This window comes from Massilia sp. LMS1-1-1.1 (genome assembly GCF_040815535.1).
Classification (GTDB): domain Bacteria; phylum Pseudomonadota; class Gammaproteobacteria; order Burkholderiales; family Burkholderiaceae_D; genus Janthinobacterium; species Janthinobacterium aestuarii.
In genome coordinates this window covers 282,597-340,267 of record NZ_JBFPNG010000023.1, presented here as the reverse complement: position 1 = coordinate 340,267, position 57,671 = coordinate 282,597, and the positions used below count along the sequence as shown (strand labels likewise).

At 62.4% G+C, this 57,671-nt stretch carries 40 protein-coding genes and 1 riboswitch (2 of these 41 cut by a window edge); of the genes, 19 read left to right on the top strand and 21 right to left on the bottom strand.

The features are described 5' to 3' along the window. A protein-coding gene (gene rpoB / locus MRBLMS1_RS16540) for a DNA-directed RNA polymerase subunit beta (RefSeq protein ID WP_436484104.1) crosses the window boundary here: on the top strand, positions 1 to 1,736 show its 3' portion. Its footprint begins 2,371 nt before the window's first position; only the last 1,736 of its 4,107 coding nucleotides appear in the window; its start codon lies beyond the left edge, outside the window; its stop codon occupies positions 1,734 to 1,736. A gap of 109 nt (positions 1,737 to 1,845) precedes the next feature. Further along, positions 1,846 to 6,087: a DNA-directed RNA polymerase subunit beta' gene (rpoC, locus tag MRBLMS1_RS16535; RefSeq protein WP_034753138.1), complete on the top strand. Its 4,242-nt coding sequence runs from the start codon at positions 1,846 to 1,848 to the stop codon at positions 6,085 to 6,087. Between the two features lie 9 nt (positions 6,088 to 6,096). Here rpoC and MRBLMS1_RS16530 read toward each other — a convergent pair whose 3' ends face one another. Both MRBLMS1_RS16530 and MRBLMS1_RS16525 read right to left on the bottom strand, forming a co-directional pair. Then, the gene (locus tag MRBLMS1_RS16530; RefSeq protein ID WP_485880465.1) at positions 6,097 to 6,297 is read right to left on the bottom strand and encodes a hypothetical protein; all 201 of its coding nucleotides are present in this window, start codon (positions 6,295 to 6,297) and stop codon (positions 6,097 to 6,099) included. Positions 6,298 to 6,597: 300 nt separating this feature from the next. Further along, a complete protein-coding gene (locus MRBLMS1_RS16525) occupies positions 6,598 to 7,194 on the bottom strand; it encodes a hypothetical protein (RefSeq protein ID WP_456148283.1) in 597 nt (198 codons plus the stop codon). Between the two features lie 191 nt (positions 7,195 to 7,385). Between MRBLMS1_RS16525 and MRBLMS1_RS16520 the strand changes: the two genes are divergently transcribed. Both MRBLMS1_RS16520 and MRBLMS1_RS16515 read left to right on the top strand, forming a co-directional pair. After that, positions 7,386 to 8,018, top strand: a complete 633-nt coding sequence (locus MRBLMS1_RS16520) for a helix-turn-helix domain-containing protein (protein ID WP_128141046.1) — start codon at positions 7,386 to 7,388, stop codon at positions 8,016 to 8,018. 76 nt (positions 8,019 to 8,094) lie between these two features. Further along, complete coding sequence (locus MRBLMS1_RS16515; RefSeq protein ID WP_034753622.1) at positions 8,095 to 8,934, top strand: HDOD domain-containing protein; 840 nt, start codon at positions 8,095 to 8,097, stop codon at positions 8,932 to 8,934. A gap of 58 nt (positions 8,935 to 8,992) precedes the next feature. Here the strand turns inward: MRBLMS1_RS16515 and MRBLMS1_RS16510 are convergent, their stop codons facing one another. The 5 genes from MRBLMS1_RS16510 to MRBLMS1_RS16490 form a co-directional block, all read right to left on the bottom strand. Beyond that, positions 8,993 to 10,168 carry a zinc-dependent alcohol dehydrogenase gene (locus MRBLMS1_RS16510; RefSeq protein ID WP_485880462.1) on the bottom strand — a complete coding sequence of 392 codons (1,176 nt, stop codon included), beginning with the start codon at positions 10,166 to 10,168 and terminating at the stop codon, positions 8,993 to 8,995. Beyond that, positions 10,165 to 11,262, bottom strand: coding sequence for an SRPBCC family protein (locus MRBLMS1_RS16505; RefSeq protein WP_485880460.1), 1,098 nt, complete (start codon positions 11,260 to 11,262; stop codon positions 10,165 to 10,167). Before MRBLMS1_RS16505 ends, MRBLMS1_RS16510 begins: the two co-directional genes overlap by 4 nt. 157 nt (positions 11,263 to 11,419) lie before the next feature. Beyond that, positions 11,420 to 13,240, bottom strand: coding sequence for a DUF885 domain-containing protein (locus tag MRBLMS1_RS16500; RefSeq protein ID WP_485880458.1), 1,821 nt, complete (start codon positions 13,238 to 13,240; stop codon positions 11,420 to 11,422). A gap of 134 nt (positions 13,241 to 13,374) precedes the next feature. Then, a complete protein-coding gene (locus MRBLMS1_RS16495) occupies positions 13,375 to 14,472 on the bottom strand; it encodes a M48 family metallopeptidase (RefSeq protein ID WP_485880456.1) in 1,098 nt (365 codons plus the stop codon). Next, positions 14,469 to 15,635, bottom strand: coding sequence for an HPP family protein (locus MRBLMS1_RS16490; RefSeq protein ID WP_485880454.1), 1,167 nt, complete (start codon positions 15,633 to 15,635; stop codon positions 14,469 to 14,471). The genes MRBLMS1_RS16495 and MRBLMS1_RS16490 overlap by 4 nt, the downstream gene beginning before the upstream one ends. 291 nt (positions 15,636 to 15,926) lie before the next feature. Between MRBLMS1_RS16490 and MRBLMS1_RS16485 the strand changes: the two genes are divergently transcribed. Next, a complete protein-coding gene (locus MRBLMS1_RS16485; protein WP_128141052.1) occupies positions 15,927 to 16,427 on the top strand; it encodes a thioredoxin family protein in 501 nt (166 codons plus the stop codon). A gap of 113 nt (positions 16,428 to 16,540) precedes the next feature. Here MRBLMS1_RS16485 and MRBLMS1_RS16480 read toward each other — a convergent pair whose 3' ends face one another. After that, entirely contained in the window at positions 16,541 to 17,038 is a 498-nt protein-coding gene (locus MRBLMS1_RS16480; protein ID WP_046682091.1) for an Lrp/AsnC family transcriptional regulator, read from the bottom strand. Positions 17,039 to 17,189: 151 nt separating this feature from the next. Between MRBLMS1_RS16480 and MRBLMS1_RS16475 the strand changes: the two genes are divergently transcribed. Together MRBLMS1_RS16475 and MRBLMS1_RS16470 are read left to right on the top strand one after the other, a co-directional pair. Next, positions 17,190 to 19,229: an aminotransferase class V-fold PLP-dependent enzyme gene (locus tag MRBLMS1_RS16475; protein ID WP_485880451.1), complete on the top strand. Its 2,040-nt coding sequence runs from the start codon at positions 17,190 to 17,192 to the stop codon at positions 19,227 to 19,229. Between the two features lie 406 nt (positions 19,230 to 19,635). Then, positions 19,636 to 28,263: a glycoside hydrolase family 94 protein gene (locus MRBLMS1_RS16470; protein ID WP_485881024.1), complete on the top strand. Its 8,628-nt coding sequence runs from the start codon at positions 19,636 to 19,638 to the stop codon at positions 28,261 to 28,263. Here MRBLMS1_RS16470 and MRBLMS1_RS16465 read toward each other — a convergent pair. Together MRBLMS1_RS16465 and MRBLMS1_RS16460 are read right to left on the bottom strand one after the other, a co-directional pair. Further along, positions 28,260 to 28,481 carry a hypothetical protein gene (locus MRBLMS1_RS16465; RefSeq protein ID WP_128141054.1) on the bottom strand — a complete coding sequence of 74 codons (222 nt, stop codon included), beginning with the start codon at positions 28,479 to 28,481 and terminating at the stop codon, positions 28,260 to 28,262. The two genes, MRBLMS1_RS16470 and MRBLMS1_RS16465, sit on opposite strands and share 4 nt — an antisense overlap. A 113-nt stretch (positions 28,482 to 28,594) precedes the next feature. Beyond that, on the bottom strand, positions 28,595 to 29,170 hold the full coding sequence (locus MRBLMS1_RS16460; protein WP_485880448.1) for a TMEM165/GDT1 family protein: 576 nt from the start codon (positions 29,168 to 29,170) through the stop codon (positions 28,595 to 28,597). A gap of 21 nt (positions 29,171 to 29,191) precedes the next feature. Beyond that, a riboswitch (yybP-ykoY riboswitch) is annotated at positions 29,192 to 29,361 on the bottom strand. A 146-nt stretch (positions 29,362 to 29,507) separates the two neighbouring features. Between MRBLMS1_RS16460 and MRBLMS1_RS16455 the strand changes: the two genes are divergently transcribed. From MRBLMS1_RS16455 to MRBLMS1_RS16440, 4 genes are all read left to right on the top strand, one after another. Next, entirely contained in the window at positions 29,508 to 31,901 is a 2,394-nt protein-coding gene (locus MRBLMS1_RS16455; protein ID WP_485880446.1) for a M1 family aminopeptidase, read from the top strand. Between the two features lie 118 nt (positions 31,902 to 32,019). Further along, the gene (locus tag MRBLMS1_RS16450; RefSeq protein ID WP_485880444.1) at positions 32,020 to 33,879 is read left to right on the top strand and encodes a M1 family metallopeptidase; all 1,860 of its coding nucleotides are present in this window, start codon (positions 32,020 to 32,022) and stop codon (positions 33,877 to 33,879) included. A gap of 22 nt (positions 33,880 to 33,901) precedes the next feature. Continuing rightward, positions 33,902 to 35,539, top strand: coding sequence for a serine hydrolase (locus MRBLMS1_RS16445; protein WP_485880442.1), 1,638 nt, complete (start codon positions 33,902 to 33,904; stop codon positions 35,537 to 35,539). 277 nt (positions 35,540 to 35,816) lie between these two features. Beyond that, positions 35,817 to 36,011, top strand: coding sequence for a hypothetical protein (locus tag MRBLMS1_RS16440; protein WP_485880440.1), 195 nt, complete (start codon positions 35,817 to 35,819; stop codon positions 36,009 to 36,011). Positions 36,012 to 36,071: 60 nt separating this feature from the next. On the opposite strand, the gene MRBLMS1_RS16435 is transcribed toward MRBLMS1_RS16440, so the two are convergent. Both MRBLMS1_RS16435 and MRBLMS1_RS16430 read right to left on the bottom strand, forming a co-directional pair. Then, complete coding sequence (locus MRBLMS1_RS16435; protein WP_485880438.1) at positions 36,072 to 36,902, bottom strand: class I SAM-dependent methyltransferase; 831 nt, start codon at positions 36,900 to 36,902, stop codon at positions 36,072 to 36,074. 85 nt (positions 36,903 to 36,987) lie between these two features. Next, entirely contained in the window at positions 36,988 to 37,644 is a 657-nt protein-coding gene (locus MRBLMS1_RS16430; protein WP_485880436.1) for a pyridoxamine 5'-phosphate oxidase family protein, read from the bottom strand. A gap of 109 nt (positions 37,645 to 37,753) precedes the next feature. Here MRBLMS1_RS16430 and pdxR point away from each other — a divergent pair, with 109 nt between their 5' ends. Next, positions 37,754 to 39,241: a MocR-like pyridoxine biosynthesis transcription factor PdxR gene (gene pdxR / locus MRBLMS1_RS16425; protein WP_485880434.1), complete on the top strand. Its 1,488-nt coding sequence runs from the start codon at positions 37,754 to 37,756 to the stop codon at positions 39,239 to 39,241. A gap of 10 nt (positions 39,242 to 39,251) precedes the next feature. Here pdxR and MRBLMS1_RS16420 read toward each other — a convergent pair whose 3' ends face one another. The 8 genes from MRBLMS1_RS16420 to MRBLMS1_RS16385 all read right to left on the bottom strand — a co-directional run bounded on the left by MRBLMS1_RS16420 (position 39,252) and on the right by MRBLMS1_RS16385 (position 48,180). After that, positions 39,252 to 40,031 (bottom strand): spermine/spermidine synthase domain-containing protein, encoded by a 780-nt coding sequence (locus MRBLMS1_RS16420; RefSeq protein ID WP_485880432.1) that lies wholly within the window; start codon positions 40,029 to 40,031, stop codon positions 39,252 to 39,254. A 59-nt stretch (positions 40,032 to 40,090) separates the two neighbouring features. Further along, positions 40,091 to 40,615 (bottom strand): FxDxF family PEP-CTERM protein, encoded by a 525-nt coding sequence (locus tag MRBLMS1_RS16415; RefSeq protein WP_128141064.1) that lies wholly within the window; start codon positions 40,613 to 40,615, stop codon positions 40,091 to 40,093. Positions 40,616 to 40,852: 237 nt separating this feature from the next. Next, entirely contained in the window at positions 40,853 to 42,169 is a 1,317-nt protein-coding gene (locus MRBLMS1_RS16410) for a sensor histidine kinase (protein WP_485880430.1), read from the bottom strand. Between the two features lie 14 nt (positions 42,170 to 42,183). After that, entirely contained in the window at positions 42,184 to 43,536 is a 1,353-nt protein-coding gene (locus MRBLMS1_RS16405) for a sigma-54-dependent transcriptional regulator (RefSeq protein WP_485880428.1), read from the bottom strand. Positions 43,537 to 43,564: 28 nt separating this feature from the next. Next, positions 43,565 to 44,803: an ABC transporter permease gene (locus MRBLMS1_RS16400; RefSeq protein WP_485880426.1), complete on the bottom strand. Its 1,239-nt coding sequence runs from the start codon at positions 44,801 to 44,803 to the stop codon at positions 43,565 to 43,567. A 28-nt stretch (positions 44,804 to 44,831) separates the two neighbouring features. Next, a complete protein-coding gene (locus MRBLMS1_RS16395; RefSeq protein ID WP_139091464.1) occupies positions 44,832 to 46,154 on the bottom strand; it encodes an ABC transporter permease in 1,323 nt (440 codons plus the stop codon). 9 nt (positions 46,155 to 46,163) lie between these two features. Then, the gene (locus MRBLMS1_RS16390) at positions 46,164 to 46,880 is read right to left on the bottom strand and encodes an ABC transporter ATP-binding protein (protein WP_139091465.1); all 717 of its coding nucleotides are present in this window, start codon (positions 46,878 to 46,880) and stop codon (positions 46,164 to 46,166) included. Positions 46,881 to 46,914: 34 nt separating this feature from the next. Continuing rightward, the gene (locus MRBLMS1_RS16385; RefSeq protein ID WP_485880423.1) at positions 46,915 to 48,180 is read right to left on the bottom strand and encodes an efflux RND transporter periplasmic adaptor subunit; all 1,266 of its coding nucleotides are present in this window, start codon (positions 48,178 to 48,180) and stop codon (positions 46,915 to 46,917) included. Between the two features lie 210 nt (positions 48,181 to 48,390). Between MRBLMS1_RS16385 and MRBLMS1_RS16380 the strand changes: the two genes are divergently transcribed. Continuing rightward, complete coding sequence (locus MRBLMS1_RS16380) at positions 48,391 to 49,956, top strand: MutS-related protein (RefSeq protein ID WP_485880421.1); 1,566 nt, start codon at positions 48,391 to 48,393, stop codon at positions 49,954 to 49,956. A gap of 9 nt (positions 49,957 to 49,965) precedes the next feature. Here MRBLMS1_RS16380 and MRBLMS1_RS16375 read toward each other — a convergent pair whose 3' ends face one another. Beyond that, positions 49,966 to 51,891, bottom strand: coding sequence for a phosphoethanolamine transferase (locus MRBLMS1_RS16375; protein WP_485880419.1), 1,926 nt, complete (start codon positions 51,889 to 51,891; stop codon positions 49,966 to 49,968). Positions 51,892 to 52,324: 433 nt separating this feature from the next. On the opposite strand from MRBLMS1_RS16375, the gene rpsL reads away from it, so the two are divergent. From rpsL to MRBLMS1_RS16345, 6 genes are all read left to right on the top strand, one after another. Continuing rightward, positions 52,325 to 52,708: a 30S ribosomal protein S12 gene (gene rpsL / locus MRBLMS1_RS16370; protein ID WP_010394376.1), complete on the top strand. Its 384-nt coding sequence runs from the start codon at positions 52,325 to 52,327 to the stop codon at positions 52,706 to 52,708. A gap of 152 nt (positions 52,709 to 52,860) precedes the next feature. Then, positions 52,861 to 53,331, top strand: a complete 471-nt coding sequence (rpsG, locus tag MRBLMS1_RS16365; RefSeq protein WP_010394377.1) for a 30S ribosomal protein S7 — start codon at positions 52,861 to 52,863, stop codon at positions 53,329 to 53,331. Between the two features lie 108 nt (positions 53,332 to 53,439). Continuing rightward, complete coding sequence (fusA, locus tag MRBLMS1_RS16360; RefSeq protein ID WP_034753184.1) at positions 53,440 to 55,545, top strand: elongation factor G; 2,106 nt, start codon at positions 53,440 to 53,442, stop codon at positions 55,543 to 55,545. A 72-nt stretch (positions 55,546 to 55,617) separates the two neighbouring features. Beyond that, positions 55,618 to 56,808 (top strand): elongation factor Tu, encoded by a 1,191-nt coding sequence (gene tuf / locus MRBLMS1_RS16355; protein ID WP_034753125.1) that lies wholly within the window; start codon positions 55,618 to 55,620, stop codon positions 56,806 to 56,808. A 178-nt stretch (positions 56,809 to 56,986) separates the two neighbouring features. Continuing rightward, positions 56,987 to 57,304, top strand: coding sequence for a 30S ribosomal protein S10 (rpsJ, locus tag MRBLMS1_RS16350; protein WP_010394389.1), 318 nt, complete (start codon positions 56,987 to 56,989; stop codon positions 57,302 to 57,304). Positions 57,305 to 57,456: 152 nt separating this feature from the next. Beyond that, on the top strand, positions 57,457 to 57,671 hold the 5' end (the start) of the coding sequence (locus tag MRBLMS1_RS16345) for a DUF817 domain-containing protein (RefSeq protein WP_485880414.1). It continues 631 nt past the right edge of the window; only the first 215 of its 846 coding nucleotides appear in the window; the start codon lies at positions 57,457 to 57,459; its stop codon lies off the right edge, out of view.

The following is a 57,671-nucleotide window of genomic DNA, read 5'->3' as shown; positions in this document are numbered from 1 at the left end:
ATGGCGCATCGACCGACCTGGGTGAATTGGCACTGGGCCAGAACATGACCGTGGCCTTCATGCCATGGAATGGTCTGAACTTCGAAGATTCGATCCTGATCTCGGAAAACGTCGTCAAGGACGACCGCTACACCTCGATTCATATCGAAGAGTTGTCGGTGGTGGCCCGTGACACGAAACTGGGCGCGGAAGAAATTACGCGCGACATCTCGAACCTGGCTGAAAATCAGCTGGCACGTCTGGATGAGTCCGGTATCGTCTACATCGGCGCTGAAGTTCAAGCCGGCGACACCCTGGTTGGTAAAGTGACGCCGAAGGGCGAAACCCAGCTGACCCCGGAAGAGAAGCTGCTGCGCGCGATTTTCGGCGAAAAAGCCTCGGACGTGAAAGATACGTCGCTGCGCGTGCCTTCGGGCATGATCGGTACCGTGATCGACGTGCAAGTCTTCACCCGTGAAGGCATCGTGCGCGACAAGCGTGCCCAGCAAATTATCGATGACGAACTGAAACGCTTCCGTCTGGATCTGAACGACCAGATGCGTATCGTCGAAGGCGATGCCTTCCAGCGTCTGGAAAAAATGCTGATCGGCAAAGTTGTCAACGGCGGCCCTAAAAAGCTGGCCAAAGGCGCCAAGATCACCAAGGAATACCTGGCCGATCTGGACAAATACCACTGGTTCGACATCCGCCCTGCGGACGACGATGCAGCGGTAGCGCTGGAAGCGATCAAGGAATCGATCAACGAGAAGCGCCACCAGTTCGATCTGGCCTTCGAAGAGAAGCGCAAGAAACTGACGCAAGGCGATGAGCTGCAACCAGGCGTGCAAAAAATGGTCAAGGTGTACCTGGCCGTGAAACGCCGCCTGCAGTCGGGCGACAAGATGGCAGGTCGCCACGGTAACAAGGGTGTGGTTTCCCGTATTGTTCCTGTGGAAGACATGCCATACATGGCCGACGGCACGCCAGCCGACGTTGTGCTGAACCCGCTGGGCGTTCCTTCGCGGATGAACGTTGGTCAGATTCTCGAGACGCACTTGGGCTGGGCTGCCAAGGGTCTGGGTATCCGCATCGGCGAAATGCTGAAGGCGCAAACCAAGGTCGAGCAAGTGCGCAAGTACCTGACGACGATCTACAACGACAACGGCCGTGCGGAAGACTTGAACGACTTCGACGACGAAGAGATCATGAAGCTGGCGGAAAACCTGAAAAAAGGTGTTCCATTCGCCACGCCAGTGTTCGACGGCGCCAATGAAGCCGAGATCCGCCGCATGCTGGACCTGGCGTATCCGGACGACATCGCCAAGAACCTGGGCATGACCGCTTCGAAAAACCAGGTGACCATGTATGACGGTCGCACCGGTGAAGCGTTCGAGCGCAAGGTCACTGTCGGCGTCATGCACATGCTGAAACTGCATCACTTGGTCGATGACAAGATGCATGCGCGTTCGACCGGTCCTTACTCGCTGGTGACGCAACAGCCATTGGGCGGTAAAGCCCAGTTCGGTGGTCAGCGTTTCGGTGAGATGGAAGTCTGGGCACTGGAAGCGTATGGCGCGTCGTATGTCTTGCAAGAGATGTTGACCGTCAAGTCCGATGACGTGAATGGCCGTACCAAAGTGTACGAGAACCTCGTCAAGGGCGACCACGTGATCGACGCCGGCATGCCGGAATCGTTCAACGTGCTGGTCAAGGAAATCCGTTCGCTCGGTATCGATATCGACCTCGAACGCAACTAAACGACAGCACCCTGTCATTTGGTTTGGGAAACACAAAGCCCGGCTGGGAAACCACGCCGGGCAATGTAGTCTCAGGAATATAGAAATTTAATCACCTCTGGAGTGATACATGAAAGCACTGCTCGATCTATTCAAGCAAGTACAGACCAACGAGACCTTCGATGCAATCAAGATCGGTCTCGCTTCGCCTGAGAAAATCCGTTCGTGGTCCTACGGCGAAGTCAAGAAGCCGGAAACCATCAACTACCGTACCTTCAAGCCTGAGCGCGACGGCCTGTTCTGCGCCAAGATCTTTGGCCCGATCAAGGATTACGAATGCCTGTGCGGCAAGTACAAGCGCCTGAAACACCGCGGCGTGATCTGCGAAAAGTGCGGCGTCGAAGTCACCCTGGCCAAAGTGCGCCGCGAGCGCATGGGCCACATCGAGCTGGCCTCGCCTACCGCGCACATCTGGTTCCTGAAGTCGCTGCCGTCGCGTCTGGGCATGGTCCTGGACATGACCCTGCGGGACATCGAACGCGTGCTGTACTTTGAAGCATACGTCGTGACCGATCCAGGCATGACTCCGCTGAAAAAGTGCCAGATCATGTCGGAAGACGACTACGCCGCCAAGTACGAAGAGTACGGCGACGACTTCACCGCCTTCATGGGCGCCGAAGGTATCCGTGAACTGCTGCGCTCGATCGACATCCACCGCGATGCCGAAACCCTGCGCGTGGAACTGAAGGAATCGAAATCCGAAGCCAAGATCAAGAAATACGCGAAGCGCCTGAAAGTGCTGGAAGCGTTCCAACGTTCGGGCATCAAGCCTGACTGGATGATCATGGAAGTGCTGCCAGTGCTGCCGCCGGAACTGCGTCCGCTGGTACCGCTGGATGGCGGCCGTTTCGCGACCTCGGATCTGAACGATCTGTATCGCCGCGTCATCAACCGTAACAACCGTCTGAAACGCCTGATGGAGCTGCGTGCTCCAGAGATCATCACGCGCAACGAAAAGCGCATGCTGCAAGAAGCGGTCGATTCGCTGCTGGACAACGGCCGTCGCGGCAAAGCGATGACCGGCGCCAACAAGCGTCCGCTGAAATCGCTGGCAGAGATGATCAAGGGCAAGGGCGGCCGTTTCCGTCAAAACTTGCTGGGCAAACGCGTCGATTACTCCGGTCGTTCGGTCATCGTCGTGGGCCCGCAATTGAAACTGCATCAGTGCGGCTTGCCGAAACTGATGGCGCTGGAACTGTTCAAGCCATTCATTTTCAATAAACTGGAACTGATGGGTCTGGCTACCACGATCAAGGCCGCCAAAAAGCTGGTCGAGATTCAAGAGCCGGTCGTGTGGGACATCCTGGAAGACGTGATCCGTGAACATCCGATCATGTTGAACCGCGCACCTACGCTGCACCGTCTGGGTATCCAGGCGTTCGAGCCAGTCCTGATTGAAGGCAAGGCCATCCAGCTGCACCCGCTCGTCTGCGCCGCATTCAACGCCGACTTTGACGGTGACCAAATGGCGGTCCACGTTCCTCTGTCGATCGAAGCGCAGATGGAAGCACGCACCCTGATGCTGGCATCGAACAACATCCTGTTCCCATCGAACGGCGAACCATCGATCGTTCCTTCCCAGGATATCGTGCTGGGTCTGTACTACGCGACCCGCGAAGCGATCAATGCGAAGAACGAAGGGATGATGTTCCCTGACGTGTCGGAAGTGATCCGCGCCTACGACAACAAGGAAGTCGAACTGACGACCCGCGTCACCGTGCGTATTACCGAATACCCGAAAAACGCCGAAACGGGCGAATTCGAGAAAACGGTAACGCGTTACGAAACGACGATCGGCCGTGCGATCCTGTCGGAAATTCTGCCAAAAGGCCTGCCGTTCTCCGTCCTGAACCGCGCGCTGAAAAAGAAAGAAATTTCCAAGCTGATCAACACGTCGTTCCGCAAGTGCGGCCTGCGCGCCACCGTGGTGTTCGCAGACAAACTGATGCAATCGGGTTTCCGCCTGGCGACACGCGCCGGTATCTCGATCTGCGTCGACGACATGCTGGTACCGCCTCAAAAAGTCACCCTGATCGCGACGGCCGAATCGGAAGTCAAGCAGATCGAACAGCAATACGCCTCGGGTCTCGTGACCGCCGGCGAGCGTTACAACAAGGTAGTCGATATCTGGGGCAAAACCTCGGATGAAGTCGGCAAGGCCATGATGGACCAGCTCAAAGTCGAAGACGTGATCCGCCGCGACGGCACCAAGTCGACGCAAGAATCGTTCAACGCCATTTACATGATGGCCGACTCCGGCGCGCGCGGTTCCGCAGCCCAGATTCGCCAGTTGGCCGGTATGCGTGGTCTGATGGCCAAACCGGATGGTTCGATTATCGAAACGCCGATTACCGCGAACTTCCGCGAAGGTCTGAACGTTTTGCAGTACTTCATTTCGACCCACGGTGCTCGTAAAGGTCTGGCCGATACGGCGCTGAAAACGGCTAACTCCGGTTACCTGACGCGTCGTCTGGTTGACGTGACGCAAGACTTGGTGGTGATCGAAGATGATTGCGGCACCATGAACGGCGCCGTCATGAAGGCGCTGGTCGAAGGTGGTGAAGTCATCGAACCGTTGCGTGACCGTATCCTCGGCCGCGTCGTGGTGCATGACGTCGTCAATCCTGAAACCCAGGAAACGCTGTACGAAGCCGGCACCTTGATGGACGAAGACATGGTCGAAGAGATCGAGCGTCTGTCCATCGATGAAGTCAAGGTCCGCACGCCACTGACTTGCGACACGCGCTTCGGCCTGTGCGCCAAGTGCTATGGCCGCGATCTGGGCCGCGGCATGCTGGTCAACGCCGGCGAAGCCGTCGGTGTGGTGGCAGCGCAGTCGATTGGTGAGCCTGGTACCCAGCTGACCATGCGTACGTTCCACATTGGTGGTGCGGCATCGCGTGCAGCAGTGGCATCGTCGGTGGAAGCCAAGTCGAACGGTACCATTCGCTTCACGGCAACCATGCGTTACGTCACGAACGGCAAGGGCGCGCAAATCGTCATTTCCCGTTCCGGCGAAGTGCTGATTACCGACGACCATGGCCGTGAGCGTGAGCGTCATAAAGTACCGTACGGTGCGACCCTGATCGTCAAGGACGGCATGGTCATCAAGGCCGGTACGGCCCTGGCAACGTGGGATCCGCTGACCCGTCCGATCATTACCGAATACGCCGGTCAAGTGCGTTTCGAGAACGTCGAAGAAGGCGTCACCGTGGCCCGTCAGGTCGACGAAGTGACCGGTCTGTCCACCCTGGTGGCGATCGATGCGAAACGTCGCGGTTCGTTGACGAAAACGTTGCGTCCGCAAGTCAAGCTGATCAACGACGCGAACGAAGAAGTCAAGATCGCCGGCACCGAACACTCGGTGGCGATCGGCTTCCAGGTCGGCGCGCTGATCATGGTCAAGGACGGTCAACAGGTATCGGTTGGTGAAGTGCTGGCACGTATTCCTACCGAATCGCAAAAAACGCGCGATATTACCGGTGGTCTGCCACGCGTTGCCGAACTGTTCGAAGCGCGCTCGCCGAAAGATGCCGGTATGCTGGCGGAAGTCACGGGTACGGTTGCGTTCGGTAAAGAAACCAAGGGCAAGCAGCGTCTGGAAATCACGGACATGGACGGCAACAAGCATGAGTTCTTGATCACCAAGGACAAGCAAGTGCTGGTGCATGACGGCCAAGTCGTGAACAAGGGTGAGATGATCGTGGACGGCCCGGCCGATCCGCAAGACATCCTGCGCCTGCTGGGTATCGAAGCGCTGGCACGTTACATCGTTGACGAAGTGCAAGACGTGTACCGTCTGCAAGGCGTGAAGATCAATGACAAGCACATCGAAGTGATCGTGCGTCAGATGCTGCGCCGTGTTCAGATCGTCAATGCCGGCGACACCAACTACATCGTTGGCGAGCAGGTAGAGCGTTCGGAACTGCTGGACGAGAACGATCGCATGGCCGTTGAGAACAAGATTCCAGCGACCTACGAAAACGTCTTGCTGGGTATTACCAAGGCATCGCTGTCGACCGATTCGTTCATCTCGGCCGCATCGTTCCAGGAAACCACCCGCGTGCTGACCGAAGCGGCGATCATGGGCAAGCGCGATGGTCTGCGCGGCCTGAAAGAGAACGTCATCGTCGGCCGCCTGATTCCTGGCGGTACGGGCCTGGCCTTCCACCGCGCACGCAAAGAGAAAGAAGCGTGGGAAGTGGAAGAGCGTCAAGCGCTGCTGCTGGCCGAGAAAGCCTCGATGGCTGGCGAAGCTGCAGAAGCGCTGCAGGATATCGAGACCCAGCAACACCACGGCGACGAAGCGTAATCTGCGCGGCTAGCTGACAAGAACGGCACCTTCGGGTGCCGTTTTTTTATGTTCGTTACTGCGGCCTTCCACCGTGCACGCAAAGAGAAAGAGACGTGGGAAGTGGTTGAGCGTCAAGCCCCGCTGCTGGCCGATAAAGCCCCCCTGGCCGGTGAAACTACCGACGATCTGCTGGCCATCGAAACTCGGCAACACACGACGAAGCGTCATCTTTATCAAGCAGCGTAAAATTTATAGTTAATGGCAATCGCATGGATGTCGTCCGCTTTATTTTCCTGGAAATTTTTAATCATTTAATTGATAGAAATTCCAGGTAATAGAAAATATTTATTGCGTATGCCATTCAGAGGTCACACGTTTAATTATTTAGCTTCTAAATATATGCATCTGCGCTGTTCGCTGATAAGAACGGCACCAGGGAGAAATTCCTGGTGCCGTTTTTTTATGTCCATGACTGCGGCCTTCCAGCACACACGTAAACAGGAAGCCGCGCCCAGGAACGCCATGGCGTCAGCAAGTCTGCAGTATTGATCGGCACTCGTTTTTGCTGGCATCGTAAAACACATAGACGGCGGCTTCGTCATGAAAATAGCCGTGCACCGGGAGTTGTCCCAAAAATACTAGCGGACCGTGCGCCTCGATGGGCCAGTTGGGCGCTTGCAGCCAACGGGGTGGCTTCTTCGCATAGCGAAATAACGCGAGCAGTTGCGCCCGCAGCCACTGCGTCCGTTCACTTTTTTTCGCATGTGGCGGTGCCTTGTCCAGCAGTGCCGCCACATAGGCCAGATCCACATCCAGCCACTTCGGCTGCGCCGCCAGCAAAAGCTCGTGCAGCTGGCCAGGCTTTTCCGAGACGAATACCGGAATGCCGACGGCGTGCAAAAACTCGGCCAGGGCGCCCTGCGCGTTCAGCACGTCCGCCGGATTGTGCAGGTCGAGCGATATCAGATAGTGATACAGCGTGTGCCCCGCATGCGCATACTTGGGCGCCGGCTGCGCCGACAACAGGCGCTCTGTTTCTGCGTCTTCATATAAAAGGTGTTCAAAGGCCGCCGTATCAAGTTGTCCTTCGACAAACCCGACCACGCTGCTGGTGGCTGATGACATACAAGTGTTCCCTGAAAGTATCGTTTGTCGGCAACTGCGAGTGTGAGAGGGCACGCCGTTTTTCGATCGTTCGGCCGTGCGCAACCATGGCGATTATGCACGATGCCGTCCTGCCGGCACACTCTGTTGTAGCGTAGCAAAAGTACGCATGCCACGCCAATTTTCGGCGTGCTCATGCTAATATCTGGCGCATGATTGCCCAAGCCCTGTTTACTCCCGCCCAGCAGAAACTGCTGGGTTTGCTCTTTGTCCGTGTGAATGAAGGCTTTCACTTGAACGAGATCATGCGCTTGACGGGTCTGGGCAGCGCGTCGGCGCAGCGGGAACTGCGCCGGCTGCATGAGGCCGGCCTGATCACGTCGGAGCGGATCGGCAATGTGCGGCGCTTCTGGCCCAACAAGGAAAGCCTCGTGTATCCGGAGTTGAGCGGGCTGGTGCAGAAAACCTTCGGCATTGTCGGCGTGCTCAGCATGGCCCTGGCGCCCTTGCGTACCCAGCTGCACCTGGCCTTCGTGTCGGGCGCCACGGCGAAGGGACAGGACATGCCCGGCAGCGCCATCGACTTGCTGCTGGTGGGTGAAGAAGCCAATTATGGCGATCTGTTGACGGGATTGGCCCCGGCCGAGCGAACCTTACGGCGTAAAATCAATCCCAACCTATATACGCTGGCCGATTATCGCCGGCGGCTACGTGAAGGCCAGCCATTTCTGCTGCAGGTATTACAGCAGCCGAAGTTGTTTGTCATCGGCGATGAATCATTATTGCACGCGCTGGCATTACCGGATTCTTCATTACAAACGAATGACATGCCATCTGTATTCTAAAGGCCGGGCCTGGCATTCAATTTCTGATGCATGAAATTGTTGGCCAGAATAATATCTGAGGCGGATTGATCGTATGATGAATAAACTACAGGCTTTCGGTTTAATTGTTTCCCAGGCGGTACGCGGCGAATTAACGTTTCCCACGAGCGTTAATTCCGCACTGCAATTGCAATTGGCTCTGGCTGAACCGGACTGCCATATCGACCATGCGATCAAGCTGGTATTGGCCGAGCCCCTGCTGGCGGCGCGCACGGTCGCGCTGGCCAACTCGGCCGTTTACAGCCGCGGCGATGCGGCCCCCGTGACCAGCGTGCGCGCCGCCGTCATGCGCATGGGCTACCGCAATCTCTACGCGCTGGTGGCGGCCATGGTGGTACGCCAGTTCGGCAGCAAGATCATCGACCCCGTCCTGCGCCAGAAGGCGGCCCAGCTGTGGGAACACACGGCCCACGTGGCGGCGTTGGCCCATGTGCTTGCCCGTCGCGTGACGCACGTCGATGCCGACACGGCGCTGTTCGCCGGCATCGTGCACGAGGTGGGTGGTTTTTATCTGTTGTCGCGCGCCGACGAATTTCCCGGCCTGCTCGACGACGATGCGGATCACTGGATGGAATCCGCCGAAGAAATCATTTCCCGCGAAGTCATGAAGAAGCTCTTGATCCCGCTGGCCGTGAGCGAAGCCATCGAAGGCTTGCGCGATGGCTTGCTGTCGATTCCGCCCGACTCCCTGCTCGACACCTTGTTGTTGGCCAAGCAGTTGTCGCCCGTGCAGTCGCCGTTGCAGGTGACGTATGTGGAAATGCTCACGCCCTCCGATTCCGTCATCGATTTCATTATCGATAACGAGACCCTGCAAAGCATCCTCGCCGAATCGGCCGAGGAAGTGCGCTCGATGAGTGCCGCGCTGCTCGTCTGAGCTCGTCCGGGATCAGCGCATTGTTCGCCTGGCCCGGCCGCGCTGCCTGCCAGCGCCGTCAGGGGCCCGGATGCAGCACGACCTTGATGCATTGCTCCTGCTTCTTCTGGAAGATTTCATAGCCGTGCGGCGCTTCGTCCAGGGTCAAGTGGTGGGAAATGATGGCGCCGGGATCGAGCTCGCCCCGCTGGATGCGTTCCAGTAGTGGTTGCATGTAGCGCTGCACGTGCGTTTGCCCCGTCTTGATGGTCAATGAACGGTTCATGATGGAGCCAAACGGGATCTTGTCGCTGAAGCCGCCATATACCCCTGGCACCGAGACGACGCCGCCGTTGCGGCACGCCATCAAGGCTTCACGCAGGGCCGTGGGACGGTCCGATTCCAGTTTCATGGTCTGCTTGAGGCGGTCGTAGATATAGCTGACGCCGGAACCGTGCGCTTCCATGCCGACGGCATCGATGCAGGCATCGGGGCCCCGTCCTCCCGTCATTTCCCGCAGGGCGTCGGGCACGTCCACCGCATCGAAATGCAGGGTTTCCGCACCGGACAGTTCGCGCGCCATGCGCAGGCGTTCCGGGTAATGGTCGATGGCGATGACGCGCTCGGCGCCGAGCAGGAAGGCGCTCTGGATGGCGAACTGTCCCACGGGGCCGCATCCCCACACGGCCACCACCTGGCCCGGCGCGATGGCGCAGGCTTCGGCTGCCATGTAGCCGGTCGGCAGTATGTCCGAGAGGAACAGCACCTGTTCATCCTTGAGCTCGTCCGGTACCTTGATGGGGCCGACGTCGGCAAACGGCACGCGCACATATTCGGCCTGGCCGCCCGCATAGCCGCCCGTCAGGTGGGAATAGCCAAAGATGCCCGCGCCTGAGTGGCCCCACATCTTTTCCGCCATATAGGCATTGGGATTGGAATTCTCGCACACCGAGTACAGCTGCTGCTCGCAAAAGAAGCAGCGTCCGCAGGCAATGGGAAATGGCACCACCACCCGTTCTCCCACCTTGAGCTTGCGCACAGCGGAACCCACCTCCACCACCTCGCCCATGAACTCATGGCCGAGGATATCGCCTTGTTCCATGGTGGGCACGACGCCATTGTAGAGGTGTAAATCGGAACCGCAGATGGCCGTGGAAGTGACTTTGATGATGGCGTCGCCGGGATTGAGGATGGCGGGATCGGGCACCTGTTCGATTCGTACGTCGCGCTTGCCGTGCCAGCAGTTGGCTTTCATGACACACCTCCGTTTGCTTGCGGTCGAGGGGAAGATGCCGTGCCGCCAGCCTTGTGCAGCAAGCGCGTCTTGAAGCTGCGCTTGCCCGACGGCTGACCCTCGGTGGTGCTGACCTCGCCCGTTTCCATCCACTGCTTGAAGCGGCGCAAGGTGGTCTCGATCTTGTAGGCGGGCGCCTGGCTGAACAGGCCGGCCACGGCCGCGCCCACCTTGCCGACCGGCGCCTGCATGTGCAGTTGCATGGTGACCACGGTGCCGCGCCCGCCCGGTGCGGGCGACAGTTCCAGCGCGCCCGTTTCCGCATGATTTTCCGCCGCGCGCCAGCGCATGCTCTGGCCCGGACGCTCTTGCGTCAGTTCGCCTATCCACTCGCCTTCGACGCTGTGCCAGCGCGAGCGGCGCGCATCGATTATCTGCACCGACTGCAAGCCTGGCATGAAGCGGGGCAGGTTTTCCAGGTCGCGCCAGGCGCGGTAGCATTCGTCGGCGGAACGGTTGACGATCACGCTCCTTTGCAGCGCCAGCCCCTCTTCGCCGGGCGCGGGCAGTTCGCTCAGCTTGCGCGGCGCCAGTTGTGCGCTGGCGATATAGTCGATAGCCGTCACGCCTGCCACCACGGCCGCCGTCGCCGCCAGGCGCGTGCGCGCATTGCGCCGGCTGGTCATGGCCACGCCGAGCAGCGACAGATCCATGGCGTCGCCGGCGATGCGCGACCAGCGCCATGCCGGCCGGCTTTCTCCGCGCAGCAAGGCCACGCCGCAAGCCATTTCGCGCAGGCCGATGGCGCGTATCCAGACAGACGAGACGCCGCGCAAGCCGCTGGCCCGCGCCAGGCCGCGCGGCGCCACCAGCTGGGCCAGGCCCAGTCCGATGCTGAGCCAGCCAAGGGCCGTGATCAGGCCATGATTGCCATGCGCGGTATCGTCGGGAATGTGCCGCTGCGGCCGTTCACCGGCCTGACCGCGCGCGCTCGTGTAGTGAAGTATGGCCTCATGCCCATGGGCGGATGCGCCTGCATCATCGGGTATCTCCGTTGACGGTTGCCATGCGGGCGGGCTGGCTGTGGCGCCATTGTTCCTGTCTTCGCTTTGCATGCTGCCTCCCTTCTGTGTATGGGAATTAGGCAGCATCGACCTGTACGCGTTCCGGCAGGCGCGCGCGAGATGCGCCGGATCTGCGCCAGATCAAATATCGGTGCGAAAAAAAACGGCAGCCCCGGTTGGCGCTGCCGCTGTTGCGGGAGGGGCTAGTTTACTTCTGCTGCGCGATCCACCGGTCGACCTTGGCTTCCAGCAGTTTCAGGGGCAGGGTACCGTCGCTCAGCACGACTTCGTGGAACTTCGGCAGGCTGAACTTGTCGCCCAGCGCCTGCTGCGCGCGCTGGCGCAGTTCGACGATTTTCAGCGAACCGATCTTGTAGCCCAGCGCCTGGCCCGGCCACGCCATGTAGCGTTCCGTCTCGCTTTTCGCCACGGCGTCATAGCCGAGGGTATCGCGCATGTACTTGATCGTCTGTTCGCGCGTCCAGCCCTTGGTGTGCAAGCCCGTGTCGACCACCAGGCGTACGGCGCGCAGCATCTCGTCGTTCAAATGGCCGAAATACTGGGCCGGATCCTCGAACAGGCCCATTTCCTTGCCCAGGGTTTCCGCATACAGGGCCCAGCCTTCCGTGAAGGCATTGTTGCCGCCGAAACGGCGGAAGTTCGGCAAGTCCATCTCTTGCACCAGCGCCAGGTGGAAATGGTGGCCAGGTTTACCTTCGTGCAGGAACAGGGTGGTCATGCCCGTGTCGCCATACAGTTTCGGGTCGGTGACGACGGACCAGAACACGCCAGGGCGCGAACCGTCGGCGGCCGGCGCCGTGTAGTGGTCGGCGGCCGTATCGCGGCTCAGTTCAGGTTCCAGGCGTAAGTCCAGCGGCGCCTTCGGCACCAGGGTGAACAGGGCGGGCAATTTGCTGTCCAACAGTACGTTGAGCTTGCGGTAGACGTCGAGCACTTCCTGCTCCGTCTTGAACGGACGGTATTTCGCCTGTTCCGACACCCACACGGGCAAGCCGGCGGCCGGGCCGTTGTAGCCCATTTTCGGGCCCACGATCGCATATTGTTCCTGGATGCGCGCCACTTCCTTCAAGCCGATGGCGTGGATCTGCTCCGGTTTCAAATCCGTGGTGCTGCTGCTGGCCACGCGCGCCTGGTACCACGCGGCGCCATCGGGCAGGGCGCTCCAGCCGCTGCTCGTGCGGCCGGCCGGCAGGTAATCGCGCTCCATGAAGGTGGACAGGCGCTGCAGCGCGGGCATCAGCTTGGCCTCGATGATGACGGTATAGGTTTGCGTCAGGCGCGCCTTGTCCGCGTCGGAAAAGCTGGCCGGCAAGTTCTTGATGGGCGTGTAATAGACGCTGTCCTGCGGCGTGGCGCTGACGAGCTTCTTGAATTGCGGCAGGGCCGATTCCGTCAGCGCCTTCGGCAGCACGATGCCCTTTTGCATGCCGACTTTCATGTTGGTGATGGCCTGGTCTATCCAGCCCGGCAACTGGCCAATACGGCTCAGGTAAGCGTCATACTCCTTGACCGTGGTCAAAGGCTGCGATGCCTCGCCGCCCGCATAATTGGCCAGGGTGACGGGCATGCTGTCCATCTGGTTCAGCGGCAGCAGGTATTCGGGGAAGCGTTCGAAGCTCAGCGCCGTCGCCAGTTCATAGTCGAGGATGTCGTAGTTGATCTGGTCCTGGTGCGACAGCTGTGCGCGGGCAATGCTGCGCAGCGTCTTCTGGTACTGGCGGTACAGGGCGAACTGTTTTGCGCGCGCGGCGGGCACGATGGCTGAACCGAGCTGGTCGTCAAAACGGTTGTCGCCGCTCTCGGTGGCATTGATCGGCTCGAAACGGGCCAGCGCATCGTAGTATGTGTCGGCCAGCACTTGCAGCTGCTGCTTTGCTTTCGGCGCGCTGGCGGTGGGCGCGACGGCTGTTTTGGCTGCGGGCTGGGCCGCTTGCGCCATGGGCGCGTAGGCGAGCAACAGGGAGATGGCCAGGGTGCCGAGGGTGCCGGCGGCAAAACGATGCTTCATGCGCGATGTCCTTTGTAAGGAGGGAATGAACGGAGGCGTTGTGGGTCGGGGTGGCCGGTCGCGATGGAGCAGCCGGGGCGTAAGCATACGCCATTGCCCAGTACGTTTGGATAAATTGTACGAGGGGAATGTTGCTATTTTGCCGTAGGCGGCAGGGCCGCTTTCATCGCTTGCCAGTGGCTGCTGGTCAAGGGAAGGCAGGCAGGGCAGGGTGTGGCGGCGATCAGGCTGCGGATCTGCTGCGCGCGCGCCGCCGTTTGCGGGTGCGAGGAAATCCAGTCGGGCACTTTGGCCTTGTCCTTGTCATCGAGTTTCTGGAAAAAACTGAGCATGCCGTCGGGGCGGATACGCGCGCGCTGCAAGGCGACCAAACCGAGACGGTCCGCCTCTTCTTCCATGTCGCGGCTGAAATACAGGGTGCCGGCCTGGTGCGCCAGCATGGCGGCCACGGCGCTGATGTCGCCGATGGTCACGCCCACGAGGGCGCCCCAGCCCAGGCTGCTGATCATTTGCCGCAGCGAATGACGCTGCTCCACATGCTGCACTTCATGCGCGAGCACGCCGGCCAGCTCGCCCGGGTCGGCTGCCTGGCGCAGCAAGCCTGTATGCACGACGATGATGCCGCCGGGCATGGCGAACGCGTTGACTGTGTCGTCGTTTTTGACCAGCCAGCGGTACTGGTAGCGCGAGCCGGCCGTCAGCTTGCGGCCGATCTCCTGCACCGTCTGCTGCGTCACGCCGCTTTCGCTGATGCCTCCCTGCGCGCACACTTGCGACAGGGCCAGTTCGCCCAGCTGTTTTTCCGTCGACAAAGGGATCCATCCTGCCAGCGCGCCGACGGCATGGCCGCCTTGCCACCACAGCAGGGCCGCCGCGACGACGGTCGCGCCCGTCAAACCGGCCAGCCAGCCCGACACCTGCCGCCGGTTGCGCTGGCGCTCGCCCCACAAACGCTGCAGTTGCGGCTGCAGCGCGGCCGGCGCTTCGCGCAAGACGATGGCGATGTCGCTCGCCGTCAGCGGTTTGAGCGACGCTTGCCGTCCTTGTGCGTCGAGCCAGTTCAGGAACAGTTCCGGGCCGTCGACGCCGCCCACGCTGACGATCAACTGTGCCACGTCGACACCATGGCCGGGCGCATCGATGGCCAGCTGGGCACCAAAAAAATGCGCGCTGACGGCCGTGCCCGCCGGACCGCCGTCGGGGCCGGTCAGCAGTGCCTGGAACGGCGTCATGCGGCGGCCTCTGCGAAGCGAGTTTCGTACAGGGCCGCCATCAGGTCGGACTGGCTGATGATACCGGCCAGGCGCTCTTCATCGTCGAGGATGGGAATATGGTGATAGCCGGCGTCGGCCATCAGGGGAACCAAATCGATGATGGGCGTGCCCAGGCGGGCCGTGTGCGGCGACGGCGTCATCAATTGCCCCACCACTTCCGGCTTGTCGCTGTGGGACAGGCCGCTGCGCTGCAGCAAGCCGCGCAGGCGCTGGCGCATGCCGTGGTAATCGTCGAGGCCGCCGTGGCGCAGGAAATCCGTCTGCGTGATGATGCCGATGACGCGGCGCGCCCGGTTCAGCACGGGCAGGGCGCCCACCTGGTGTTCGCGCATGGTGCGCCAGGCAACATCGAGCGGCGTGCCGAACTCCACGCTGAGCACGTCTTTCGACATGATGTCGGCGCAGGTGACGACGCCGAAGCGGCGCTGGTAGGCGCGCATTTCCGTTTGCAGGAAGATCGCTTGCAAATCGTCGCGGCTGATATCGAGCACTTCGCTGTGCTGGCGCAACACGGCATCGAGGTCATCGGGCGAAAAGCCCAGGCGGTTGCTGGGCACGTCATCCTTGGTATCGTGCGGATGCGGCGCCACCAGTTGCTGGATGTGCGGGTAGCGGCGTCCCGTCAGGTTGTTGTACAGCACGGCGCAAGCGACCAGCACGGCGGAATTGAACAGCACGGTGATGAAGACGAATTCAAAGCCGGCCGCATGCACGCTGGCGCCGCCAACCACCGTGGTGAGCGCCACGGCGCCGCCCGGCGGATGCAGACAGCGCAGGGCAAACATCGCGCCGATGGCCAGGCAGGCGGCCAGCGCCGCCACGCCCACGCTGGGCCCCAGCCATTTGACGCAAGCCATGCCGACCAGGCCGGACACCACGTTGCCGCCCACCACGGACCACGGTTGCGCCAGCGGGCTGGCCGGCAGGCAGAACAGCAGCACGGCCGAGGCGCCCATGGGCGCGATCAGGTAGACGCTGGCGCTGTCGGGGGCCAGCAGGAAATGGCAGATGAGTCCAGTGAGCAGCAAGCCGCAGATGGCGCCAGCGCAGGCGCGCAATTGTTCGCGGCGGCTGCCGTTGTTCGGTTGCGGCAGCCAGCGTGCCAGGAAAGAAGTCGTCATGGAGGAGGGCGCGTTCGGGCCGCGTTGCTCAGTGTGAGCCCCATATTATCCCATGCGTTCCATTTCGCTGCCTGCGGGCATCAATCTTCGGCACAGACCGCTTGTAAGCCATGCTGCGCCAGCAAGTTCCTGGCGGCCGCGATGGCGGACGGCTCTTTGGGTGCTTATACGTTTTCCGCATAAGCACAGTGCAATTAAATGGTGGATATTTCTCACGAGCAGGCATATTCTAGACAATCACGCCCGCTGGCAGCTGTTCAGCTGGCCTCACGATTTCTTTCAGGAGCCCGCATGCGCTTTTCCCTTTTCCTTGCCAGCCTGCTGCTTGCCGGTACCGCCGTTGCCGCCGCCCCAACACCGAGCAACCCCGTCGCCACGCCGCACTTGCCGTACAACGCGGCGGCCGACGCCAAGGCAGACGTGGCCCGCGCGCTGGCCGAAGCGAAGGCCGCGCACGTGCCCGTCTTGCTGATCTTTGGCGCCAACTGGTGCGAGGATTGCCGCGCGCTCGACAAGGCCTTGAAGCAAGGCAAGAACGCGGAGTTGATGCAACAGCAGTTCAAGGTCGTCAAGGTCGACGTGGGTAACTTCGACCATAACCTCGACGTGGCGCAAGCCTATGGCAATCCGCTCAAGAAAGGCATCCCGGCTGCCGTGCTGGTCTCGAGCGACAACAACCAGGTGCTGTACGCCACCAAGGGCGGCGAACTGGCCAATGCCCGCCGCATGAGCGAGAGCGGCATCTATGATTTCTTCAAGCAAGCGGCGAGCGTGAAAGCGCCGGCGATTTAATCTCTTCCAGCGTGAAGACACGTTGGCATCCTGCTTCAGGCAGAGCTTGCCTGACATGCGCAGGATGCCAGCGTGCATGATTTCACGCGCCTCCATGCGGCGCAGAAATACGTTCAGGCAGGCAAGCCGTGGGCGATCAATTCCAGCGGCAATTCCGTGCTGCACTTGATTTGTTCCATGGAAAAGGCGGACGACACGCCCGTCAATTGCACGGCCTTGATGAGCTTTTTGTAGAAGGTGTCATACCCCTTGATGTCGGTGGTGACGACTTTCAGCAGGTAATCGATGTCGCCGCTCATGCGGTGAAATTCCTGTACCTCGGGCAAGACGATGACGGCGGCGGCGAAGCGGCGCAGCCATTTTTCATCGTGCTGGCCCGTGCGTACGCTGACGAACACGGTCACGGGCAAGCCCACTTTTTGCCGGTTCACGATGGCCACGCGGCTCTCGATATAGCCCTCTTCCTCCAGACGCTTGACCCGCTTCCAGCACGGCGTGCTGGACAAACCGATCTTCTCGCTGAGGGCGGCGATCGACAAGGTGCCATCCTGCTGCAGGGCCGCCAGGATGGCGCAGTCGAATTTGTCGAGCGAAGCGTTTGGTGAATTCATTTTGCCATTCCAGTTTTTATAGCATGAACATGCTGCATAGTACCGTAGTTGCAGTGTCTTTTGGCATATCTTCACGGGGGCAGGCCGGTAGACTATCCATATGTTTCAGCCGCTTGCGCTGCCCCTTTTTTAGAATGCTCAGACTGCCATCATGAAAGAAATCTACCTCGACAGCAATGCCACGACTTGCGTGCTGCCCGCCGCCGTTGCCGCCGCCCGGCAAGCGATGGAGCAGGGCTATGGCAATCCCAGCAGCACCCATGCGACGGGATTGCAGGCCAAGGCCATGATGGATGGCGTGCGCCGGCGCGCCAGCGGCTTGCTGGGCGTGGGCGACGGCCGCCTGATGTTCAACAGCGGCGCCACCGAAGGCATCCAGACGGCCGTGCTGTCGGCCCTGTGTGCACTGCGCGAACGGCGCGATGCGGGCAAGCGCATCGGCAGCCTGCTGCTGTATGGCGCGACCGAGCACAAGGCCGTACCGGAAAGCCTGGCGCACTGGAACCGGCTATTGGGTTTGAATCTGGAAGTGCGCAAGCTGCCCGTCGATGCGCAGGGGCGCCACGATCTGCAGGCGCTCGGTGCGCTGATCGGCGACGCGGCCATGCTGTGCACGATGGCGGCGAATAATGAAACGGGTGTCGTCAGCGATTTGTCCGCCATTGCCCAGCTGCTGCAGGAACGCGGTGCCGATGCCTACTGGATGGTCGATTGCGTGCAGGCGCTGGGCAAGCTGAAACTGAACCTGGCCGCCACGCGCATCGATTACGCGCCGTTCTCCGGCCACAAGCTGTATGCGCCCAAGGGCATCGGCATGCTGTACGTGCGCGCCGGCGCCCCATATACGCCGTTGATGATGGGCGGCGGCCAGGAAGGGGGCCTGCGCTCGGGCACGGAAAACATGGCCGGCATCGCCGCGCTGGGCGCCGTGCTGGCCGCGCTCGACGATGGCAAGACTTTCCGCAGCCACGCCGACCTGGCCGCGTTCCGTGCGCAGCTGGTGGACAGCCTGGAACGCGCCTTCCCCGGCATCGTGTTCAATATGCCATTCGACTTGTCCTTGTCGACGACGCTCAATTTTTCCGTGCCCGGCCTGTCGTCGAAGGAATTGCTGGATCTGTTCGACGCGGCGCGCGTGCGCGTCAGCTCGGGCAGCGCCTGTTCCGCCGCCAAGGCGCTCCCCAGCTATGTGCTGGAAGCGATGCACGTGCCGCAATGGCGTGCCAGCTCGGCCATCCGTTTGTCGTTCGGTCCCCTGATCGATGCGGCGACGGTGATGGCCGCCTGCGCGCGCATCGAGCGCTGCGGCGAAGCGCTGCGCAGCAGCTGCCTGCTGCCGTCCGCGCTGGCGCCATCGCCGCAGGACGGCGCGCAGGACGTCGTAATCCAGCTGAACGTTGATGGCCAGTGCACCTGGCTGCTCAGCGACGCTGCCAGCGCCAGTTGCGTCGTCATCGATCCCGTCGCCGCGCTCGTGCCGCGCCTGGCTGCCTTCATTCGCTGCCAGCACCTGGCCTTGCGCGGCATCGTGCACACGACGGCGCCGACCGACCATGGCGTGGCGCGCCTGGCGCTGCTGCAGGAACTCGAGATCGAACAAGTCGGCCACGTCGATATCGATGGTGAGCTGCCGCTGGGCCAGCAGCGTTTGCGCCGCATCGAGTGTGGCGAAACCCATGTGTACCTGCTGGAGCAGCGCTTCGCCTTCATCGGCGCCCTGGCGCCCGAAGCGCTGGCGCCCTTGCTGGATGCGGCACTGCTGACGCAGGACACCGTGCTGTGCGCGTCAGGCGACGACGGCAGCATTTGCGCTACCGTGCGCACGGTGCTGGACGGTAGCGTGCCGGCTGCCGAACTGCAGCTCGATGCGGCCGCCTTGCCTGCCTTCCTGCGCCAGCATCCCGACGCCATCCTCGTCGATGTGCGCGAAGCGTATGAACACGCGGCGTGCGCCGGCACGGTATTCGAAGGCTGCGAGGTGCGCAGCGTACCGCTGAGCCGCCTGGCGGGACAGGTGGCCGCGTGGCTGCGGCAGCCGCAGCGTCCACTGGTGTTTTTCTGCCGCAGCGGTAACCGCAGCGCGCGCGCCAGCGCCTGTCTGCGCCGTCTCGGTCACGGTGCGGCATGGCAACTCAATGGCGGCATGGCGATGGCCGAGGCGACGCGCCACCCGCTGGCCATCGCTGCCTGAGCGGTCTGAACTTTCTTCCTTGAAATATTGCACCGTGCCATCTTTGGCACGGTGTTCTTCTCGCATTTCTTGCATTCATTTCCTGACGGCATTTTTCCGCCGCTCAACAGGCTAATTTCTTTGCTGAAACGTCCCTAAAACGTGATGTATGTACGCTAGCGCACGGTCTTGCGCAGATGGCGCACCTACGATGAAGTTCAGAAAATCTCCCTATACCCTGAGATTCGTCGCAACGCTCCGGCGCTTCGCTTTCCGTCTTCGCCAGTGTCCGATCGTGTTCTTCCAGACTGGGCCAGCGTGACGGTGGCCGCTGGTTGCGTGCGCGCACCTAGCGAGGCCCAAGTTGAAAGAGTACACAGCAGTTGTCACGCAGCAGATCAAGGAACAGATTTCCAAAGTTAAAGAAATCTTCCGCGACCATTCCCTTGCACCGGACACCTTCGACGCCGCGCGCGACGATGCCTTGCCCCTGCGTTCCGAATTATTCAGCGCCATGCAGATGGCCGCCCACGGCAAGCACGTGGCCACCGGCCATGCGGTGGGCAAGCATCACGGCCGCGACCGCCTGTTGGCGCGCCTGGCCGACAATGCGGCCCTGATCACGGCCACCGTCAACGAGCTGACGGCGACCGTCAAAAGCGGCCGCCAGGTCACGCCCGCCTCGGAGTGGCTGCTCGATAATTTTTATCTGATCGAAGAGCAGATCCGCACCACGCGGCGCCACCTGCCGAAGAACTACAGCAAGGAGCTGCCGCGCTTGGCGTCGGGCCCCGACGCCGGCTGCCCGCGCGTCTATAAAATTGCGCTGGAAATCATCTCGCACGGCGATGGCCGGGTCGACCTGGAAAACCTGTGCCACTTCGTCGAGGCTTACCAGGATGTGGCCACCCTGACCCTGGGTGAACTGTGGGCCGTGCCCATCATGCTGCGCCTGGCCCTGATCGAAAACCTGCGCCGCGTCGCCGTGCGCGTGGCCGACGACCGCATGCAGCGAGACCTGGCCAATACCTGGGCCGACCAGATGACGGAGATCGCCGAGCGCAATCCCAGCGGCTTGATCCTGCTCGTCGCCGACATGGCCCGCTCGAATCCGCCGATGACCAGCGCCTTCGTGGCCGAATTGTCGCGCCGCCTGCAGGGGCAGAGTTCCTCGCTGACCCTCGCGCTGTCGTGGCTGACGCACAAGCTGGCCGAGTCGGGCCTCACCATCGAACAGCAGATCCAGTCCGAGATCGGGCAGCAGGCGGCCGACCAGGTATCGATCGCCAACAGCATCGGCAGCCTGCGTTTTCTCGGCACCATGGATTGGCAGGAATTCGTCGAGACCATGAGCGTGGTCGAGCAGACCTTGCGCCTCGATCCGGCCGGCACCTATGGCTTGATGGATTTCGCCACGCGCGACAGCTACCGCCACGCCATCGAACGCATCGCCAGGCGCAGCGCGCGCAGCGAAGTGGAAGTGGCCGAGATGGTGGTGCAGCTGGCGCACACGCACGGCAACGGCAATGACGCGCGCCGCGGCCACATCGGCTTTTATCTGGTGGGGCGCGGCGTGCTGGTGCTGGAAAAACAGGCTGGCGCCAAGCTGCCTTTCATCGAGGCGCTGCAGCATACGGCGCGCGCCGCGCCGCTGGCCGTCTACTTGGGCGCCATTTCGTTCCTGACCCTGGCGACGAGCGCCTTGCTGCTCGAGCGCGCCGTGCGCCATGGCGTGCAGGGCTGGCCCCTGGCGGCGCTGGGCGCGCTGGCGCTGCTGGGCAGCAGCCAGCTGGCCGTGGCCGTGGTGAACTGGCTGGCGACCCTGATGACGTCGCCGCACCCGCTGCCGCGCATGGATTACCAGGCCGGCATCCCGTCGGACGCGCGCGGCATCGTCGTCGTGCCGACGCTGATCTACAGCAAGGAAAACGTGGCGGCCCTGTGCGAGGCGCTGGAAGTGCGCTATCTCGCCAACCGCGACCCGAACCTGCGTTTCTGCCTGCTGACGGACTTCGTCGACGCCGAGGCGCAAACGATGCCCGGCGACGAAGCCTTGCTGCGCCAGGCGCAGGAGACCATCCGCATCCTGAACGAGAAATACCGCGTGGAGGGCGTCGAATTCAAGGAAAACGGCGACCCGGCCGATCCCGAGGAACTGGGCCATGTGGGACCGTTCCTGCTGCTGCACCGTCCGCGCCTGTGGAATTCGCAGCAGAATGCGTGGATGGGGCAGGAGCGCAAGCGCGGCAAATTGTCCGACCTGCACGCGTTCTTGCGCGGCGGCGCGCGCGACAAATTCTCGCTGGTGGAAGGCGAGTTGCGCGGCCTGCGCACGATCAAATACGTGATCACGCTCGACACGGATACGCAGCTGCCGCGCGACGCGGCGCGCGAATTCATCGCCACCATGATGCATCCGCTGAACCGTCCCGTGCTCGACGCGGCCGGCACGCGCGTGGTGGCCGGCTACGGCATTCTGCAGCCGCGCGTGGCCGTGGCGCTGCCCAGCGCGAATGCCTCGCGCTACGAGCTGCTGTGCGGAGGCGAACCGGGCATCGACCCCTACACGCGCACCGTCTCCGACCTGTACCAGGACGTGTTTTATGAAGGCTCGTTCATCGGCAAGGGCATCTACGATCTCGACATGTTCGAGCGCGTGCTGGGCCAGCGCCTGCCCGACAATAAAATCCTCAGCCACGATCTGCTGGAAGGCTGTTATCTGCGCGCCGGCCTCTTGAGCGACTCGCAACTGTACGAGGAATATCCGGCCCGCTACGACGCCGACGTGAGCCGCCGCCAGCGCTGGATCCGCGGCGACTGGCAACTGGTCGGCTGGCTGCTGGGCCGTGTGCCGGGCCGCGCCGGCAAGCGCGAACGCAATCCCTTGTCGATGCTGTCGCGCTGGAAGCTGTTCGACAACCTGCGCCGCAGCGTCGTCGCGCCCGCGACCACCTTGTCGCTGCTGCTGGTGTGGGGCTTCCTGCCGCACGTGGCCTTCTGGAGCGCGGCCGTGCTGGCCATCATCTTCCTGCCGCCGGTCTTTTCGGCCCTGTACGATCTGCTGCGCAAACCGCGCGATACCCTGTGGCGCCAGCACCTGGCCGCCTTCGAGCGGCGCTGCGGCGTGCAGTTTTCGCACGCCATGCTGACCCTCGTCTTCCTGCCGTACGAAGCGTGGATCAGCCTGGACGCCATCGTCCGCACCCTGTGGCGCCTGGGCGTGTCGCACAAGCATTTGCTCGACTGGCGCGCCTCGAACCTGCATGTATCGTCAGGTTCGCAGGCCGACAGCTGGCGCGCCATGTGGTGCTCGCCCGCGCTGGCGCTGGCCACCTTCGGTGCCTTGCTGTACTGGCGTCCGGAAGCCTTGCCCGCCGCCGCCGTGGTGCTGCTCTTGTGGCTGGCCGCACCCGCCATCGCCTGGTGGATCAGCCGCCCCATTGAGCGGGCCGTGGCGCGCCTGTCGGCCGAGCAGGGACGTTTCCTGCACGGCGTGGCGCGCAAGACCTGGGCCTATTTCGACACCTTTGTCGGGCCGGACGACCACTGGCTGCCGCCCGATAACATGCAGGAACATCCGAACCTGGTGGTGGCGCACCGCACTTCGCCGACGAATATCGGCCTGGCGCTGCTGGCCAACCTGACGGCCTACGACTTCGGTTACATCACCCTGGGCCAGTTGATCGAGCGCAGCCGCGCCACCCTGCACAGCATGGGCGAGCTGGAACGCTTCCAGGGCCACTTCTATAACTGGTACGACACGCAGACCCTGAAGGCGCTGCAGCCCATGTACATCTCGACGGTCGACAGCGGCAACCTGGCCGGCCATCTGCTGACCTTGCAGCCGGGACTGGTGGAGTTGTATGACGCCCCGATCATCGGCGCACAGGTGGTGCAGGGCATCCGCACGACGGCGCAGGTGCTGCAGGAATTCATCGCCGCCGAAGGCGAGGGCAAGGCCATGCGCGACGGCCTGCACTTGCTGCAGGCGCAGGCCGCACCCGCCAGCCTGGCCGAATGGCATGCCTACCTCTCTGCTGCGAATGGTGCGGCCGACGCGCTGCTGTCGCTGACCTTGCAAAGCGAGGATGGCGAGCTGTCCATGTGGGCGGGTGCGCTGGCGCGCCAGTGCCGCGCGGCGCTGGCTGAATTGCTGCAACTGGCGCCTTGGGCGGCGCACACGGGCGTCGATGCGGCGCTGATGCGCGTGCCGACCCTGCGTGAACTGGCCAACCTGGAAACGCCGGAAGGCACGCAGCCGGAGCTGGCCGCCTTGCTGGCGCAGGGCCGCGAACAGGCGGGACGCCACATGCGCGACATCGCTCACGCGGCGGGCCAGGCGCGCGACTTCGCGCAGATCGAATACGGCTTCCTGTACAACCCGTCGACAAAACTGCTGGCCATCGGCTACAACGTCAGCGAACGGCGCCTGGACCCCAGCTACTACGATTTGCTCGCTTCCGAAGTGCGCCTGGCCAGCTTCGTCGCCATCGCCCAGGGCCAGCTGCCGCAGGAGCACTGGTTCGCCCTAGGCCGCCAGCTGTGCATGGTAGCCGGCCAGCCCGTGCTGCTGTCGTGGAGCGGCTCGATGTTCGAGTACCTGATGCCGCTCCTGGTCATGCCGAACTACCCGAACACCTTGCTTGACCAGACCTATCACTCCGTCATCGAGGCGCAGATCGATTACGGGCGCCAGCGCGACGTGCCTTGGGGGATTTCCGAGTCCGGCTACAACACGGTCGACGCCAGTTTGAACTATCAATACCGTGCGTTCGGCGTGCCGGGGCTGGGCCTGAAGCGGGGCCTGGCCGACGACCTGGTGGTGGCGCCGTACGCCAGCATGATGGGCCTGATGGTGCAGCCGGAAGCGTCGTGCCAGAACCTGCAGCGCATGCAGGCGGCCGGCTACATGGGCCGTTACGGCTTCTTTGAAGCGATCGATTTCACCACGGCGCGCCTGCCGCGCGGGCAGGGCAGCGCCGTCATCCGCTCCTTCATGGTGCACCACCAGGGCATGGGCTTTCTGGCCCTCAGCTATCTGCTGCACGACCGCCCGATGCAGCGCCGTTTCGAGTCCGATCCGCTGCTGCAATCGGCCTTGCTGGTGCTGCAGGAACGCACGCCGCAGGCAGGCGCGTTTTACTCGAACACGGCCGAACTGGCGGTGCTGCGCAGCGGCGCGCCCGAGCAGGCCATGCCGATGCGCATCCTCACGCAAGCCAACAGCGCCGTGCCGGAAACGCAGCTGCTGTCGAACGGCCGTTACCACGTCATGGTGAGCAACGCGGGCGGCAGCTACAGCCGCTGGAAAGACCTTTCCGTGACGCGCTGGCGCGAAGACAGCACGCGCGATAACTGGGGCAATTTCTGCTATCTGCGCGACCTCGATGATGGCGAAGTCTGGTCCACCATGTACCAGCCGACCCTGGCCGAACCGAAGAAATACGAAGTGATTTTTTCCGAAGGGCGGGCCGAGTTCCGCCGCGCCGACCATGGCCTGGACCTGTACACGGAAATCGTCGTCTCGCCCGAGGACGACATTGAAATCCGCCGTACGCGCATCAGCAATAATTCGAATCGCCAGCGGCGCATCGAGATCACCAGTTTTGCCGAAGTGGTGATGGCGCCGGCGGCGGCCGATGCGGCCCATCCGGCCTTCAGCAAACTGTTCGTGCAGACGGAAATCCTTGCGCATGAAAAGGCGATTTTATGCACGCGCCGGCCCCGCTCGAAAGAGGAGCAGATGCCATGGCTGCTGCATGTGATGACCGTGCACGATATCGAGCGCTACGAAGTATCGTTCGAGACGGACCGCGCGCGCTTCATCGGCCGCGGCAACACGGCGCAGCTGCCGCAGGCGCTGCAGGACAGCGGTCCATTGAGTGGCGGCCACGGTTCCGTGCTCGACCCCATCGTGGCCATCCGCTACGTCATCACGCTTGAACCCGACCAGGCCGTCACCGTCGACAGCGTGACCGGCATGGCCGAGCAGCGCGATGCGGCCCTGCACCTGATCGACAAATACCAGGACCGCCATCTGGCCGACCGTGTGTTCGAGCTGGCCTGGACGCACAGCCAGGTGGTGCTGCGCCAGTTGAACGCCAGCGAAGCGGACGCGCAGCTGTATGCGCGCCTGGCCAATGCCGTGATCTATCCGAATGCGGCCCTGCGCGCCGAGGCGAGCATCCTGATCAAGAACCAGCGCGGCCAGTCTGGCCTGTGGGCGTATGCCATTTCCGGCGACTTGCCCATCGTGCTGCTGCAGATACGCGACGCGGCCAATATCGAACTGGCGCGCCAGATGGTGCAGGCGCATGCCTACTGGCGCCTGAAGGGATTGATCGTCGACTTGGTGATCTGGTACGAAGAGCAGTCGGGTTACCGCCAACTGCTGCACGACCAGATCATGGGCTTGATCGCGTCGGGCATCGATGCGCAGGCGATCGACCGCCCGGGCGGCATCTTCGTGCGCCTGGCCGAGCAGATCGCCAACGAAGACCGCATCTTGCTGCAATCGGTGGCGCGCGCCATCATCAGCGATTTGCGCGGCACCCTGGCCGAGCAGGTCAAGCGTCCACCGAGCCCCGTGCTGCGCATGCCGCCGCTGCTGCAGGACCCGGGCCGCGAACAGGGCGGCGTGCCGCACCGGGCGCCCAAGCGTGAGTTGATCCTGGAAAATGGCCTCGGCGGTTTTACGCCCGACGGCCGCGAATATGTGATCACCACGGCAGAAGGCAAGCAGACGCCGGCGCCGTGGTCGAACGTGCTGGCCAACGCGCAATTCGGCACGGTGGTGTCCGAAGCGGGCCAGGCCTACACGTGGAGCGAGAATGCGCATGAATTCCGCCTCACGCCATGGCAGAACGACCCTGTCTCCGACCTGTCCGGCGAAGCGTTCTATGTGCGCGACGAGCAAAGCGGCCAGTTCTGGTCGCCCACGTCGCTGCCGGCGCGCGGCAGCGGCGACTACGTGACGCGCCACGGTTTCGGCTACAGCATTTTTGAACACAGCGAAGGCGGCATCGCCACGGAATTGTGCACCTATGTGGCGCTTGATGCGGCCGTCAAATATTCGGTGATCAAGGTGCGCAACGACAGCGGCGTGCCGCGCCGCCTGTCCGTCACCGGTTATGTGGAATGGGTGATGGCCGACCTGCGCGCCAAGTCCGGCATGCACGTGGCCACCGAGGTCGACACGATCAGCGGCGCCCTGTTTGCGCGCAATAACTACAACACGGAGTTCTCGGGCCGGGTCGGCTTCTTCAATACGGATGCCAGCATCCGTTCCATCACCTGCGACCGCAATGAATTCATCGGCCGCAACGGCAGCCTGGCGCAGCCGGCGGCGCTGCGGCGCGTGCGCCTGTCCGGCAAGGCGGGTACGGGGCTGGACCAGTGTGCCGCCATCCAGGTGCCGTTCGAGCTGCAGCCGGGACAGGAGCGCGAAATCGTCTTTATCCTCGGCGTGGGCGGGCGCCGCAATGCCGATGCCAGCACCATGGTGCAGCGCCATGCGGGCAAGGACGCGGCACGTAGTGCGCTCGACGCGGTACGCGCGCACTGGGACAGCACACTGGGCGCCGTGCGCATCGAAACGCCCGATCCGTCGCTCGACGTGATCGCCAACGGCTGGCTGATGTACCAGACCATCGCCTGCCGTCTGTGGGCGCGCAGCGGCTATTACCAGTCGGGCGGCGCCTACGGTTTCCGCGACCAGCTGCAAGACGCGATGGCGATGATACACACGGCGCCGCAGCTGCTGCGCAAGCACTTGCTGCTGTGCGCGGCGCACCAGTTTGTCGAGGGCGACGTGCAGCACTGGTGGCATCCGCCGTCGGACCGCGGCGTGCGCACGCACTGCTCCGACGATTACCTGTGGCTGCCGCTGGCCGCCTGCCGCTATGTGATCGCTACGGGCGACGTCAACGTGCTGTCGGAAGTGGCGCCCTTCATCGAGGGCCGGGCCGTCAAGCCGGAGGAGGATTCGTATTACGACCTGCCCGTGCGTTCGGGCGAGTCGGCCGACCTGTACGAGCACTGCGTGCGCGCCATCCGCCATGGCTTGCGTCTGGGCGTGCACGGCTTGCCGCTGATCGGTTCCTGCGACTGGAACGACGGCATGGACAAGGTGGGTGAACATGGCAAGGGCGAGAGCGTATGGCTGGCCTTCTTCCTGTACGAAGTGCTGCAGCGTTTCGCCGAAGTGGCCATGCTGCGCGGCGACGCTGCATTTGCCCAGTTCTGCCGCGATGAAGCCGTGAAACTGGCCGCCAACGTCGAGGAACATGCGTGGGATGGCGAGTGGTACCGGCGCGCGTATTTCGACGACGGCACGCCCTTGGGTTCGCACACGAACGAGGAATGCCAGATCGATTCGATTTCGCAAAGCTGGGGCGTGCTGTCGGGCGCCGCCAACAAGGAGCGGGTCGCCGGCGCCATGCGCCAGGTCGATGCGCGCCTGGTGCGCCGCGATTCCGGCGTGATCCAGCTGCTCGATCCGCCGTTCGACAAGGCCGACCTCAATCCCGGCTACATCCGCGGCTATGTGCCGGGCGTGCGCGAGAACGGCGGCCAGTACACGCATGCGGCCATCTGGACGGCGATGGCGTTTGCCCGCATGGGCGACGGCGAAAAGGCCTGGGAACTGCTGCGCATGATCAGTCCCGTGCGCCATGGCGCAGACGCGCAGGCGGTGGCGCGCTACAAGGTGGAGCCGTACGTGGTGACGGCCGACGTGTATGCCGTGGCGCCGCACGTGGGACGGGGCGGCTGGAGCTGGTACACGGGGTCGTCGGGCTGGCTGTACCGGCTGATCGTCGAATCCCTGCTGGGTTTGACGCGCGAAGCGAACGTGCTGCGCATGGCACCGACGATGCCGGCCGAGTGGGGCAGCTTCAAGCTGCATTACCGCTTCGGCGCCAGCAGCTATGCCATCACGGTGGAGCGGGCGCAGGGGCGGCCGGCGGGATTGTCGCTCGATGGCGTGGCGCAGGGCGGCAACAGCATCACCCTGCGCGACGAGGGCCGCGAGTACGCGGTGCTACTGCTGCTCTAGTCTTGCCCGCGTACTTGCCACGCATCGTGTTCGGGACGGCGCCGGCCGGCCAGCAGGATCAGGCCGGCGCCGAACAGCAGCAGGTCGCGCGTGCGCACTTCGGGCGCGGACTGCGTTGCCGTCTGGCGGTGGTCGTTCACGGGTGCCGCCATGGCGGCGGCAGGCTGGCTGGCACAAGCGGCCAGGCACAGCGCCGCCACTTTTCTAGTTAACTGCATACATTCCTCAAGAAAGCGCGCCGGCCGTTCGGGATAGGCGCGCCGGTATTCATGTCGCCGACATTGTAATTATGAACATGAATATTGTAAATGAGAAATTGTTCAAAGCAGCCTCAGAACCCCAGGGCGGCGCCTGCGCCCAGCAGGGTGGCCACGCCCAGCACGGCAAACACCAGCGCCGCGATGCCGTGCACGAGGTGCAGCGGGACGCGGTTGGCGATCCTGTCGCCCAGGTAGACGGCCGGCACGTTGGCCAGCATCATGCCGAAGGTGGTGCCCAGCACGACGGAATAAATATCGTGGTAGCGCGCCGCCAGCGCCACCGTCGCCACTTGCGTCTTGTCTCCCATTTCCGCCATGAAGAAGGCGATCAGGGTGGTCAGGAAGACGCCGTATTTGGCCAGCGTCGTCTCGTCTTCATCGAGCTTGTCGGGGATCAGGGTCCAGGCGGCCATGGCCAGAAAGGAGACGCCCAGCACCCAGCGCAGCACGTCGGGGCCCAGCATGCTGGTGATCCAGGCGCCGACGGCGGCGGCAAACGCGTGGTTGGCGATGGTGGCGACGAAAATGGCCAGCACGATGGGCAAGGGCTTGCGGAATTTGGCGGCCAGCAGAAAGGCCAGGAGTTGGGTTTTGTCGCCGATTTCAGCGAGACCGACGATGCCGGTGGAGATGAGGAATGCTTCCATGAGATTGCAAGAGGTACGCGGGCCGGACGAATTAACCAATGATCCACGGGCGACTCCGGCCCATGCGGCCGCCCTGGATCAATGGTCTCGTCAAGTTCTGCAACCACCTGCACCATGGCCTGCGGGCCAATCATGTTGATACAGGTTCCTGCGGCAGGACCGCAGGACGACTACTCCCCAATGTTCGAGGCGCATCATACGCCAATGCCCGTGCCGGCGCCAGTAGCGCCGGGGTGGGGCGCGGCCCGGTGTGTGGGACTTCGACAACAATGATCGGTTTGCAAACAGAGTCGACTTAGAATGCAGTTCTGTCCACGACTCCCAGATGGAATGCGCCATGCCGGTCCTCGTTCGCTTGCTTGCCCTGTGTTTGACCTTGTTTTTTTCCTTGCCCGGACTGTGCGCCGCCGCGCCCTTCGACGACAAGTTCCGCCAGCTGGAAGAGCTGCTGCCCACGCCGAACAGCTACCGCACGGCGTCCGGCGCGCCCGGCCACGCCTACTGGCAGCAGCGCGCCGATTACGTGATCCGCGCCACGCTCGATGAGGAACGCCGCGCCATCACGGCCAGCGAGCAGATCACCTATCACAACCGCTCGCCCGACAGCCTGGCCTATTTGTGGCTGCAGCTGGACCAGAATGGCTTGCGCCAGGATGCCGACCAGCGCCGCGTATTGAGCGCGCCATCGCGCCAGGCCTGGCTCAGTGGCAGCGAAGACGAGGCGCTGAAATTCGAGGACTTGCGCGCCATCCACGCCGGGCGCGAATTTGACGGCGGCTTCAAGCTCACCGCCGTGAAAGCGGCCAACGGCAAGCCGCTGCCGTATGTGGTCAACCAGACCATGCTGCGCATCGACCTGCCGGTGGCGCTGGCACCTGGCCAGAGCGTCACGTTCAGTATCGACTGGTCGTATCGGATCAATGACCAGAAGGTGCTCGTCGAGCGTTCCGGCTATGAATATTTTGAGGACGACAAGAACACGATCTTCCAGATCGCGCAGTGGTTTCCGCGCATGGCCGCGTATTACGACGCCGTTGGCTGGCAGCACAAGCAGTTCCTCGGCTCCGGCGAATTCACGCTGGAGTTTGGCAACTACGAGCTGTATCTGACGGTGCCGTCCGACCACGTGGTGGCGGCCACGGGCGAGCTGCAAAATCCTGCGGCCGTATTGAACGCGGCGCAGCGCGAGCGCCTGGCGCGGGCGAAAAACAGCAACACGCCGCTGCTGGTGATCACGCCGCAGGAAGCGCTGTCGGCGGAAAAGGGCAAGGCTGCGGGGATGAAAACCTGGCACTTCAAGGCGGCCAATGTGCGCGACGTGGCGTGGGCCTCGAGCCGCAAGTTCATCTGGGATGCGCAGGGTCTGGACAGCGGCGGCAAGCGCGTGATGGCCATGTCGTATTATCCGAACGAGGGCAATCCGCTGTGGCAGCAGTACAGCACGCGCGCCGTCGTGCACGCGATCGAGCAGTACAACAAGTACAGTTTCGACTACCCGTATCCGAACGCGATTTCTGTCAATGGCGCCGTGGGCGGCATGGAGTATCCGATGATTGCGTTCAATGGCGGGCGCCCCGTGAAAGACACGAAGACGGGCGAACTCACGTATTCGAAGACGGCGAAGTACGATCTGATCGGCGTGATCATTCACGAAGTGGGCCACAATTATTTTCCCATGATCGTCAACTCGGACGAGCGCCAGTGGACGTGGATGGACGAAGGCCTCAATTCCTTCCTGCAGTACCTGGCCGAGCAGGCGTGGGAAGAGCATTTCCCGTCGTGGAATGGCGAGCCGCGCAAGATCGTCGACTACATGCGCAGCCAGAACCAGGTGCCCATCATGACCAATTCCGAGTCCTTGCTGCAGTTCACGGCGAACGCCTACGACAAGCCGGCCACGGCGCTCAACATCCTGCGCGAAACCATCCTCGGGCGCGAACTGTTCGACTTCGCCTTCAAGCAGTACGCGCTGCGCTGGAAGTTCAGGCGCCCGACGCCGGCCGACTTTTTCCGCACCATGGAAGACGCGTCCGGCACGGACCTGGACTGGTTCTGGCGCGGCTGGTTCTATACGACCGATGCGGTCGACATCAGCATCGACGGCATCAGTGAATATGGCGTGAGCACGAAGAATCCGGAAGTCGAGAAAGCGTGGAAGAAGGCGCAGAAGGACGCGCAGCCCATCTCGATCTCGGACCAGCGCAACAAGGCGCTGCCGAAGAAGGTCGACATCGATCCCGCGCTGAAGGATTTCTATAACCGGCACGATGACTTCACGGTCACCAACAAGGACCGCAACAGCTATGCGGAAGAGCAGGAAACGCTGGAGCCGTGGGAGCGCAAGCTGCTGGAACAGCGCAATATGGGCAAGCATCTGTACCTGGTCGACTTTTCGAATAACGGCGGCCTGGTGATGCCGCTGATCCTGGAAATCGAACTGAAAAGCGGCAAGAAGATCATCGAGCGCGTGCCGGCCGAAGTGTGGCGCTATGCGCCGCACAAGGTCAGCAAGGTGATCGTCACGGAAGAGCCGATGGTGGGCCTGGTGCAGGACCCGTACTGGGAGACGGCCGACATCGACACCAGCAATAATAGCTGGCCGAGAAAAATCACGCCTTCACGCCTGGAGCTGTTCAAGCTCGATCGCGACAAGAACAACCTGATGAAGGATTTTAATACGCCGTTGAAGGCGCCCGAGGCCAAGGCCGAGGCCAGGCCGGAAGCAAAATAGGGGAACAGCGCCGGCCAGTCCGGCGCTTTTTTCTGCCGGCCTGCGCCGGAAGTGCTATTCTGCGCGACGCCCCGACGCACACGGACCGGGGCTTTCGCAAATCATTCAAAAGACGACCATGCAAACTTTGACCTTCCTGCGCGCGCTGGGCTGTGCGCTCCTTTGCCAGGTAACCCTGGCCGCGCACGCCGACCCCCTCAGCTATGCGCGCTACGACCAGGTGCGCACGCGCGACCTGCAGCTGGACCTGAAAGCGGACTTCAAGCAAAAGACCCTCTCCGGCTATGCCGAGCTGTCCTTGAACTGGATCGATCCGGCGGCGCGCACTTTGGTGCTCGATACGCGCGATTTGTCGATCGCGAAAGTGCAGGTACAGGACAAGCGCGGCGCCTGGCAGATGGCGCCGTACCAGCTGGACAAGGCCGACCCGGAAAAGGGCCAGGCACTGCGCATCACCACCACGGGTCAGCCGGGCAAAGTGCGCGTCTACTATCACACGGCGCCCAACGCCATCGCGCTGCAGTGGCTCACGCCGCAGCAGACCATGTCGGGCAAGCTGCCTTTCATGTTCAGCCAGTCGCAAAGCATCAACGCCCGCTCGTGGGTGCCGTCGCAAGATACGCCGGCCGTGCGTTTTACGTATAGCGCGCGCATCGATGCGCCAGCGGGCATGCGCGTCGTGATGAGCGCCGAGAACGATGAAAAGGCGACGGGCAAGGGCGGCTGGAAATTCAGGATGCCGCAGCCGATTCCATCGTACCTGCTGGCCATTGCCATCGGCGAATTGGAAGTGCGCAAACTCGGTCCCCGCTCCGCCGTGTATGCGGAACCGCCGCGCATCAAGGCGGCCGAATACGAGCTGGCCGACACGGAAAAGATGATCCAGGCCGCCGAAGCGCTGTACGGTCCATATGGCTGGGGACGCTACGACATGATCGTGCTGCCACCATCGTTCCCCTATGGCGGCATGGAAAACCCGCGCCTGACCTTCCTCACGCCGACCATGATCGCGGGCGACCGCAGCCTGGTCGACCTGATCGCGCATGAACTGGCCCACTCGTGGTCGGGCAACCTGGTCACCAACGCCTCGTGGAAGCACATGTGGCTCAACGAAGGCTTCACCACCTACGTCACCACGCGCATCGTCGAGCAGCTGTATGGCAGCGAAGTGGCGCAGATGGGCGTGCAGGTCGACCAGGAAGAACTGGCCGCTGCGATCCGCGAACTGCCGGCCGCGAAAACGGCGCTGATCACGCGCGATGCGGACGCCAACCCGGCCGAAACGTACACGGACGACGGCATCATCTACCCGAAAGGCGCCTGGTTCCTGGCCACCATGGAGCGCCGTGCCGGCCGCGCCGTTTTCGATCCTTTCCTGCGCGGCTGGTTCGACCAGCACGCGTTCCAGAGCGTGACGACGGAGCAGTTCATCGCCTACCTGCGCAAGAACCTGCTGGCGCAGCATCCGGACGTGATGCCGGAAGGGGAACTCGATGAATGGCTGTATGGCACGGGCGTGCCGGCCAGCGCGCAGCGCGTCGTCTCGCCGCGCCTGGCGCTGCTTGACCAGCACCGCGACGCCTGGTTGAAAGGCACATTGCCGACGAAAGACCTGGGCATGGACAAGTGGATCGCCATCGAATCGATGCACTTCCTGAACGACATCAACAACAAGGCCAGCGCGGTGCAATTGCGTGAGCTGGACCAGGTCTACGGCGTGGGCAAGAGCGGCAACAATGAAGTCGCCTACCGCTTCTACCTGGCCTCCGTGAACGCCGGCTACGACGTGCGGCAGCCCTTGCAGGCATTCCTGATGAGCGTGGGCCGCCAGAAGTTCGTCGTGCCCCTGTACAGCGCCCTGATGAAGACGCCGCAAGGCCACGCCTGGGCCAAGGACGTGTATGCGAAGGCGCGCGAACGTTACCACCCGGTGACGCAGGAAAGCGTCGACAAATTGATGGCCGCGCAAGCGCATTGAACCTTCTTTGGACATCCTGACCATGCATACCATGAACCGTCTTGCCGCCGCCATCGTGCTGGCGTTTTCCGCGATCGCCGTGCCGGCGCTGGCTGTTGACGCCGCCCCCGTTGTCACTGCCGCACCGGCGCCCGCGCCGGCCTTCGATCTTGACCGCGACGTCGCCACCGCCCTGAAAGTGTTCGACGTGCCCGGCATGGCGATCGCCATTGTCAAAGATGGCAAGGTCGTCACCGCCAGGGGTTTTGGCGTGCGCAAGCTGGGCGAACCGGCCCCCGTCGATGCGAAGACCGTGTTCGAAGTGGCATCGAACTCGAAAGGCTTCACGGCCGCCGCGCTGGCCATGCTGGTCGACGAGGGCAAGCTGGCCTGGGACGATCCCGTCACCAAGCACCTGCCCGGCTTTCAGATGCACGACTCTTACGTCACTGGCGCCATGACCATCCGCGACTTGCTGACGCACCGCAGCGGTCTGGGCCTGGGCGCCGGCGACTTGCTGTGGTGGCCGACGACGACCTTTAGCACCGACGAGATCATCGAGAAGCTGCGCTACATCCGTCCGGCCACGAGTTTTCGCAACAGCTATGCCTACGATAACCTGCTGTACATCGTGGCCGGCAAGATCATCGCCGACAAGGCGGGGAAAAGCTGGGGCGAGGCCATGCATGAGCGCATCCTGGCGCCGCTGGGCATGACGGGCACCACCACCAGCCTGGCTGAAAATGCGGGCAATCCCGACGTCGCCAATGCGCACAGCAAGATCGACGGCAAGATCGCCGCCGTCAAATCGATGCCCGTGCCGAATGCCGTGGGCGCCGTCGGCATCAACACGAATGCGGAAGACATCGCCAAGTGGATGATGGTGCTGCTCGACGGCGGCAAGATCGCCGGCGTGAAGGACAAGGACGGCAAGGACGCGCGCCTGTTCAGCGAAAAGCAGGGCCGCGAAATGTGGACGGCGCAAACGCCGATCAAGATTGCCGAGCCGAAACCGGCATTGGCCGCGACGAAACCGAACTTCAGCGCGTACGGCCTGGGCTTCCAGCTGCGCGACTACAAGGGCATGAAGGTCGCCATGCACGGCGGCGCGCTGCAGGGATTCTATTCGCGCGTGGTGATGGTGCCGGAAGCGAAGCTGGGCGTGGCCATTCTCACCAATGCGGAAAATGGCGGTTCCATGACGGCGCTGCAATGGCGCATTCTCGACCATTACCTGCAGGCGGCGCCATCGGATTGGCTGGCGCTGGTGGCCAAGGTGGAGCAGGACCAGCATGCGGAAGAGGTGAAAAAGCAGGGCAAGGCGTCGAGCGCGCGCGCGGTCAGATCGCAGCCGTCGCTGCCGCTGGCATCGTACGACGGCGAGTATGAAGACGCCTGGTACGGCAAGGTCGTGATCAAGCCGGAAGGGAAAAAACATATCCTCAGCTTCACGCGCACGCCGGACCTGACGGGCGAGCTGGAACACTGGCAGCACGACACCTTCATCGTGCGCTGGAAGGAGCGCAACTTCAACGCGGACGCCTACGTGACGTTCTCGCTCAATCCCGATGGCAGCATCGACCGGGTCAAGATGGCGCCCGTGTCGGCCGAGACGGATTTCAGCTACGACTTCCAGGACCTGAGCCTGGTGCCGGTGAAGCCGAAGGAAACGAAGAAATAAAGGAGCGATACCAAAACCGCAGCCTGTGCTGCGGTTTTTTTTCGCCCGTTGCCATGCAAATGCGTGGCGAAAGGGCAGCGGGCCGGTTTTTATTCCATGAAATGGAGCGAAAAAGAAACGTTATCTTGTTTTCTTGTTTGCGTATTTACCAACTTTTCAAAGTGGTACTATTTCCGTGCGCCATGAAATTAGCCTGTCGATAGACGGTTTCTGGCGGCTGACGTCTTTGTCTTCCAGTGTTTTTTATAACGACTCAACTTTGGGGAATGGGATAAAAATGATCAATGTGAAAAAAGCCGTATTTGTCTTTTGTGCCGCCGTCGGTTTTGCCGGCGCCATCAGTTCTGCCGCGTATGCCCTGCCAACACGTGAAACCTGCGAGGAAGCCTACACCGCCTGCGTGGTGGACGGCGACGCCAACTCCTGCACCCTGGTCAAGCGCCTGTGCGGCGTGTACGGCATCCACCTGTAAGGCGGCATTCCAGTCCGGGATCGGGCGGCGCACCGGAGTGGCGCGCCGCCGTTTGCTTTTCTAGGGCTTGACGAACTTCAAGGTCATGCGGTCGCTCTCGCCGATGGCCGTGTATTTGGCCCGGTCCACGTCCTTGTTGGCGTAGGTGGGCGGCAGCGCCCAGACGCCGCCCTGGTGGTCGGCCGTGTCTTTCGGATTGGCATTGATCTCCGACTTGGCCGCCAGTTTGAAGCCTGCGCCTTCGGCCAGCTTGATCACATACGCTTCGTGCATGTAGCCGCTGCTGGCCGTGGCGTCCTGCGCCTTGTTCGCCGGCAGGCGGTGCTCGACGACGCCGAATACGCCGCCCGGTTTCAGGCTGTCATACACTTCCTTGAACAAGGTCTGCATGCCCGCTTCGCCGATCGGTATCCAGTTGTGGATATTGCGGAAGGTGAGCACCATGTCGGCCGTGCCCTTGGGCGCGATGCGGTAGGTGGTGGGCGGCGCGAAGGCGCCGATGTCCACCTTGCCGAAGGCGGTGGGATTGGCGTCGAGTTTTTGCTGGAAGCGCGCCGCGCCACGGCGTGCGCCTTCGCTGCTCGACTGCGGGTCGTTGCCGGCGGCAATCAGCTTGCCGTTGTCGCGCAGGTAGGGCGCCAAGATCTCCGTGTACCAGCCGCCGCCGGGCGCCAGCTCCACCACTGTCATGCTCGGCTTGATGCCGAAGAACGTCAGCGTTTCATACGGGTGGCGGGCGCTGTCGCGCAGCACATTGGCCGGCGTGCGCGCACTGCCGGCGATGGCCGCCTTCAGGGCCGCGTTGCCCGCATCGGCGGCCAGCGCCGCGCCGCTGCCGCCACAGGCCAGCATGACCGCCAGGGCCGTGGCCAGGGATACTCGCTTCATCATCATATGCTCCATGCGTGATTGGATCGGTTGCTATCTTGGTGGCGATCGCCATCAACGCCGATCATCGGCCAAGCACGCTGGCCGGTCAAGCGGATTCCGTACTCCATGCGGCGGCATACGCGGGCATGTCGCTGGTATTGAGCGCATCGGCGATGGCCGCGCCACGGCCGTGCGTAAACGGCAGTTCGCCCGTCCAGACGGCATGCGCCATGTCGCCAGCGTCGTCGAGTGGGCCGCCCTTGCGCTGCTTGACGGCGTATTCGTCGAGCGCGATGCGCAGTACGGTGGTCGCCGCGTATTCCTTGGTGTTGCCGCCGCGCACGTGCGCCAGGCGTCCCGGCATCAGCTTTTCCATCAGCGCGTCCATTGCCGCATGCTGCTGGCCGATATCGCTGACTTTTTCAAACCGCCCGTACACCATCGCCGAACGGTAGTTCATCGTGTGGTTGAAGGCGGAGCGCGCCAGTACCAGGCCATCGAGATGGGTGACCGTCACGCATACGTCGCTATCTTGCAAGAGCTTGAGCATGCGGCTGCCGTTCGAGCCATGGATGTACAAGTGGCCATCGATGCGCCAGCAGGCGGTCGGGATGCAATGGCTGCCTTTGTCGTCGTGGAAGGCGATATGGCACAGGTAGGCGGCGTCGAGGATGGCGTACAGGGCGGCTTGCTCGTAGCTGGCCAGTTCGGCGACGCGGCGCACGCGGGTACGGGGGCTGGGAGGCAGGGCGGTAGCGGTCATGGTGAAAGTCCCGTTGGTTGAAGAGGAAGGCCGCACTATAATCGGCATCTGGCCCTGAAAAAAGATCCAGAAGTGAGAAATAATTTAGAGCCACAGTTGAGGGAGCCACATGGATTTTGCTTTGCTGTTGAACGCATTCGAGCGCACGCACCGCGAGCGGGGCTGGCCGCGCCAGCGCCTGCTGCATGAATGCCTGCGCGCGGCAATCCGCGGCGGCCAGCTGGCGCCGGGAACGCGCCTGGCCGCCACGCGCGTGCTGGCGGCCGAACTGGGACTGGCGCGCAATACCGTGCTGTACGCCTACGAGCAATTGGCCAGCGAAGGGTTTGTCTTGCCGGACCGGCGCGGCACAGTCGTCGCCGGCAGCGTTGGCGTGCCGGAAGCGGCACCTGCTGCTGCAGGCAGCAATGACGGCTTGTCGCGCCGCGCCCGGCGTTTGCGCGGCGTGGCGGGGCAGGATGCCAGCGCGGCGGTGGTATTTCCCGCCGATGCCATGGGCGCGTTTGCGCCTGGCGTGCCTGCGCTCGACGAATTTCCGCTGGCGCAGTGGAGGCGCATGCTGGACCGCGCGTGGCGCGCGCTGACGCCGCGCCAGCTCAATTACGGCGACCCGGCCGGCGAGCCGCAGCTACGCATGGCCATCGCCGAGCATTTGCGCGCCGCGCGCGGCGTCGTCTGCGATGCGGGCCAGGTGTTCATCACGGACGGCACGCAGAGCAGCCTCGATGTCTGCCTGCGCGCCTTTGCCGACCAGGGCGATAGCTTGTGGATCGAGCATCCCGGCTATGGCGGCGCGCTGGCGGCGGGCCGTGGCGCCGGCTTGCAGGTGACGGGTATCGCCGTCGACATCGATGGCATCGCGCCGACGGACGAGGACTGGCGCGATACGCCGCCGCGCCTGATCTACACGACGCCGTCGCACCAGTATCCGACGGGCAGCGTACTTAGTCCCGCGCGCCGCATGGCGCTGCTCGAACGCGCGCGCGCCGCTGGCGCCCTGATCATCGAAGACGATTACGACAGCGAATTTCGCCATGGCGGGCCGCCACTGGCGGCCATGCAGGGACTGGTGGCCGACGCGCCCATCGTATATCTGGGAACCTTCAGCAAGACCATGTTCCCCGCCTTGCGCCTGGCTTTTATCGTCGTGCCGGCCGCGCTGGCCGGAGCCTTCGCGCAGATGCAGGCGCAGGGCGCCGCGCGTGGCCGCGTGGCCGAACAGCTGGCGCTGGCCGAGTTCCTGCGCAGCGGCCTGTTTGCGCGCCACGTGCGCCGCATGCGTCGCCTGTACCGCCAGCGGCGCGATGCCTTGAGCGAGGCCCTGCAGCGGCATGCGTGCGGGGGCGCGGCCATCCACGGCGGTACGGCCGGCATGCACCTGGCGCTGCGTTTTCACGATCGCGCATGGGACGATCTGGCGCTGAGCCGCCGCGCCGCGCAGGACGGCATCGTGGCGCTGGCGCTGTCTGCGCATGGCACGGGCGAGGGGACGGGAGAAGAGCCAGGCTGGAACGGTTTTTTGCTCGGTTATGCGCAGGTGCCGGCCGAGAACATGGATGGCCTGGCGCGCCGTCTGGGCGCAGTGCTGCCAGCGTGAGATTACGACTTTACTGCTGATCCAGCATCCACTGTTTCAAGCCGTTGACCCAGTTCTTGGCGGGCAGGTTGAACTGCTTCTTGATGGTGGCGGCGCGTTCGTATAAATCGCTGAAGTCGAGCGATGGCGATTTTTTGAAGGCCAGCACGACGATGTTTTCATCTTCCGTTTCCGGCACCCAGACGACGGCGTCGAAGACCAGTTCCATCGCCTGCAAATTCTTGTCGTAGTTGGGGAAGTCGCCGAAGACATTCGTGCACATGATGCCGTCGTCCGTCAGGCAGTCGAAGCAGGCCTGGTAGAACTCGGGCGTGTCGAGCACGGGGCCGCGCGCGTCTTCATCGTACAGGTCCACCTGCAGCGCGTCGACGGTGCCATGGTTGGCCGGGTCGAGCACGAAGTCGAGCGCATCCATTTCGCGCACGTCGAGGCGTGCGTCGTTCGGTGGCAGCGCGAACTGGGCGCCGCAGATGGCGATCACGTTCGGATTGAGTTCGACGGCCGTGACCGAGGCGTCGGGGAAGCGGCGGTAGCTGAACTTGGTCAGCGCGGCGCTGCCCAGGCCCAGCTGCACGATGCGTCTGGGCTGCGTCTTGAACAGCATCCACATCATCATCATCTGCACGTATTCGAGCTCGATGGCGTCGGGTTTGTCGAGACGCATGGCGCCTTGCACCCACTTGGTGCCCAGGTGCAGGTAACGGATGCCGCGGTGTTCGGTGGTGGTGGCGGGCGGGTGGCCCGGGTGGCTGAAAGCGGTATGGCTGGTGGAGGTAAAGTCGGTCGTCATGGCGCCAGTTTAGCAGCCGCCAAAGAAAAAGACGCCGTGGCGTCTTTTGGGGGGAGCGCTCAAGATTGCTTGCGGCGCCGCGCCAGGAAGCCGAGTATGCCCAGGCCGGCCAGCAGCATGCCATAGGTTTCCGGTTCAGGAACGGGAGCCAGGTTCAGGTTGAAGACGCCGCCATAGCTGCCGCCTTTGGTGTTGCCGATGACGGTGAGGACCAGCGGGCCATTGAACAGGAGGGTCGTAGGCGCCAGTATTTCGCCCTGGGCATAGCCAAAGACGGTGGGGCCGCCAAAGCCGGTCAGGCCGATGCCATTCAGGTTGGCGCTGGTGAAGCTGATGGAGGAACTGTCCGAACCGGTAACGGACAGGTTGGCCAGGAAGGCTTGTGCGGTGGAACCGAAGGTCGCATCGGGTGTAAACGTGAAGGTATCGGTGAAGTCGCCGAGCGGACTGGGCACGGCGTTGAAGCCGCTGGTCCACAGATTGCCCGTGGTATTGACGAGGTTGACGATGTAGTCGGCGGCACTGGCGCTGCCGATGGAAGCAGCGCTCAGTACTGCCGCTGCGATGAGTGATTTTAATTTCATGTTGATCCCCGCGAAAAGACGATTGATGTTTCAAAAAAACCGTACCGCGCTGATAAATTATCGCTGGGGCATCACGTTGTCAATTAGTTATTTCAATATCATTATGCAAACTCAAATAGCTTATTTCTAACACACGGGCATGGGATGTGAGTTATTGCAATATTGGCAATTTATATTGCCAATATTTTACTCAAAGATCGGCCGGGATTTGTGGTCTAAAAATCGTTGCACTGATAACTAATTTCTGTCCAGCAAGGGAAGAATCAAGGTCACCGCCAGGCCGCCGCCTTCGCGGTTGGCCAGGGTGATGCGCCCGCCATGGGCTTCGGCGATTTCGCGCGCCAGGGCCAGGCCCAGCCCCGTGCCGCTGCGCTTGGTGGAATAAAACGGCACCAGCGCGTTTTCCAGCACGGCGCCGCTCATGCCCGGCCCGCAGTCGCGCACTTCGATGCGCAGCTGGCCATGCGCCTGGCTGACGTGCAGGCCGATATGCTCTTCCCGCGAGCCCGATTCCAGCGCATTCTTGAGCAGGTTCAGCAGCGCTTGCTGCATTTGCGCCGCATCGAACAAGGCCGCTTGCGCGGGCGGCGGGGCGTCGAGCGTGAAGGCCGCTTGCGAGGCCAGGCTGTCGAGGAAAGGCTGCCATTCGCATGGCGCCAGGCGCGGTGCTGGCAACTTGGCAAAGCGCGCATAGCCGAGGATGAAGGTTTCCAGGTGACGCGTGCGTTCTTCGATGGTGGCGAGGATTTGCGGCAGGCGCTCCGTCTGGCCGCGGCGCACCAGCTCGGCGCCGGAATGGGCCAGCGAGGCCAGTGGCGCCAGCGAGTTGTTGAGTTCATGGCTGATGACGCGGATGACTTTTTTCCAGGTCTGCACTTCCTGGCGCCGCAGTTCCAGTGTCAGCTGGCGCAACAGCAGCAGTTCGTGCTTGCGTCCGTTCAGGCTGAAGCTGCGCCGCGCCAGGTGATACACCTCTTCCTGTTCCCCTTCGCCGCTGGTAAACAAGCCGTCGTTGCGGCGCGCCAGCGCTTCTGCCAGGGCCGGCGCCGCCTGCTGCACGATGTCGGCCAGGTGATGCCCTTCGAGCCGGCGTCCCTGGTGCAGCAGCTGGCGCGCGGCCAGGTTGGCATAGACGATGGCGCTGCCCTCGGCCACCAGCAGCATGGCCACCGGCGTGTTTTGCACCATGGTGTCGAGCAGCAGTTCGCGCTGCACCAGGTCCAGGCGCTGCTTGCGCAGCACGTCGCCCAGCGCATTGTGGGCCGCCACCAGGTCGGCCAGCTCATCGTCCTGCGGCCAGCGCAGGCTGAAGCCGAAGTCGCCGTCCTGGTAGCTTGTCACCGTACCGCTCAAGGCGCGAAACAGCGACAGCATCGATTGCAGCTGGGCGCGGATGGTAATGATGGCCACCGGCAGCACGCACAGCAGGGCACCGGCCAGCACCAGCAGCGGCTGGCCCGGCAAAAAATGCGCGAGCAGCAGGGCGATGCTGATGCCCAGCACCAGCAGGGTGACGATCAGCGCCGTCCAGCGCGTGAGCAGGGAGAGGCGCATGGGGCGGTAGGCCATCAGCCGCGCGCGATGCCCAGGCGTTCCATGCGCCGGTACAGGGCCTGGCGCGACAGCCCCAGTTCCTGCGCCGCCTGCGCCACCACGCCGTGTGCGCGCGCAAGAGCGGCCGTGACGCTGTCGCGGTCCGGTTCCGTCGCGGCGGCATCCTGCGGCGCGCGCGGCGATGCCACACCGGCCAGCGGCAAGCCCGTCTCCAGCGCCCCGATCACGGGGCCGGCCGTCAGCAGGCTGGCACGCTGCATGACGTTTTTCAGTTCGCGCACATTGCCCGGCCAGCCGTGCGCCAGCAAGGTCGCCTGCGCCTGCGCATCCAGCGTCTTTTCGCTGCCCAAGAAATGCCGCGCCAGTACCAGGATGTCCAGCGGTCGCTGGGCCAGCGGCGGCAGTCGCAATTCGATCACGTTCAGGCGGTAGAACAGGTCTTCGCGAAACGTGCCGGCCTTGATCATCGCCGGCAGGTCGGCGTTGCTGGCGCTGATGACGCGCACTTTCACTTGCCGCTCGCGGTTCGAGCCGAGGCGCTCGAAGCGTCCCGTTTCGAGCACGCGCAGCAGTTTCATTTGTCCGGCCAGCGGCAGGTTGCCGATCTCGTCGAGGAACAGGGTGCCGCCGTCGGCCGCGTCGAACTTGCCGTCGCGCGCGCGCGTGATGCCCGTGTAGGCGCCCGCCTCGGCGCCGAACAGTTCCGCCTCGATCAGCTCCACGGGCACGGCGCCGCAATTGAGCACGACGAAGGGGCCGCTGGCGACCTGGGAATTGGCTTGCACGATGGCGGCGATGCGTTCCTTGCCGCTGCCGTTCGGCCCCGAGATGAGCACGGGCACGTCGGCGCGCGCCACCTGGCACGCCAGGTGCACGACTCGTTCCGTGGCCGGGTCTTGCCACACCATGCCGCGCAGGTCGAAGTCGTGTTCCAGGGCGTGGCGCTGGCGCTGCTCGGCCACCACGCGCTGGCGCAGCGCGCGGTTGGCCTGTCCCAGCTCCAGCAGGTTCTGCACGCTGGCGATCAGGCGCCGGTCATCCCATGGCTTGGCCAGGTAGTCGGCCGCGCCGGACTTGATCAGGTCGACGGCCGCGTCGAGCTGGGTCCATGCCGTCAGCAGGATCACGGGCAGATCCGGGTAGCGTGCGCGGATCGCGTGGAACAGCGCGCCGCCTTCCTCGCCCGACGTGGTGTCGGCCGTGAAGTTCATGTCCTGCACCACCAGGTCGATGGCGTGGCTATCGAGCAGCTGCAAGCCCTCTTCGGGCGAGGCGGCGCGCACGGCGTCGATCTCGTGCAGGGAGAACAGCACGTCCAGCGCGATGGCCACGGCGGCATTGTCGTCAATAATCAGTACGGTAGGCATGCGCGCAGCATATCACTCAGGTGCCGGCTCAGGTACTGCGGGTGGCAGTGGCCGGCGAAATGCTGGCCGCGCGCCATGCCGGGCCGTACACGGCGCTCACACCCAGCAGCCAGAACACGAGCGCGCCGGCCAGCAGATAGCCGGGCGGCAGGCGCACCATTTCCAGCTGGCTGACCAGCAGCTGGTTCAAGCCCAATCCCAGCAGCACGCCGCACGCCACGCCGACGCTGGTGATCATGAAATTCTCCGTCAAAAAATAGCGCAGGATGTCGACGCGGCGGGCACCCAGTGCGCGCCGCACGCCGATCTGCTTCCTGCGCTGCGTTACCCACAGGCTGGCAATGCCGACGATGCCGCTGGCCGTCACCAGCAGCAGCAAGGTCGATACGGCGATCAGCATCCAGGACAGGCCGCGGTCGGCCCGGTAGCGTGACGTGCGGTGCTTTTCCAGCGTATCGGTGCGTACCAGCAGGCGGTCGCTGGTGGAAGTGCGGATGGCTTGCTCGGCCTCCTTGATCAGGCGGTCGCGCTGGTCCGGTTCGGCGCGCACCGCATACAGCAACGAATCGCGTCCGCCCGTCAGGCGCGCCGGCATCACGATCGAATATTCGCCTTCGGCCCTGACCTGGCCCACCTGCGTCTGCAGCCGCTCGACGATGCCGACCACGCGCAGCTCGGGATCGTCGGCGCCCGTACCCATGTACAGCGTCTTGCCGACAAAGCTGGTTTCGCCGGGCCAGATTTTTTGCGCCGCCGCGCGCGTCAAGATGGCCACCTTGGGGTAGCTGTCATCGACATCTTCATCGATCTCGGGTACCTCCTCCGGCAGGAAGTCGCGTCCTTCCACCAGCTTCAAGCCATAGGTCTTGACCAGGGCATCGGGGGTGACGTAGGTCGAGATAGTGGCGCTGGGCGTGACCTGGCTGCGCTTGGCCGACACGCTGGTGGAGTTGCCGGAGCGCGACAGCACCGCCTGCGACGTTTGCGCCACCGACAGCACGCCCGGCAAGGCGCGCAGCAGGGCCGCCTGGCGCTTCTGCTCGGACAGCTGGCGCTCATGGCTGCCGCGGTCCATGTTCTGGATATGGACATAAAAAATGTCGTTTTCAGCGGCCACGCCGGTGGGCCGCGCGGCGACGGCCTGGCGCAGGTTGACGATGTGCAGGGCATTGGCCAGGATGGCCAGGCTGATCGCGATCTGCACGGCCACCAGGATGGCGCCGGTTTTGCTGCGCATCAGCGCCGACAGGATGGGACGGATTTCCATGCTGGACCTCATAGTGAATAAGTGGGTGTCATTGGGACTTGAGCTGGATCGCCGGTGTCACCTGGCAGGCGCGCCAGGTGGGCAACAGGCCGGCCAGCAGGGCCGCCAGCACCGACATGGCAAACGTCAGCAGCAGCATCGGTACATCCATGTGCGCGACGGTGCCCAGTTCCTCCGACTGCTTGCTGACCACGGCCAGCGCGCCAAACGCCAGCAGCAAGCCCAGTACGCCGCCAGCCAGGCCGATCACGCCGCTTTCGATCAGGAACTGGCGGAAGATGTCGCGCCGTGTGGCGCCCAGTGCGCGGCGGATGCCCACTTCGCTGGCGCGCACGGAAAACTTCGCCAACAGCAGGCCGATGGTGTTGACCAGGCACAGCAACAGAAAGCCGAACGCCAGCCAGGCCGCCAGTTTGTTGTCGTTGTCGACCACCTTCAGATGGGCCATCCATTCGTTCAGGTCGTACAGCTTGTTGGGCGCATTGCGCATCATGCGTCCCAGCTTGCGCTGCTCGCCCGCATAGGCATCCAGATACTGCTGCAACTGGCCACGCTCGCCGCTGCCGGCCATTTCGAACCAGAACTGCAGCCAGGTGCAGCCGGAGCCGAGCCGGCCCTGGAAGCCAGGGGCGGTCTGCTCGCCATTGCAGCTCATGCCGCCGTCGTGTTCCGTCTCGTGGCGAATCGCGCTGGCAAACGGGATGAAGAATTCGTCTTCCGCGCCGAAAGCGCCCTTGCTGCCGATGATGCGGTGCGGGCGTGGCACTACGTCCCAGGTGGCCAGCACGCCCGTCACCATGTAGGGCCGGCCCAGTACCGTGACGCGCTGGCCGACCGGATTGCTGCTGCCGACGAGCTTTTCGGACAGCGCGCGGCTCAGGACGATCACGTCCGCGCCACTGGCGTCATCGGCTTCGCTCCATGGCTGGCCATACAGGAAGGGGGCATCGAACATGCTGAAAAAATCGCGTGTGGGCGCCATGCCCTGGGCCTGGAAGGAACCGATATCCTTGCGCGCCGGCTCGACCGGACCGGCCACGCCGTACATCACGGTGCGACGCACGCCTACCTTGCTGGCCATGAAATTGCGCGCGTCGATATAGCTCATCTGGGCTTGCGCGAAGCCGGGCTTGTCGCCGGGCACGTAACCTTTGACGGGCAGGATATCGATCATCGGCACGAACATGCGGTCGCTTTTGTGCGGCAGCGGATCGCCCGACATGGCGTGCAGGATGGTGACGGTGGACACGCTGGCGGCCACGCCGACGGCCAGGGTCAGCACCATCAGCGCGGTCAGGGCGCGGTTGCGGCGCAGGCTGCGCAAGCCCAAGGTGAAATAGTAGCGGAACATGGGCTCTCCTTACGCCGTCGCCGCGTGCTGCGGCTTGGCCGACAGCGTGGCGCGGTGCTGCACCAGGTCCGACACCTGGCCGTCGATGATGTGCACGTTGCGCTGGCTGCGCAGCGCCAGTTCCGGATCGTGGGTGACCATCAGGATGGTGGTGCCTTGCGCGTTGATGTCTTCCAGCAGTTCCATCACGCCGCGCGCCATCTGCGTGTCCAGGTTGCCCGTCGGTTCATCGGCCAGCAGCAGCTTGGGCGAGCCGGCCAGCGCGCGCGCGATCGCCACGCGCTGCTGCTGGCCGCCCGACAGTTCGGCCGGATAGTGTTTCATGCGCGACGCCAGGCCGACCTTGGCCAGCGCCTCCTCGATGCGCTCCTTGCGTTCGGCGCGGTTGAAGCCCCGGTAGCGCAGCGGCACGTCGACGTTATCGAACAACGACAGGTCGGGAATCAGGTTGAAACCCTGGAAGATGAAGCCGAGCTTTTCATTGCGCAGGCGCGAGCGGGCATTGTCGTCCATGCCCCTGACGTTGACGCCGTCGAGGATGTATTCGCCGTCGGTGAATTCCTCGAGCAGGCCGGCGATGTTCAGAAAGCTCGTCTTGCCCGAGCCGGACGGCCCCGTGACGGTGACGAATTCACCTTGTTGCACATGGATGTCGAAGCCGCGCAGCGCGTGGGTTTCGATCATGTGAGTGCGGTAGACTTTGCTCAGGTTTTGCATGCGCAGCATGGAGGGCCTCTCAGGGTATAAGTTGAATGATGTGTCAGTTGAGTGAGACGCGGGCCGCGTTCTCGAAGTTTTCCGTGCCGGCGACGACCACCTTGTCGCCCAGCTTCAAGCCGTCGAGAATTTCCACGGCCGACACGCTGGTCGCGCCCAGCTTGATCGGCGTGCGCATCGCCACGCCATCGCGCACGACGTAGGCGAAACGGCCGCCTTCCGCTTCGACGAAGGAGCCGCGCGCCAGCATCAGCACATTCGGTTTTTCATCGATCAGCAGGCGCGCCGCCACGCGCTGGTTCTGGCGCAGGCCGGCCGGCTGCTCGCCGTCGAAACGCACGCGCGCCAGCACCTGGTTTTTCACCACTTCGGGCGACAGCGCCGACAGCTTGCCGGTCGCCCGGATGGCGCCCGTTTCGATCTCGGCGCGCATGCCCAGGCCGATGTCGGCCACATAGGTTTCCGGCACCTCGAGCTCGACTTCCAGCTGCGACAGGTCGACCAGGGTCATCAAGGCCGTATTGGCTTGCACCACACTGCGGTTGGCCACCGACAGGGTGCCGATGAAACCGTTGACGGGTGCGCGCACGGTCAGCTCGTCGACCCTGCGCTGGGCATTGTCGCGCACCAGGCGCTGGCGTTCCAGTTCGTTGACCCTGGTCTTGAGCGCCAGGCTCACGTCTTCGCTTTCCAGGCCCGCCGCCTGCGAGGCGTGCTTGCTGCGGATATCGGCCGAATTCAAGGCATCCTTGGCCTTCTGGTAATCGATCTTGGCGATGATGCCCACCTGCGCCACGCTTTCATAGCGTTCGAGCGTGCGCTGCGCGGACAGGCGGTCGATCTCGGCCGTGTCGGCTTCGCGCCGCGCCAGCAGTTTCTGCTTCTTGGCCAGGATCTGCTGGCGCGCCACTTCCGCCTCCAGCTGCTGCACGCTCGATTGTTCGCGCTTGAGCGCGTCGGACAGGTCCGGCGACTCCAGCACGGCCAGGATGTCGCCCTTTTTCACCGTGTCGCCCGCCTTCGCTTTCAGCGTGACGGTGGCCACCGTGGTCGAATACAGGGTCGGGCTGATGGCGGCGACGATGCGGCCCGTGACGGCCGCGTCGCGGATCAGGGTGCCGCGCGTGACGTCGGCGATGCGCAGGCGGCTGCTGTTGACGGAATGCTCGCTGTTGCGCCAACCGGCAACGGCAGCGATGGCGGCGCCGATGACGACGACGGCGCCAGCGAGCAGCAGGGCGCGTTGCTTGTGGCGCTGGCCCGGCGTGGCGGACAGTACGGCGTCTTGGGAAGAGGTATCGCGGATCATGGTCATGTCTCGTGAAGGATGACTTTTCTGATGCATGATCCGTGCCAGTTGTTAAGCCTTTGATTTGAATGGGAAAAAAATAGGGGCGTCCGGCTGTCCGCGGTGTCCGCGCTGTCCAGGCGGTGTCCGTGTGCGCAAATCGCACTTGATAAATTGGCAATCGCCTGCATCTGCTGTGGCGTTCCCTTCATTGACTCCTCCACAGGCGCCATGCATCCGTTCCTCCAGCAACTTTTCCCTGCCAGCGTCTTCGCGCCGGCGCTCGATTATCCTTTCGCGCGCAGCGACGTGGCGATGCTGCAGCAACTGACGGGCGAGGCTCCATCGCTCGATCGCCAGACCTGGGACGAGCTGATGCTCGACCAGTATGCGGCGCAGCTGGCGCGCGAGACCAGCATCTTCGGCCAGCAGGAGCTGCACCGGCGCCTGAGCGGTGGCCAGGCCGATCCTGCCTCGATCGCGCGCGTCAAACTGTTGCTGGATGACCCGGCCCAGGTGACCGCCATGGAGCATGCCTGCCTGCCCTTGCGCCAGGCCGATACGGAAGTGAGCGAAACCCTGTTCGGCGCGGCGCTGCCGCCGGCGCCATGGTGGCGCACCTGGCTATGGCTGGTGCCGCTGGCCCTGGTGCTGGCCATCGCCGCCACCTGGCTGGTGGGCTGGCCGGCGCTGTTTGGCGTGCTGGCCGCCTGTGTCGCGTTGATGGCTGTGCAGGTGCGTTTTTACGAAAGTGCCAAAGCGTGGGAGCGCACGCTCGATACCTTGCGCTATCTGCTGAAGACCCGTACCGCGCTGGCGCGGCTCGATGTGCCGGCAGTCTTGCCATTGGCTGCCGGCAGCGCGCAGGCGGCCAGGCTGACGCGCGCCATCGAGCGCTCGCTGCTGCATTACGTGCCCTTCGTCGATACGGTACTGGTCGAATATGGCGACTGGTTGCTGCTGAAAAACGTCAAGCGCTATTTCCGCACGCGCCAGCTGGTGGCGCAGCAGTTGCCTTTCCTGCGCGACAGCTTTAGCCAGGTGGCGCAGCTGGAGGCGGATCTGGCGCTGGCGCGGCAGTTGCGTGCGGCGCCCGTGTTTTGCTGGGCGGGTACCGCAGCGCCGCGCGCGCTGGCTTTGCAGGGCATGCGGCATCCCTTGCTGGAGAACGCCGCGCCGCTGTCGTTCGGCGTGCAGGGCAAGGGCGGTTTCATCTCAGGCCAGAACGGTATCGGCAAGAGCACCTTGCTGCGCTGCATAGGCTTGAACCTGGTCTGCGCGCGGGCCTTTGGCTTCTGTCATGCGGACAGCGCCGATGTGCCGCGCCTGGCCGTGTATGCGAGCATGCAGAACGAGGATTCGCTCGATGGCGGCGAAAGTCTGTATATCGCCGAATTGCGGCGCGCGCGCGAATTGCTGGCATTGGCCGAAGAGGGCGCGCCGGCCCTGTTCCTGATCGACGAGATTTTCCGTGGCACGAATCACCTTGAATCGGTGGCGGCGGCCGCCGCCGTGCTGCACAGCCTGGCGGCGCAGCACCTGGTGATCGTCTCGTCGCACAACCTGGTATTGGGGCCGCTGCTGGAAGACTGTCTGGCGCCGTGGTGCGTGCGCCGCGATGACGGGGGCGCGCTGCTGCTGGCGCCCGGCGTGCTGCAGGCCACGAATGGCATCGCGCTACTGGCGCAGCGCGGTTTTGACGCCGGTATCGCGGACAAGGCGGGGCGCGTGTTCGACTGGCTCAGCACGCACATGGCACAGCCGGCCGATTGCGGCGGCGTGCTGGAACGGGCGTGATGGCTGCCCTTATTTGTCCTGCTTTTCCGGCGTACTCTTGTCGATCACTTCGCGGCAATCGCCGCGGATGATGGCGTTGTCGTAGTTGGTCCAGCCGTAGCTGTCGACGTAGCGCTTGTGCTGCTTGAAGCGGGCGCTGGCGATGCTCCATTCGGGCTGTTCGCCGGCAAAGCGGATGTCGCCCAGGTCGAGCAGGGTATGGAACATGTTTTCCGTCGACAGGCGCGCCTTTTGATGGCGCCGCAGCTGCGTTACCTTGTCCGGATAGTGCTGCTTGAATTGCGGCGAATACCAGACGAAGGCGGGCACGTGGAATTCGAACTGCGTGTTGTGGCCATGGAAGGCCAGGCGGCAGGTGCCGTCGTACAGGGTCTGGCCGTGATCGGCCACATAGACGAGCGAGCTGCGCAGGGCGGTGCGCTGGCCGTCGTCCTTCAGCATGCCGATCACGTTCGACAGGAACCAGTCCGTGTACAGGATGGAGCTGTCGTAGCTGTTGTTCAGCTGCTGCTTGATGGCCGTGTCCGTGTAGACGGGCTTGTCGACGCCGAACAGCGACGGCTGCCACTTGTCGAACGATTTCGGATAGCGCTGGCTGTAGTTCCAGTGGCTGCCCAGGGTGTGCAGCACGATGAGTTTTTTCGGCGCCGGGTCGGCCAGCGCGTTCTTGAACGGATCGAACAGGATCTGGTCGAAGTTCGAACTGTTGGTAAAGCCGCCCAGGTTCAGAAATTGCACCACGTCCGCTTCCTTGGCGAAGACGGACACGGGCGTGTCGAACTGGCCGAACGAAATCTGGTTCGACAGCCAGTAGGTCTTGAAGCCCGCTTCCTTGTAGGCGGTGAGGAAGGATTTTTCCGAGAAGCCATCCTTGAGGCTTTGCGTGGCCGGCTTGCGCGAGATGATCACGGGCACGGACAGGCGCGTGGCGGATACGGCCGTGATGACGTCGGCCAGCGGCACCAGGTTGCTTTCCTGTTTCAGCAGGGGATTGGTGTCGCGTTCGTAGCCGTTCAGGCTCCAGCGGTCGTAGCGCGACGATTCGCCGATCACCATGACCACCACTTCCGGGCTGGTATCGGGCTGTTGCTGGTGCGCGCCAAAACGAAAGCTGCTGCTTTTCTGTCCCAGCTCGGCCAGGTACTTGCGTTCCTTGTAGAAATCGAAGCCGCGCGCGGCCAGGCCGAAGGGCCAGGAATTGCTGACGGTGTCGAAGGCGTAGGGCAGGCGCGCCCAGTGGGGCAGGCTGGGCCAGCCCAGGCCCGTTTCATCGGCGCCGGCGATGCTGGCGTTTTCCGGCTTGCTGCTTTCCTCGTCTTCCTCTTCCGTTTCATCGTCGGCCGAGCTGGCGTCGCCGAAGCCGGAAGCACCCGCTTTGGCGCTGGCCGCCGGCTTGCTGGCCTTGGCGGACGCGGCGGCGCTGTGCACGGTCTTGGCCTCGAAACCGAATTCGTAGCCATACCACCAGAAGCCGCCCAGCAGGATCAGCAGCACGAAGGCGGCCGGGCGCGTCTTGCCGCGCCAGTCGAGGTCGCGCGTGCGCGTGGCCGCATACCAGCTCAGGGCGCACCAGGTGATCACGCCCAGCATGACGGCGCCCATCAGCCATACTTTTTGCCCGAGGAATTCCATCGCTTCCTTGGGGCTGGTTTCGAAGATGATGCCCAGGTGGTGCGTGGAAATGCCCTGGCCATAAAAGATGAACAGGTAGATTTCCGTCGGCAAGGCCAGGAAGGCGGGCACCAGCAACCAGTGGAAGTAGGCGGGGCGCTTGAAGATGCTCCACACGGCCAGCCAGGCCAGCAGCTCGAACGTGAGCATCTGCCACGGATGCTCGAGCGCACGCCCCAGCAGCGCGGGGATGAAGGGCACGGCCGTCAGCGAGGCATACGTCAGGAGCAGGATCAGATTGGCGGGGCGAAGCAAGGAGCGCATAAAGGAGGGCGGGAGGGCAGCGAAAAATGTCCGCTATTATCAATCCTTTTGTTGTCTTGCGGTCACACAAGAATGTGCACGGCAGATGCTTGGCCGCAGGGAAAGAATGCTAAATTATTCATCGTTTACGCATGCTAGCATCCGCGCATCGTTGCCAAAGATTAGTCAAAATGCCACAAACACCTGCCATTTTTGCCTTTTTTTATAGCAAAAAGCGGTAAACCGATTGACCCCCTGTGGCACAAGGTCTAAACTAGCGAGTTCTCGATTTTATTCTGCTCATCGTTTACGCATTACTTGGCATTTCATGGCCGCTCCTAATCGAGTGGCTGCGGGCGCCTCCGGTGCGCAGTAGATGAAAGCGGGACGAGGTTTTAGTCGCCGGGCATCTTGTCCGGGTTATTAATCGTAGTTTTTTGTTGGATTTATAACGATGCCAACCATCAATCAATTGATTCGCAATCCACGCGTCGCTTTGACCGTGAAGAGCAAATCGCCGGCGCTGGAAAACAGCCCGCAAAAACGTGGCGTCTGCACACGTGTTTACACCACGACTCCAAAGAAGCCTAACTCGGCTCTGCGTAAAGTCGCTAAAGTTCGCCTGACCAATGGTTTCGAAGTCATTTCGTACATTGGCGGTGAAGGCCATAACCTGCAAGAGCATAGTGTTGTGCTGTTGCGCGGCGGCCGCGTCAAGGATTTGCCGGGTGTGCGTTACCACATGGTTCGCGGTGCTCTGGATACCCAAGGCGTTAAAGACCGTAAGCAATCGCGTTCGAAGTACGGTACCAAGCGCGCTAAAGCTGGCAAGAAGTAATAAGTTGTACGCAGCAAACCCAAGTTTCGCTCAGTGGCAACTAGCTAAGTGAATGTAGTCGACCGCATCTGGTCGAGTAAGTGGAAGACTATGATGGTCGTCCGCGAGTGTGCGAAGAACGCGCGCTCAACTGAAGATTGAAAGGAATTGATATGCCACGTCGTCGTGAAGTACCCAAGCGCGAAATTTTGCCAGATCCAAAATTCGGCAACACTGATGTCGCTAAATTTGTAAACGTGCTGATGCTGTCCGGTAAGAAATCGGTTGCAGAAAACATCATCTACGGTGCTTTCGAGCACATCGCAGCAAAATCGGGCAAAGATCCGCTCGAAGTTTTTGCTACCGCAATCAACAACGCCAAGCCGCTGGTTGAGGTGAAATCCCGTCGCGTCGGTGGTGCAAACTACCAGGTGCCGGTCGAAGTTCGCCCAGTCCGTCGTATGGCTCTGTCCATGCGTTGGTTGCGTGAAGCTGCTAACAAGCGCAGCGAAAAATCGATGCCACAACGCCTCGGCGGTGAGCTGATGGAAGCGGCTGAAAGCCGCGGCGGCGCGATGAAAAAACGCGACGAAGTCCATCGTATGGCTGAAGCGAACAAAGCGTTCTCGCATTTCCGCTTCTAATATAAAGCCAGCTACCGCAAGGCGGCTGTCAAGCATCTGTTGTTCGAGGCCGGGCTCATTTTTGCAAAAAAATGCTGCTCGGTTTTGTCCATTCATTTAGGATTAATTATGGCCCGCAAGACCCCCATTGAGCGCTATCGTAATATCGGTATCTCCGCTCACATCGATGCAGGTAAGACGACCACGACCGAGCGCGTCCTGTTCTACACAGGCGTGAACCACAAGCTGGGCGAAGTCCATGATGGCGCTGCCACCACCGACTGGATGGCACAAGAGCAAGAGCGCGGTATCACGATTACCTCGGCTGCTGTTACGTGCTTCTGGAAAGGCATGGCAAACAACTTCCCAGCTCACCACATCAACATCATCGACACGCCAGGCCACGTTGACTTCACCATTGAAGTGGAACGTTCGATGCGCGTGTTGGATGGCGCCTGCATGGTTTACTGTGCAGTCGGCGGCGTGCAGCCACAATCGGAAACGGTATGGCGTCAGGCTAACAAGTACAAAGTGCCACGTCTGGCCTTCGTGAACAAGATGGACCGTACCGGCGCCAACTTCTTCAAGGTCTACGATCAGATGCGTTCGCGTCTGAAAGCCAACCCAGTGCCTATTCAGATGCCTATCGGCGCTGAAGACGTCTTCACCGGTGTTATCGATCTGGTCAAGATGAAAGCGGTTATCTGGGACGACGCTTCGCAAGGCATGAAGTTCGAATACGGCGACATTCCTGCACACCTGGCCGCTGATGCTGCCAAGTGGCGCGAAAACATGGTTGAAGCCGCTGCTGAAGCGTCGGAAGACCTGATGAACAAGTACCTGGAAGAAGGCGACCTCTCGGAAGAAGAGATCAAGGCTGCTCTGCGTCAGCGTACCATCGCCAGCGAAATCGTTCCAATGTTGTGCGGTACCGCCTTTAAAAACAAGGGCGTACAAGCCATGTTGGACGCGGTCATCGAGTACCTGCCATCGCCAATCGACATTCCACCTGTACCAGGTCTGGACGAGGACGAGCAGCCAGTCGAGCGCGCAGCTGACGACAATGAGAAATTCTCGGCATTGGCGTTCAAGATCGCAACCGATCCGTTCGTCGGTCAGTTGTGCTTCATCCGTTGCTACTCGGGTACCCTGAATTCGGGCGACTCGGTGTTGAACTCCGTGAAGCAGAAGAAAGAGCGTATCGGCCGTATCGTGCAGATGCAAGCGAACGAACGCGAAGAAATCAAGGAAATGCGCGCTGGCGACATCGCCGCCGTTGTGGGTCTGAAAGACACCACCACCGGCGATACGCTTTGCGACGAAAAAGCCAGCGTCGTTCTGGAACGCATGGTCTTCCCTGAGCCAGTGATTTCGCAGGCAGTCGAGCCAAAAACCAAGGCCGACCAGGAAAAAATGGGCCTGGCGCTGAACCGCCTGGCTGCAGAAGATCCATCGTTCCGCGTGCGTACCGATGAAGAATCGGGCCAGACCATCATCGCCGGTATGGGCGAGTTGCATCTGGACATCATCGTTGACCGCATGAAGCGCGAATTCAACGTTGAAGCGACCGTCGGCAAGCCACAAGTGGCTTACCGCGAAACGATCCGTAAAGTGTGCGAAGAGTCGGAAGGCAAATTCGTCAAGCAATCGGGTGGTCGTGGTCAATACGGTCACGTGGTTCTGAAGATCGAACCGCAAGAACCGGGCAAGGGCTTCGAATTCGTTGACGCGATCAAGGGCGGTACCGTTCCTCGCGAATACATCCCTGCAGTTGAAAAAGGTGTGCGCGACACGCTGACTTCGGGCGTGATGGCTGGTTACCCAGTCGTTGACGTGAAAGTCACGCTGTTCTTCGGTTCGTACCATGATGTTGACTCGAACGAAAATGCATTCCGCATGGCCGCTTCGATGGCATTCAAAGATGGCTGCCGCAAAGCATCGCCAGTCATCCTGGAGCCGATGATGGCCGTGGAAGTGGAAACGCCGGAAGACTACGCCGGTACCGTGATGGGCGATCTGTCGTCGCGTCGCGGTATGGTGCAAGGTATGGATGAAATTGCTGGCGGTGGCGGCAAGATCATCAAGGCCGAAGTACCTCTGTCGGAAATGTTCGGTTACGCCACGTCGTTGCGTTCGTCGACCCAAGGTCGTGCGACTTACACGATGGAATTCAAGCACTATGCTGAAGCACCTAAGCATGTGACTGAAGCAATCGTAAGCTCGAAAGCTAAGTAATAGAAGTTCCGGGCCGGCTTTCACGAGAATGCCGGTCCCTACATTTAAATCATTGTTCTAAGGAAGAATAAAATGGCAAAAGGTAAATTCGAACGGACCAAGCCGCACGTCAACGTCGGCACCATCGGCCACGTCGACCACGGTAAAACCACGCTGACCGCTGCAATCGCAACGGTTCTGTCGAAGAAATTCGGCGGCGAAGCTAAAGCATACGACCAGATCGATGCAGCACCAGAAGAAAAAGCGCGCGGTATCACGATTAACACCGCCCACGTCGAGTACGAAACGGAAACGCGTCACTACGCGCACGTTGACTGCCCAGGCCACGCCGATTACATCAAAAACATGATTACCGGTGCAGCCCAGATGGACGGCGCGATCCTGGTGTGCTCCGCAGCTGACGGCCCAATGCCACAGACCCGCGAACACATCCTGCTGGCCCGCCAAGTTGGCGTTCCATACATCATCGTGTTCCTGAACAAGTGCGACCTGGTCGACGACGCAGAGCTGCTGGAACTGGTTGAAATGGAAGTGCGCGAGCTGTTGTCGAAGTACGAATTCCCAGGCGACGACCTGCCTATCATCAAAGGTTCGGCACGTATGGCGCTGGAAGGCAAAGAAGGCGAAATGGGCGTTGACGCAGTGCTGCGTCTGGCCGATGCGCTGGATGCTTACATCCCAACGCCAGAGCGCGCTGTTGACGGTGCATTCCTGATGCCAGTAGAAGACGTGTTCTCGATCTCGGGTCGCGGTACCGTTGTGACCGGTCGTATCGAGCGCGGCATTGTTAAAGTCGGCGAAGAGATCGAAATCGTCGGTATCACCGATACCGTCAAAACGACTTGCACCGGCGTGGAAATGTTCCGCAAGCTGCTGGACCAAGGTCAAGCTGGCGACAACGTTGGTCTGCTGCTGCGCGGCACCAAGCGTGAAGACGTGCAACGTGGTCAAGTTCTGGCCAAGCCAGGCTCGATCAAGCCGCATGCCCACTTCACCGGCGAGATCTATGTTTTGTCGAAAGACGAAGGCGGCCGTCATACGCCATTCTTCAACAACTATCGTCCACAGTTCTACTTCCGCACGACGGACGTAACCGGTTCGATCGAGTTGCCAGCAGACAAAGAAATGGTTATGCCAGGCGATAACGTGTCGATCACCGTCAAGCTGATCAACCCGATCGCGATGGAAGAAGGTCTGCGCTTCGCTATCCGCGAAGGCGGCCGTACCGTCGGCGCTGGTGTTGTTGCAAAAATCCTGGCTTAATTCTTAAGCCTGCATAAAAGAAGACGCGTCGTCGCCCGGCGCCCTTCTTTTTATTCAACTGCCGGGGTTGGCAAGCATTTTGGTGCTATCATGTCGACCCTGACGGTTGTTGCGTCAGAATTCCCGTATGACCTCATTGCCGTGCAAACCGCGCGGTTCGTTCTTTTAAGGAAATATCATGTCGGCACCAAACCAAAAAATCCGTATCCGCCTGAAGGCTTTCGATTACAAACTGATCGACCAGTCCGCTCTGGAAATCGTTGAAACCGCGAAGCGCACCGGCGCTGTCGTCAAAGGCCCAGTACCACTGCCTACCCGTATTCAACGTTTCGATGTGCTGCGTTCCCCGCACGTCAACAAAACTTCGCGCGATCAGTTCGAGATCCGTACGCACCAACGCCTGATGGACATCGTTGACCCAACGGACAAAACCGTTGACGCGCTGATGAAGCTGGACCTGCCAGCTGGTGTTGATGTCGAAATCAAACTGCAATAATCGTTTTTAAAAGGCCGGCGGGTATCCCGCTGCCTGATGATGGGGCCGGGCCTGCTCACGATCGTGAGTGCGCCCGGCCCCATTGCTATTGGTGCCCGCGCACCTCTGCAAAATCGCTTTACAGTGCCGCGGCTGGCCGATAAAGTCGCTGCATGCTTAACGCCCTCGATACCCATCTGTTAAATGCCACTCCCCGTCAGCGCCTGCGCGGCTGGCCGCGCTTCCTGACCGAATTTTTGTATTTCGGTATCAAGGAGGCGAGGTCGTGCCTGTTCGTGGGGCTGTTTTTTGCTGCCGTCTTCCTGGTGCCGCGCGCCGGCCTGTTCGGCCTGCCGCGCTATGACGTGCTGTTGCTGGTAGCGCTGGC

Coding starts and splice junctions, on each gene's coding strand:
- MRBLMS1_RS16415 (WP_128141064.1), bottom strand. CDS start 40,615: ATGAAATTAAAATCACTCATCGCAGCGGCAGTACTGAGCGCTGCTTCC.
- MRBLMS1_RS16450 (WP_485880444.1), top strand. CDS start 32,020: ATGCAAACTTTGACCTTCCTGCGCGCGCTGGGCTGTGCGCTCCTTTGC.
- MRBLMS1_RS16390 (WP_139091465.1), bottom strand. CDS start 46,880: ATGCTGCGCATGCAAAACCTGAGCAAAGTCTACCGCACTCACATGATC.
- pdxR (WP_485880434.1), top strand. CDS start 37,754: ATGGATTTTGCTTTGCTGTTGAACGCATTCGAGCGCACGCACCGCGAG.
- MRBLMS1_RS16465 (WP_128141054.1), bottom strand. CDS start 28,481: ATGCAGTTAACTAGAAAAGTGGCGGCGCTGTGCCTGGCCGCTTGTGCC.
- MRBLMS1_RS16420 (WP_485880432.1), bottom strand. CDS start 40,031: ATGACGACCGACTTTACCTCCACCAGCCATACCGCTTTCAGCCACCCG.
- tuf (WP_034753125.1), top strand. CDS start 55,618: ATGGCAAAAGGTAAATTCGAACGGACCAAGCCGCACGTCAACGTCGGC.
- MRBLMS1_RS16395 (WP_139091464.1), bottom strand. CDS start 46,154: ATGTTCCGCTACTATTTCACCTTGGGCTTGCGCAGCCTGCGCCGCAAC.
- MRBLMS1_RS16485 (WP_128141052.1), top strand. CDS start 15,927: ATGCGCTTTTCCCTTTTCCTTGCCAGCCTGCTGCTTGCCGGTACCGCC.
- MRBLMS1_RS16505 (WP_485880460.1), bottom strand. CDS start 11,262: ATGCAAAGCGAAGACAGGAACAATGGCGCCACAGCCAGCCCGCCCGCA.
- MRBLMS1_RS16455 (WP_485880446.1), top strand. CDS start 29,508: ATGCCGGTCCTCGTTCGCTTGCTTGCCCTGTGTTTGACCTTGTTTTTT.
- MRBLMS1_RS16410 (WP_485880430.1), bottom strand. CDS start 42,169: ATGCGCCTCTCCCTGCTCACGCGCTGGACGGCGCTGATCGTCACCCTG.
- MRBLMS1_RS16440 (WP_485880440.1), top strand. CDS start 35,817: ATGATCAATGTGAAAAAAGCCGTATTTGTCTTTTGTGCCGCCGTCGGT.
- MRBLMS1_RS16375 (WP_485880419.1), bottom strand. CDS start 51,891: ATGCGCTCCTTGCTTCGCCCCGCCAATCTGATCCTGCTCCTGACGTAT.
- MRBLMS1_RS16530 (WP_485880465.1), bottom strand. CDS start 6,297: ATGACGCTTCGTCGTGTGTTGCCGAGTTTCGATGGCCAGCAGATCGTC.
- rpsG (WP_010394377.1), top strand. CDS start 52,861: ATGCCACGTCGTCGTGAAGTACCCAAGCGCGAAATTTTGCCAGATCCA.
- MRBLMS1_RS16520 (WP_128141046.1), top strand. CDS start 7,386: ATGATTGCCCAAGCCCTGTTTACTCCCGCCCAGCAGAAACTGCTGGGT.
- MRBLMS1_RS16385 (WP_485880423.1), bottom strand. CDS start 48,180: ATGATCCGCGATACCTCTTCCCAAGACGCCGTACTGTCCGCCACGCCG.
- MRBLMS1_RS16445 (WP_485880442.1), top strand. CDS start 33,902: ATGCATACCATGAACCGTCTTGCCGCCGCCATCGTGCTGGCGTTTTCC.
- MRBLMS1_RS16490 (WP_485880454.1), bottom strand. CDS start 15,635: ATGACGACTTCTTTCCTGGCACGCTGGCTGCCGCAACCGAACAACGGC.
- MRBLMS1_RS16525 (WP_456148283.1), bottom strand. CDS start 7,194: ATGTCATCAGCCACCAGCAGCGTGGTCGGGTTTGTCGAAGGACAACTT.
- rpsJ (WP_010394389.1), top strand. CDS start 56,987: ATGTCGGCACCAAACCAAAAAATCCGTATCCGCCTGAAGGCTTTCGAT.
- MRBLMS1_RS16500 (WP_485880458.1), bottom strand. CDS start 13,240: ATGAAGCATCGTTTTGCCGCCGGCACCCTCGGCACCCTGGCCATCTCC.
- rpsL (WP_010394376.1), top strand. CDS start 52,325: ATGCCAACCATCAATCAATTGATTCGCAATCCACGCGTCGCTTTGACC.
- MRBLMS1_RS16380 (WP_485880421.1), top strand. CDS start 48,391: ATGCATCCGTTCCTCCAGCAACTTTTCCCTGCCAGCGTCTTCGCGCCG.
- MRBLMS1_RS16405 (WP_485880428.1), bottom strand. CDS start 43,536: ATGCCTACCGTACTGATTATTGACGACAATGCCGCCGTGGCCATCGCG.
- MRBLMS1_RS16430 (WP_485880436.1), bottom strand. CDS start 37,644: ATGACCGCTACCGCCCTGCCTCCCAGCCCCCGTACCCGCGTGCGCCGC.
- MRBLMS1_RS16510 (WP_485880462.1), bottom strand. CDS start 10,168: ATGAAAGCCAACTGCTGGCACGGCAAGCGCGACGTACGAATCGAACAG.
- MRBLMS1_RS16475 (WP_485880451.1), top strand. CDS start 17,190: ATGAAAGAAATCTACCTCGACAGCAATGCCACGACTTGCGTGCTGCCC.
- MRBLMS1_RS16515 (WP_034753622.1), top strand. CDS start 8,095: ATGAATAAACTACAGGCTTTCGGTTTAATTGTTTCCCAGGCGGTACGC.
- MRBLMS1_RS16460 (WP_485880448.1), bottom strand. CDS start 29,170: ATGGAAGCATTCCTCATCTCCACCGGCATCGTCGGTCTCGCTGAAATC.
- MRBLMS1_RS16400 (WP_485880426.1), bottom strand. CDS start 44,803: ATGGAAATCCGTCCCATCCTGTCGGCGCTGATGCGCAGCAAAACCGGC.
- fusA (WP_034753184.1), top strand. CDS start 53,440: ATGGCCCGCAAGACCCCCATTGAGCGCTATCGTAATATCGGTATCTCC.
- MRBLMS1_RS16435 (WP_485880438.1), bottom strand. CDS start 36,902: ATGATGAAGCGAGTATCCCTGGCCACGGCCCTGGCGGTCATGCTGGCC.
- MRBLMS1_RS16495 (WP_485880456.1), bottom strand. CDS start 14,472: ATGACGCCGTTCCAGGCACTGCTGACCGGCCCCGACGGCGGTCCGGCG.
- MRBLMS1_RS16480 (WP_046682091.1), bottom strand. CDS start 17,038: ATGAATTCACCAAACGCTTCGCTCGACAAATTCGACTGCGCCATCCTG.
- rpoC (WP_034753138.1), top strand. CDS start 1,846: ATGAAAGCACTGCTCGATCTATTCAAGCAAGTACAGACCAACGAGACC.